A 56858-nucleotide genomic window follows, 5' to 3' on the forward strand; every position below is an offset into this window, starting at 1 on the left:
GTAAGACTCACCGTCGCAGTGTTGTTGGCCAGATTCGGATCGGGCGTATCCGACATGGTGGCCGCATTTGCGGTAATCACTGTGCCTGCGGGCGCCGTCACTCTCACCGTCAATCGGACTGTCCACGTTGTGTTGGGAGCCATGCCGTCACCCTCGTGACAGACAATCTGCCCCGTTCCTCCATATGGAGGATGGGTGCACGTGCCCAAGCCCGGCGTACCCGAGATGCGGACGTAGTCGAAGGTAGTGCCTACTGGCACCTGCAAGCTGCTTAGCACCTCGCCCTCGGCAACATCCGGACCAAGGTTCCACACTGGAAACGCAAAGGTGAGCAGATCGCCCTGATGGACCGTTGTCGTAGATGGGAAGATCCGTAGGAACAGATCGGCACTTCCTACCGAAAACGCGTAAACATTACCCGTTCCACTGCCAATTCCATTGGGATTTCCCGCACGCATGTAAAGGACACCGTTCACGATTGCAGGCGAGGAAATCACCGTGCCTATGGCATCCACGTTGTTTGCCCTAGCATAGCTCCACAAGAGTGCGCCAGTGCTGGCGTTCAGCGCATATATGTTTGCTATCCCGCTGTTACCCGCGATATAAAGCACGCCATTCGCTACCGCAGGCGAGCTGAACAGCAATGGCAATTCGATAGTGTTGCTCCAGAGTTTGGCCCCGGTACTGGCGTTCAGCGCATATACGATACCCTCAGTGGCGCCGATGCCGGAGCCGATGTAAACGACCCCATTTGCAACGGCGGGCGAGGCAAACACGTAGGCTGGATATTTCCAAACCAGGGCGCCAGTGCCAGCATTAAGCGCGTACAAGTTGCCGTCGTCAGAGCCGATATAGACAATGCGATTCGCCACGGCAGGTGATGATTCAATAGGGGCTCCTGTTGTATAGCGCCACACCAGGCCGCCTGTCGCGGCGTTCAGCGCATAAACGTTGCCATCGCCGGAACCGATATAGACAATTCCGTATGCGACTGCGGGCGAGTTAAACACAGGCGACTGCACGTGGTAACTCCAGAGAATGGTGCCCGTCTTAGCGTCCAGTCCGTACATATGGCCATCCGCGGAGCCCACACACACCACTCCATTCGCTACTGCGGGAGACGAAGACATACTGAATCCATCTGTAGTCTGGATGCTCCACAACAGGGCACCTGTCGCGGCGTTCAGCGCATAAAGGCTCTTGGAATAGCCGGCCACGCCGATGTAAACCACTCCATCTACTACTGCGGGCGAGGATTGGGCTGGCCCGTCTGTGGCATAGCTCCACAGTTTGGCGCCTGTGCTGGCATTCAGCGCATACACGTTACTGTCGTCTGAGCCGAAATACACCACACCATTTACGATTGCCGGGGAGGATTCCGCACCGGACCCATAGATGCCGATGGGATTCTTCCACTTCACTTGCAAGCCACCAACATTGCCAACCCCCAGTGCAGTTTCATACGGATTCCAGCGCTGCATGTTGTCCCGGTGAAACTCTATCCAGTCCCCAGGCGAGGATGTAGTCTGAGCATTGGCGGATGTGCTTGCCGTGGCCAACATCAGCCACAGCGGCAGCATCGCAAGCATCAAGCCCACAGTTCTGAAAGGGCCTGTCTGCTTTCTATTAACGAGAGAGAGCGGGGGTTTCATGGCGCGGCCCTCCAGGGATTTCTTAGATTGGCAAGGAGCGGGCACGGCGCGTGCGATGGAGGCGTTGGGTTCCAGCCTCCTGAGATGAGCGAGGTGGCGTCTGCGTTCCGGGTTTCGGTAACCCAACGCCGAGCACTCTACTCTTTAGAGATGTGGCAGGCAAGAGGATTTCCACGATGGAAGGTCTATTGCCTATCGGGGAAGACGTGAACGGTATTCGTAGCACCAGTTGTCCCGTCCGAACGGAGATTCGCAGCCCAAACTCTTGATTTTGCGCTTTTGTTTTTCTAGAACATGCGCCCCCGCGGCGGCAGGCAAGCAAATCGCAGTGCCAATCCATCGGCAGGAGATTAGCTGGAAGAGTGACATTCGAAGGCTTGGCGTGGCCGCTGCAAGGCAGATGAAGAGCTAGCGACTTCCAGGGGAAAGATTCAGGCGGCTGTTGTCAAATTGACTGTGGCCCCATCATTCGCTATCAGCACAACCTCCTTAATAGCGCATCTCCGGTTAGCGAAGCCAGGTCGCTAAAAAGCATTTCCAAAGTCCCCTCTCTATCAGCCTCTGGCAAAGTAAGTTGTCGTTCTATACGCGCTTCCATCTCGTGCAGTTGTCCCTCCGGTGCGATCCCTGAAAGATGCTGAAACAGTAACCTATGTGCGCCTTTCTTTCGCATGACCTCCAAACCATCCAGCATCTGACGATGCGATGTTCCTTCCCAAATCGCAAGAATCATCGCCTCGCGTAACCAGCGCTCCGCGCGATATTCCTGCAGTGTTCCCATCCCACCGTGCACTTCCATCGCCCATTTGGCCGTCTGCAGAGCAAACTCTGCTGTCCAGTACTTCGCTAGGTGGGCTATCAAACGGAACAGATCATAGCTCTCCGAGTACGGCGGCTGCTCCCGCCATACCTTGTCGAGCAGACGTACAGATTCCCAGGCTAGCTTGAGAGCCGCTTGTAAGCCCTGCATACGTTCTTCGAACTGGCGCCGGAGTAAGGGATGCTCGATAACCGGTCTACCAAAGGCTGTGCGATGCTCAGCAAAGGAATAGGCATCCGCAATGGCTCTTTGTGCGAGCGCGACGCTGCCGACGCTGTTCGCCACGCGCGAGAGGTTTAGCACTTCCAGGATCAAATAGATTCCATGTTCCGCTTGTCCAAGGAGCCACCCCTCACTGTTGCGGAGCTCTATCTCACCGGTTGGTACCGAGCGTGTGGCGATCTTATTTTTGAGGCGGCGTATCAGATAGTTCAGCCGCCCGTCCTCACCACGACGCGGCACAAGGTATAGGCTCAACCCGCGCACAGTCTTCGGTGCGTCCTCGCCCCGAGCCGCGACCACCGCCAATTCGGCGCCCGCATTACTCGCGAAGTACTTGTCACCGGTTAGCCGCCATTTACTCCCATCCTGTTGCGCTTCGGTTTCGACTGCCGCACCCAGATCTGATCCGCCCTTGATCTCGGTCATCCAGGTTGCTCCCTGCCACACACGATCATCGTGCCGCAGCATGTTGGGCAAAAACCTTGCCTTCAACTCCGTCCCTCCATATTTAGAGAGCGGGGAAAGTGTCGACAGAGAAACCGTATACGGACATGCCAAGCCAGGGTCGTAGAAAGCAGTGGCGTAGAGCAAAAGGTAAGAAGGTATCAGCGAATTCTGCTCGACGGCTCGCCAGAGCACGCCTGCCCGATATCCATGTTGAAGCATACGCCAGTACTCGGGCGGGTAAAGGATTTCATCTACTCGCGCGCCCAGCTGATCGAACATGCGTAACCAGGGTGTCCCGGCGCGGTCCACCGCGTCTGAGATCCCTTGTCCTTCGCATTCGAACCAGGCTTCGTATTCCCGGAGCCAGTCCAGATTGGCAGAGATTCCACCCTGCTGTATAAATTGCACAGGAGAGCGCAAGACATCGAAGTTCATAGCCAGAGTTCTCTCACCCGGACGCGAATTTTGCAAGACTCGCTGCAATATCCAAATCAAAGTCGCGGTCGCTACTTGACCGTCGCCGAGTGAGATGTGGTTCAGCCTCTTGACGGACGAGACGATTTCGAGTGACGGGCAAAGAGAAAGTATTTCTTCAATTATTGCCAACAGACCTTAGGGCTTATTGAACGGCTCCGACTCGATGGGGCTCGTACTGGCATCTCTAGTGATTGATCGATTGCTTAAAAGAAGCCGATTTTTCGCTTGCCAATTTGGGACTTCAAGATCAGATACCATTTTCGAGTGTGGACTGTTGAGATCTCAACCAATCCTCTCGGCTTTCTTTGTCGCCGAATGATCGAATATGCTTAGTCGCCGCGGGTTTATAGGAAATGTGGTGAAGTATTGCGGCAGTGTGGTGCTTGGCTGCTCAAATCGTGCCATCGTCAATGCAAGTGATTCATCGGATACACCAAGGCTAAGTGGGGCGGCGGTGTCTGTCTCGAGTGACTTCATTGGCTTGGGCTATGAAATGTCTTCTGTTGCCACTCCAGGACTATTGAGTGTTGACAACCATCGTTATGTCAATTTGATCAAGGGGCTGGGGCCTGCAGGTGTTTTGCGTGCTGGCGGCATCGTTGCCGACTACACCCGTTACGAAGCAAATGGAACCTCGAAAGCAGAACGACAGAATACAGTCATTACGCGCACAGACCTGCAGCGGTTCGGCGAATTTCTGAAAGAGACCGGCTGGAGCGCGATCTGGAGTGTCAACTTCGCGCAAGGCAGCATCGAAGATGCGATCGTTGAAGCGCGCGCTGTAGCCGATGTTTTAGCGAGCCGGTTGCTGGCCCTTGAGCTTGGCAATGAAGTCGAGAATTACGCGCACGGTGAAAAGCCTTTCCGCAGGTCCCCGTACAACTACGAAACCTATCAAGCGGAGTACCAAAAGTGGCACGCTGCAATTGAGAAGGCGGTGCCCGGGACACGTTTTGCCGCCCCAGACACCGCCAGTTCGACGGAGTGGGTGGAGCGCCTTGCAAAAGACGCAAAGGGTGATGTGCAGCTACTGACAACACACTATTATCGAGGCAATCAGAAGTTCGGCACCGCGGAACAACTTCTCCACCCTGACCCCAGATTGAAAACGGTTCTGGAGCGGCTTCGTGCCACTTCTCAAAAGAGCGGGATCCCCTGGCGGATGTGTGAAACAAATTCGTTCTATGGTGGAGGCCGTCCAGGTGTGAGTGATACTTTCGCCGCAGTTCTATGGACGCTGGATTACATGCTTCTGCTGGCCGAGCACGGCTGCTCCGGCGTCAACATTGAAACGGGCGTCAACCAGTTGGGCTTCATCAGTTCCTACTCTCCCATCAAGGAAGATCGCAAAGGAATGAATATTGCGGGCCCTTCTTATTACGGCATGCTGGCGTTTGCTGTAGCCTTTGCCGATTGCAATGAAATCTTTCCGGTTCACATCGACACTCCCGGCGTCAACATAACAACCTACGTTCTAGGTTCGGCTGGAAGGGTACGTTCGATTGTCATTGTGAACAAGGACAATTTGCAGGATGCGCATTTTTCAACAAAAGAACTAGGGGTGGAGAGTGCCTATGCTCTCCGGCTTACTGCACCATTTGCAGACAGCAAGATTGGAATCATGTTCGGCGATTCTGCGATAGATCCCGACGGACGGTGGAGAGCGGAGACTAGAGAGAAGATTTCCAACGGAGCCGTAATCGTACCTCGAATGAGCGCTGTCGTGCTGTGTTCCACCAATCCGCGCGCGGCCTGGTAGTTAACCCCGATGATTTCTGCTGTTTGGCTTGAGAAAACGGACCTTCCCTTCGAAGTTGCCCGTTTTGGGCAGTCGGGAAGTTTGGATAATCGACGATCGCCAATAAACACATCATCGCCGAATCACACTGACGAAGGAATCTGTTACATAGGCCTCGCTATTTACAGGACTAATCGATTCCAATACGTGTGGCAGGCCGAAATCCTATGCCAGAATTCCATCGGGATGCCTCCTGAAAACCTCTGGATCATAAACGGAGGCATAGATATCCGCTTCCTTGCGGATCCGCGCCCACGTTGCATCCGCTTCCATCATGCTTTCCATTACGCCGAGATATCGTCGTGACTCGATATTGCCATACTTGAAGAAGGCATCGGTAATAATCACTTTGCCGCACTTCGTGTCGATAGAGACAGCAAGTGAAGAGCGATGATGGACACCAGCCCAAAATATACTGATGCCCGGTTGTATTTCGTCTTCATCCGCGAGTAGGCGGACTTTTTCCCATCCCTCATTTTGCAGATACTGATTCACGTCAGGAGGAATGCGCAAATGACGGGGAACGTGCAGGTGGTAGAAAGGAGCTTGAAAATCTTCAATCCATCCGCGGCGCGAGATTCCTATTGTTGCGTTGCGGAAGAGCGGAATGTTCGCTGTGGCATAAGCCTGCAACGGAGTGACCAGTACGGTGGAGATGTCGTCTGGAGTTAGGCCCTGCGAGCGCAGAATATTTTGTGGCAACTGATCCTCAGTGCGGACAATCTGCGCCTCTGGATAACCGAAGAAGTCGAGCCAGGCTCTGTTGATGATTGCAAGGTCCTGCGGAGGGCCGGTATTAATGAGAATATTCTGGTTACCACCACGAATAAGATAGATCAGAACGTTCATTTCTTCCCGTTGGTTCCAGCTTTCCATCCAATACACTTCCGGCCCGGGAACCCAGAACGTTCCGGCGTTGAATGCTTGTACGGAGAATTTCATGCCGTTCTATCCATTTACTTCTTGCGAACCGCAGTGGTGTGTTGCTCAACGTGCGTGCGAAACTCGCGGACGCCATCGAGAAATACATCAATATCACTGCCAAGGCTGATCACACGGAATCCTTTATTGATCCAATGCACCGCTGATTCGGCTGAAGGAGGTAGAAATCCGGGCGCGACACCGTGCCGGCTGCAGGCAGCGAGCAGCGCATCCATAGCAGCGAGAAAACGAGGATGCTCGAATTGGGCCGGGATACCCATTGAAACGGTGAGATCGAAGTGACCCATCCAGGCCACGTCGATTCCAGGTACGGAGACGATCTCATGTAGATTCTCGAAGGCCTTTTCCGACTCGAGCAGGACGATGACAGAAATCTCCTCGTTCGTTTTGGCAAAGAAGTCCGAACTGCCGGCGCGATAGAGATCGTGGGCCACGCCAAGAGCCACTCCTCGCCTGCCCATCGGAGGGTATTTTAGCTGGCTGACGATGTCTACAGCCTGAGCCCTCGTTTCTACTCGAGGCACCATAACGCCTCGCGCGCCAATGTCCAGAACGCGGGACAAAGGAGCATAGGACAAATCTGGAACTCGTGCAATCGGAATGATGTCACTTCCACGGCATGACGCGATCATCTCCGCCAGCAGAGTAATGTCACAGCGTCCATGCTCCATGTCATAGATCACGAAATCCAGTTCGCATCCAGCGAGCATGGGTCCGATGCCGGGCGTGAAGAGTTCAAGAGCCATCTGGCCCAGAAGTACATCTCCCTGACGGAGACGCTGCCTGAAGGTATTCATGCAGTACGGCCTTCCGCTGCAAATGCAGCTTTATATTTCGCAAGCTTCATCCGGAAATTCGGCTGGTTCAGCACCTGAGCGTTTACCACGTTCTCAGGGACCTCGCCGCGATAGATTGCGAGAGCACCCTCGCAATCTATGCGTCCCATGTCGCGGAAGAGCTCCTCAGTCCAGGCAATGGAATGCGAACTGAGAATCACATTTTCCATTCGCAGTAGAGGAGAGTCCGCACTGAGAGGCTCTCTCTCAAAGACATCGAGCGCAGCAGCGGCAATTCGGCCATTTTTCAGCGCGTCAATTAATGCTGCTTCATCCACGATCGGTCCGCGAGCTGTGTTGATGAGCACAGCGTCCGGCTTCATCAGCGCGAATTGTTGCTTGCCTAACAAGCCGCGCGTCTGCGGGGTGAGCGGGCAATTGACAAGGACATAATCTGACATGTGCAGGAGTTCGTCGAGAGCTACCAGTTCCACGCCGAGCAGCGCCGCGCGCTCGGGACTAACGTAGGGATCAAATGCGAGGAATCGTCGGACATCGAAAGAGCCAAGGAGGCGCACAGCTTCTGATGCGATGTTGCCGAGGCCGATGGTGCCGACAACACGTTGGCGCGGTTCGCGCCCAAGCCTGCGCGTGCTTTCAGCCCAGCGGCCTTCCCGGATCACGCGATCCTTCATTACGAGATTGTGAGACAAGGCGAGCACAAAAAGGACAATGGATTCCGCGACGGGACGTACGACCCCACCGGGGGTGATGAAGACCGCGATGCCATGTTCAGTACAGGCGTTCAGATCGACATTGTCATAACCTACGCCACAACGTCCGATCGCGCAAAGTTGCGAGATTCCCTGCAGAGACTGCGCCGTGATCTTCGGCTTCAAGGAAATGAGCACGTCACAGCCCATTAATTGCTCGGACGAGTATTCGGATCGATATTCCTTGAGGAATCCGTAAGAGACTTCCGGAACGCTATCGAGAACAGATAAGCCAATATCCGGAAAAATAAGCCGACCTTTTTCGTCGCAGAAATCCGCGGAAAGCGTAACTCGAAATCCGGGTTTTGGATGAGGCATTGCTGTTACCAGGACGTCATGCTTTGTGCTCAAGAACGATGACCCAATCGCGGAAAATGGGGAATTCCGGGGCCTTCCATATTCCGCCGTTATCCGGGCTGATGTTTCCGACTTGCACTTCGGTTCCGTCGCTCGGATTGAAAAAGAATGCTTTATAGGTTGCGGCTTGAAGTTGATGAAATGTGATTGCTTTGAAACCCATGGGAGAAAAGACGATGATGGCTTCTCCGGGAATTGCGCCCGCGAAGGGCTGCCAGTAGTCTGTATTGCTCCAGCGCGGCTCAATGGAATCTGACTTGGGTTCAAGCTTCCACCATGAATAGCGAGTCAGCAGGCCTTTGGCGAGGCCGAGTTGACCCGATCCGGGAAGCTGTGCGGCAATATCCCACGCCGGACCTCCCCAGGAGTGGCCATGTGGTGACATGCCATAGGGTTGTTGTCGTGTATTTATCTGCCAGATACCGTTAGCGCCGTAGGTGTGTCCGCCATCCCCACTCAGGATGGCCGACCAGAACATGAACCGTTGCACCTCCTGGCGGCTCGCTTCCATGATGCCTTCATAGCAGACCTCTCCAACCAGAACGGGCATTTTGGGATTCGCGGCAAGGGAACGATTGATGGTTTCGATCGTGTTCGGGATGCTTTGGCGATCACTATGGCCGGTCTGCAACATGTCGAAGTCAAGCACAGCAGGATCATCCACGCAGAGGCGTGCGCTGTTTGGGGGATGAATGGTGATTGGATGATGGTGCGGATCGGTCGAACGGACGAAGCGCGCCAGTTCCGTCAGGCCATGCTTTTGTATCGCTGCATCCTGTTCCTTCGTTTTCGAAAGGTAGTAAGGCATGGTGCCTTCACCCGCAAGACACCAGACAACTGGATATGCGCCCCAGCGTGCGATGAGATACCGCCAATGCTGCTTGGCTTTCGGCATGCCCATGCGAGGAATGAAATATCCCCAAAACCCAACGATGCAGGCGGCAAGACCGCTATCCGCAAGATGCTGAATGCGAACATCGGCCATGTCAAAATACGCAGGGTTGATGCACGAGAAATCAGGTTCCCATGGAAATCCAGCCTCGTTTGCGCCGCGTGCATCGAAAGGCTCCATGTCAGGATAGAGGCCCGCCACGATTTGCACGATGGTAAAGCCCTTCTGCACACGATCAGCAGTCAGCGTCTCAAAACCGTCTGGCCAGCTAAGGCGCTTACACAGTCCCATCCACCATGTATCGCCCAGCCAAAAGAAGGGGGTGCCATCGGCGTGCTGAAAGTGACGACGGTCTTCCGCGACTCTGAGCGCGCCATGCTTGTAATGAGGATTTTGCCCGGTGTATACATCGACGTGCAAAGTCGATACGCGATCGTTAAGATCATGGTTTGCGGTGTCATTACAGGCAGATCGGATCTTGTAGACGCCCGGTCCAGGCGGCGCATAGCGCACACGCCATGTAGAACCGCCCGCCCAGAATCCGGGCACTCGTTCTTCCTGACCGGACTGTAGAGTGATGATGGCATCCACATCGACCTGATTAAACGGATCGGAGTATTGCTTTCCTGTGGTGTAAGACCATTCTGTAGGCATGCAGGAAGTGCCAACGCGATCCTGTCCAAAGACCGGGCCAACTCCAGCGTCAGCCGCCGCACTTATGGCGAGCGTTTTCACAAAAGATCGCCTCGACATTCTTCCGAACATTAAGAATGCCTCCTTGCACCGCCAAATCAAACCATCCGATAATCAGGGTCGGGTGGCTTCGATGTCAAGGCTCTCACACGTCCATGACTAGATCTAATTGCTGCTAATCTTGCTATTTGTTTCGACGTGTGGTGATAAATGGACCATGAAGACAATCAAACGAATCGGCGAATGAGGCTGCGCGGAAAGATTGCGATCGTTACTGGCGCAGCGAGCGGCATTGGCAGGGCAAGCGCGATAACCTTTGCTCGCGAAGGCGCCAGAGTAACCGCTGTCGATATAGATGAGCAGCACGGCATAAAAACTGTCGAAGAAATTCTGGCCGACGGTGGTGAGGCAATTTTTGAGCGGACGGATGTAGCCAACGAACCTGATGTTAAGAAAATGGTGCAGGGTGCGATTACCCGCTGGGGTAAGATCGATATCTTGTTCAACAATGCCGGGATAGTGCTCGCGAAGCCACTCGAAGACACGACTGAAGAAGAGTGGGACCGCCTGATATCAATCAATTTGAAGGCGGCATTTCTCGCAATCAAGCATGTTGTACCGCACATGCGCCGTAGTGGGGGCGGCGCCATTTTAAACACCGGGTCTATTGGGAGCATGGTGGGCCAGGTGGGTACGCCTGTCTACAGCGCCTCGAAGGGAGCGATCGCGCTCCTCACGAAATCTCTCGCCCTGGATTATGGCAGAGACGGCATCCGTGTAAATTGCCTATGTCCTGGTATTACGGACACGCCAATGCTTCGCGATCACTTGGGTCATGGCGCTCAAGGAGAAGCACGTATCCGGGATCGTTTATCGCGGGTCCCGCTCGGAGCCATTCTTAAACCTGAAGATGTGGCCCAGGCTGCACTTTACCTTGTTTCTGATGACGCCATCGGAATAACAGGGATTATGCATGTTGTTGATGGAGGTCTTCTCGCAGCAGCAGAATTCAACGCCCCCGTCTGATTCTATGTACAGTGAAACATTGAGAGAGCGTTTGCAATTTTACCAAGAGATCGGCCCGGTTCATGAACTCACAACAAGGCAATCGCAAAAACGTCGTAGACAGGTGAAGTCCAGAAAACAATTGTGTACGTAGTAGTCAGCCCCGCGATTTCTATCCGGCTCGCGTGCAACTTCTACCTAGAGTCCAACATATCCCGCTCGTTTATATCGAGCTTGGAGACATGAACACTCTTATTTATTGCACTTTTGAAAACGCTCGATGTGGTCAGAATAGGTGTGTATGTGATTTCAAGAGCTGTTGATCTTATGAGAGCTTTTGTTGGAGAATCTCTCTATAGATGGCAAAGAAGCATCAAAGCCAGAAGGTAGAACTTCCCACGCCAGGAGAGCTGCGCTTGTTGCGGGTTCTGTGGCGAATTCGCGAAGGAGCCATTGAGGACATTGTGCAGGCATCCGGCGAGGATCCCCCGCCTAATTACAAAACTGTTCAAGCCTGGCTCCGGATCATGGAGCGCAAAGGACAAGTGGATCACCGACAAGAGGGCCGGGCGTTTGTCTTCCGCCCACTGATCAACCGCGGCGACCTCCACAAGCTTTCCATTCGTAACTTGCTGACCAGGTACTTCACGGGCTCCCGGGCGGAACTGCTCGTGGCGCTCTTGAGCGATGAGCGCATCAGTCGCAAGGAATTGGGCAAGCTCGAGGGATTAATCCAAAATCGACGTAGGGAGCTGTCGTAGGCCAACATCGGAGTTCGATTCACACCCAAGGCCTGAAGCCAAATGAGTAGTGAGACTGCATCGGCGCTTTCGAGTCTGTGGTTCACGTATGTGGTTCAGTCTGCGGCTGGATACATGCTCTTGTGGCTCCTGTGCCGGTTCGTCCGGGATCCTAAATTCCGATTTTGGCTATGGGGAGTCTTTCTCGGAGGAATGGTGGCAGCATGGTTAGGTTTGCTTCCCCTCTCCCGTTTGTCAGCCTCAGGTGCCTCCGTTAGCGCGGCCTTTCCAGGTGTTGCAGAGACACATTGGTCGTGGGCGCTCAATTTTGATTTCACACCCTACTTTTCGACAATTCTGTCCGGCTTGTGTTGGACATATTTGGCTATCCTCGCTCTCTCCTTGCTCAGCTTTTGCGCCCGATTCTGGCAATTAAAAACTCTCTTACGGACTTCACAACCTCCCTCCGATTCACTTTTGTCCCTTTTCGAATCCGTCCGTACGGGTGTTCAAGCACCTCATTGTGAATTGCGGCTGGTCCCGCGCCTCGGCTCGCCTGCCGCTGCCGGGTGGAGACACCCCCAAATCCTATTGCCCAACGAGTACCTCTCTCGACTTGAGACGCCACAACTCATGGGCATTCTCAAGCATGAATTAATGCATGTTCGGCGACGGGATTATCTCTGGGACAGACTTGCCACTGTTGGCTGTTATCTTGTTTTCTTCCATCCTGCAGCGTGGCTTGTTCGACGTCACCTGCGTTGGGATCGCGAATTGATCTGCGATGAAGCCTCAGCAGATCGCTCGGATGCATGCCGCCTCGACTATGCGGCGTGCCTGACGACCTTGGCAAGTTGGCGGCTTTCCGGAGAAGGGTTCGCCGGTCCGATAGATTTTCTTTCCTCGCCCTCTTTACTCTCCACAAGGGTTCGCGCGATGGTATCGCCACCCAATCTGGATTATTCCGCGAACAAAAAGGCTGCGTTCGCATGCCTTGCCGCGGTCTCACTCTTCCTTGCGATAAGGCTGGTGCCGGAAGCGACCTTTACTCCTTCTCCCACCTTGTCTGCAATTGCACTGCCACCACAGACGGCAGATTCGATCCCGGAATCTCCACACCGGCCTCAACCGGTCTCGTATGCCGAGCCAAAGCGCGTGTTACAACGACATATGTCGACGGTTTCAAAAGCCAAGGTTCGGCACATACAGTCCCAGTTCGCTTCTTCCGTGCCGAAAATCCCAGGTGGTCTCTTGTCGGTCTCGGGTTCATCTCGACCGCAAACCCAGCCCGAGCCTAAACGACGCCCCGCTCTATGGCGTTTCATCCCGAAATTCGGTGGTTGGGCAATTCACTCCGTTAAAGCAGGCTTCTCCAAAGTCGGATCTCAGCTTGCCGGCAATAGGCCTCAGAAGGATCAATCCTGACAGTTCTCGTCCGCGACAACGAAGTTGGGTTCTGGCTACATATCTAAACCATCGATAGCCGCCTTGCTAGCGAGGGCCTCACTTGACAAAGAAGTCTTAAACGCGTTAAGACTTAAGCAATAAAGTCTTAACGCGTTTAAGACTTGATAGCCAGGCAGCGACTTGTACAGGCCACTCCTGAATTAATAACCCGGGTTACACAACTGTTGTGCATACATACGTGTTTCTCGGGTTAGAGGTAGCTGTGTGACGCCAGCATCGGAAACGGCAAATACTCGCCTGAGTCAGCGTGTCCAGGAATCGGGGTCACACCGAACAGCACATGCTGTCTTCGCCGCAGCGCCGATTCCAGGATCAGAAGTTGCAGCCAAAACCAGCAAACATCTGGCAGGCCTTCACGTGGAAAGCCTGCAAAGAGTCCCTGTGGAAAGTCAGAACCATGACGGTCCAACGGACACAGTGCACCTGCGGCTTCTCATTTCAGATAGGACGGCTCTGGAATGTGAACTCATGCTCCTTAACCTGAGCCGACATCGCGATTTGATTGGCAGCGCGGCACAGGCGACCAGTAGCGCTGAAGTGGAGCAGGTTGCCCGAGCACAACAGCCAGAGATTGCACTCATCAGTGCCGCTCTGAGCGATGGTCCGCTTGCAGGTTTTCGCGTCCTTCCAACCTTGCATAGTCTTCTGCCGGAATGCCGCGTCATTGTACTGTTGGACGATACCAATGAAGAGTTGGCGCTCGACGCATTCCGAGCTCATGCACGGGGCGTTTTTCATCGTTCAGACCCTATGGAGCAGCTCGTTAAGTGCGTCGACAAAGTACGCCAAGGGGAAGTGTGGGTTCAGCCGGGAGAATTGCGTGCTGTATTTGACGCTTTTGCAGAATGCTCAACCTTCTGCAGCGCAAGGTCTACGAATGTGCAACTGAATGACCGAGAACTGAAGGTTGCGCGCCTTGTCGTCGAGGGGCAAACAAATCGACAGATCGGAAGGCGCTTGAACCTGAGCGAGCACACAGTCAAGAACTACCTGTCCCGTATGTTTGAAAAGGTCGGGGTTCGCAGTCGTGTAGAACTTGCTGTTTTGATGATGAACGATCATTGACCTTCGCCTCATTCGTTGCTGTCCGTATCGTTCGACGTGCCCTATATAATTCTGCAGGGCAGTGACCTGATCGAAGGATTGCGCCGAATATAGGAGATGAGGCTATGGAGAGCGAAGGCTCGTTTTGGAATCGGCGCGATTTCTTAAAGGTAGGCGGGACATCCGCGGCTGCGCTGGGCATGGTAGGAGCAAAGGCTGCGACGGCACAGGAGCATGCAGGGCAGACGGCTATGCCAGCAGATACGCCCTACCCCAAGCTCTCCATCATCACCCCGTACTCGCCGGAGAAGCTCGCCTTTGCAGCGCAAGCCGGTTACGAAGGGGTGGTGCTGACGCCGAGTCCGAACTTCAACCCTGATCTAAGCGACAGCGCCATCGATCAGGTTCTGGCCGTGGCGCGCAACGCAGGCATTCGCATTATCAGTATTGAATTCTTCGGCCCCAACCACACGGACCCCGATGCAGGCAAGCGCGCAACTGCGAATGCCGAGTTCGTTCGCGCCCTGGAATTTTGCCATCGCCTGGGCTGCAAGTTTGTTGGAACCTTCAGCGGTGGGATGCCCGGCGCCAGCATGGAAGATCAGGCCAAAGCCTTCGCCGATGTCTTCAACGGAAAATACCTGCCCGTTTGCGAAAAACTCGACGTGTCAATGGGATGGGAAAATTACCCAAACGTTGGCAATTTCGCTAGCATTCCAGCTGCGATGCAGGCCGTCTTCAACCTCGTGCCGAGCAAGCGGCTGGGGCTGGAATTCGATCCTTCGCATTTCGTGCGGCAGTACATTGACCCGATCAGCGTGGCGTGGCAGTTCAAAGATCGCATCCTCGCCGTGCATGCCAAAGATACCGAGATCATCCAGCCGGTGCTGCAACAGGTGGGCATTCACGGGCATGGATGGTGGCGTTACCGTATCCCTGGACAGGGCATCGTGAACTGGCCGGAGTTCCTCACAGTGCTGCTGCAAATCCAGTTCAAGGGCGGCATCGCGGTGGAACACGAGGACGAATTCTGGGATGCACCACACAGCGGCAACCTTCCCGACTTCCCGCAGCAGCGCAAGGATGGATTCATCCTGGCACGGCGTTTTCTGGGACAGTATCTGCCGGGACGGCTGGCATAACCACTTCGGTAGGTGCCCTCCTGAAAGGGCGATAAGCTATGACAGAGTCTCAGCAGCTTGAATTTCCCGCTCGCCGCAGGTCCATCGCCAGAAGTCGATGAAACAGATGTTCCGCAGCCTCTCGCCGTACAGATAGCCGTCCCATTCCATACGCGCGCGAGCGCAGACCCCGCTGCACGCTTTCACAAATATCTACATCCTCGTCCTGGATGCGATCACTTACGGCCATGCTCCTGGTGTTCGCCGGCAGCGCGGCATTGCTCGTATCCTTGAAGAAAAAATCGAACTGCACAAGGCAGCGGTCCGTCGCCAGCGGTAGCACAAGGTTAGTGTCCATCAGGTCTTCGTAGATATTGATCATGAAGTTGGGATATAGCCAGTAATAGTAAGCGCGGTCGCCGGTGCGTGTCGCGGCAAACGATTCGTGTTCTTCTGAATTCACCATCGGGCTCGTTTGCAGGGAATAGTGCTCCCCGTTCTCAATCGTGTACTCCTTGTAATCGAGCACACTGCTCAGGCCTTTGTGCAGGTGAGGCACGTGGTAGCCGCCGTCGAGATAGTTGTCCACATAGACCTTCCAGTTACATGCGAGTGTGTAGGTCTTGCGCGCGAAAAATTGAAGATTGGGTAAGTCGAGCGGTACCACGCGCCCTGGCAAGTCACCGAGAAGAGCAATGAGGGGGGGTGCGCCACGGTCGAAAGTGACGAAGACGAAGTGCTCCCAGGTCTCTACGCGGATAGGAATAAGCCCATTGGCTCCGCGATCGAAGTTGCACACGCCCGTAAATTCCGGAGCGCCTTTCAGCGACCCGTCTAGTCCATAGGTCCATCCGTGATAAGGACAGCGCAGGTATTGTACGGTTCCGGACGGCACATTCGCGACAGCAGCCGCGTGATGGCGGCAGACATTAAAAAAGGCTCGCAGTTCGCCATCTGATCCGCGCACGACTACAAGCGGCTCGCCCGCAATTTCAACCGTAAAGAACTGGCCCTCCACTGCGACCTGGTCGATCCGGCCAACGGCGATCCAGTTCCTGCCGAAGACCTCTTCGCGCTCAACCTCCTCGATGCGCTGATCCAGATACCACCCAGCGGGAATTGTATACGCTTCCTCAAGCGGGGCTGCAGCATTATACAAATCCAGTAATTCTGTGACAGATTGGGTCATGAGTTGTTCCTTTCAACTGCACGATAGATGACGGCATCTTTCCGTTCATTGAGCGGAGATATCGGATTGCTGTCTGCTGCGACTTGAACGATAGATTGCAACACAGGCGGTCAGCAGCACAAGCGTCATCACGACTTTGAAAAGGGTACGGGCGGGATGCGTGTCGTCTCCGCAGGAAAGAGCGATAGAACTATGGTGCAAGCTGTAGATAAAAAGCCGATGCACGCGAGCACAATGATGGTGCGTTCGCCGCCCCGGTAGACTTGCATTTGTTGCAGCTTTACCGACTGCAACGAGATCCTTCTGGTCGACATCGATACTCAGGGCGGCTTATGTTCTGGGAGCGGGTGGAAGGCCACGCTCGTCCGTCATTGTGATCAAGGACAATCTGTAGGATGCACTTCTTTCGACCGAAGAACTAGCAATGGACGAGACTTTTGTTCTCCGGCTAAGTACTCAATACGTAGACAGTAAGACCGGAATTACGTTCGGCGATTCCGCGGTGGACGCGGATAGACAATAGAGGACTAGGATATAGAGAGACGATTGGCGATCGAGCTGTGATCGTATCGCGAATGAGTACTTTTGTGCTTCGTACCACAGATCGGTATCCACACGCCTAGATAGTCGACCTCGATTATTTCGGCAGTTGAATCCTGAGAAAGGCGCTTCGTCTCCCCTGCGAGCTTCTTCGAACTGCACTTCGCTCCTGTGCGTTGCAGTCGAGCCAGATGTGGCCTTCACAACGGTTTGAGGCGAGTACAGGAATGCATCGACAACAGGACTTCAGTTCAGTCATACTGCCGATTCAAAAAAAATGGACAGGGAGAGAGACCCAGCATATGTGCGATGACTTTATTCATCAAGGCGTGACGCATGATCCGACCGTCTCAAGGCGTGCTTTTATCGTCGGTTCAGCAGCTACGGTGGTACTGAGTTCGGCTATCGGAACGGCTGAGGCTAAGGTTGTGGAGAAGGATGTGAATGTGACAATGTCTTCGGGCGGCGTGTCGGATTCGGCACTCTTCTACCCTGAAGGTAAGGGATCGTGGCCAGCGGTATTGATATGGACAGACATCCTGGGGTTAAGACCCATCTTTCGCGAGATGGGACACAGGCTTGCCGCCGAGGGCTATGTGGTGCTGGTACCGAATCCGTTCTATCGCAATGCGAAGGCGCCGGTTGTGGATGGTTCGTTTGACTTCTCGAAGCCGGAGGACCGCGCAAAGGTGATGCCTCTGGCGGCAGCGCTGACGGCAGACGCCAACATCAGCGATGCGAAGTCGTACACCGATTTCTTGGATCAACAACCGCAGACCGATAAGAACAAGAAAATGGGCGTCCAAGGGTACTGCATGGGCGGTCCGCTGACGTTCCGCACGGCAGCGACCGTTCCGAACCGCATTGGCGCTGCGGCGACATTCCATGGCGGCGGACTCGTTACTGACAAGCCAGACAGTCCACATCTGCTGATTCCCAGGATGAAGGCTGAGGTACTGTGTTGCGTGGCGGCCAATGACGACAAGCGTGATCCATTGGCGAAAGACAAGCTGAAAGAGGCATTTGCGGAGGCTCATCTGAGGGCAACTGTGGAGGTTTTTGAAGGCTGCAACCACGGGTGGACTGTGCGCGGAAGCCAGGTTTACAACGAAGCGGGCGCGGAGAGAGCGTGGTCAGAGCTGACGGCGTTGTACAAGCGGAATCTTAAATAGGCAGAGTTTGAGCGCTAAATATGGGTGCCACCCTTTTCACTGAGCTCTGAGCAGTTGGAGATTAGGTAGAGCGCATCATCTGGAAGTGCCCAATCGTTTCGCGATCTCAACTATTCACTTTTAGATATCAAGAGAGCGCATTCAGAGCTGTCCCTCCTTTGCTTCGGTTCCTACGCTTCGCCGTCCAGCAGAAGACAGTAATCACCAGCAGAAACGCGGTGAAACTCGGAACCGAGTATTCCAGGTCCTCCACCTGGTAGGTGCTGATAGCGATGGCCGCGAGAGCGATCAGGGCCGCAATCTGCGGGTAAGGCGAGAACGGCAGGCGGATAGGGAGCTGTGCCAGACGATCTTTCCCAATTGAGCGACGAAAGGACAAATGAGCGAGCAAGATGATGCTCCAAACGAAAAACATGCCAGCTACAGCGACGCCGTAAAGCAGCAGGAATGCTCGGCCAGGAACGAAGATGGCCAGCAGGATGGCGGCGACCATGCCAGCGGCCGAAACCATCAGGGCAGCATAGGGTACGCCGTTCCTGCCCAGGTTGCTGAGAGCCTTCGAGAGATAGCCGTCATGAGACAGCGAAAAGAGTGTCCGGCTAGTGGTGTAGAGATTGGTGTTCGCGCTTGAAAGAGCGGCGGTGATGACAACTACATTCATGATCTTCGCAGCGTACGGAATGCCGACTTTCGCGAAAGCCAGCACAAAGGGACTGCCAGTGATGCCGCTGCCCATCCTGTCCCACGGAGTCATCGAGAGCATCACCGTGATAGAGAGCACGTAGAAGAGAATGAGCCGAAGGATGACGGTCCGCATGGCGTGAGGAATGGTCTTTTCGGGTTGCAAGGCCTCGCCAGCGGTGATGCCGATGATTTCCACTCCCATGTAACTTGTCAGCGCGAGACTCAACGCAAGCCCGACACCTTTCAGGCCACTGGGAAGAAATCCTCCGTGGGAGACGAGATTTGAGAATCCAATGGCGCGCGCAGGGCCGGCGCCGAAGATCAGTCCGAGGCCGACGAGAATGAAGCTCACGATAGCGATCACCTTGATGATGGCGAACCAGTATTCGAATTCACCAAAGTTGCCGACATGCAGCCTATTGACTGCGATCAAACCGACCGAGACTCCAACCACCCAAATCCATTGCGGAACCGTCGGAAACCAGAGGGAAAAGTAAATTGCAACGGCCGTGACCTCCGCGCCGATGGCCAGGATTTGAACGAATGCGTAGGTAACACGAACCGTGAAGCCGGACCACTCATTCAAGTATGTCTGCGCATAGACGCCAAAAGAGCCGGGGACGGGATGTGTGACGGCCATCTCCGCAACCGAGTAAGCGACGATAAGAGCGATGATGGCGCTAAATAGATAAGAGAGGATGACGCCTGGTCCGGCAAGCCGGATCGTGACTGAGCTGCCGAGAAAAAGCCCGACTCCGATCGCACCGCCAATCGTCATCATGGTGAGTTGGCGTTGCGTGAGCGCGCGGTTGAGTTTGGGAGACGTCTCCGGCCAGTTGGCGAGATGGAAAGCCATCGGCGCCCGCTCAGGAGTAGCTTTCTTAGTGTCCCCGAACGATATCACGGAGTACCTTCCCGAACTCGTGGATCTCCTGAATGGTGTTGTAGTGGACAAGGGATGCGCGGTTGACACCAATATCGAGGCTCGCCCTAAGGCGCTTCATCAATCGCGGAGCGTACATGTGGCCGTCACGAATGCCAATGCCGCGGTCAGACATGACCTTGGTGACATGCGCGGGTGGAACGTTGGGAAGTCTAAAACAAAACGTAGGAACGCGTTCGGCCAGGCGGGAGGTGTCATCAATGCCATAGATGATGGCGTCAGCAGCCTGCAGGACCTTAAGCATTTCGAAAGAAAGTGTGGCTTCGTACTCGCGGATTGAAGTCATCGTACGAACTAGAGAAGCTCGGAGCGATCCGGAGGCCGCGGGTTCCTCTTCCCCGCCATGGCTTGCGCCGAGAGTTTCCAGATAGGTGATAGCAGCAGCCATTCCAGCAACATTCTCGTAGATAAAGGTGCCGGCTTCGATCTTGCCGGGAGGAGAGTCAGGGATAAACTCCTCACGGAAGGTCTGGAGAACATTCAGAAGATCGAGTCTCCCCCACATGAAACCCATGTGAGGGCCGAATATCTTGTAGCCGGAGCAGACCAGGTAATCACAATCGAATGCCTGCACATCGATGAGTGCATGGGGAGCGTAGTGAACACAATCGAGGACGACTTCAGCACCGACAGCGTGCGACAGTTTGGCAACGGCCGCGACATCAACAATAGAACCGAGGGTGTGGGAGGTAACCGTGCAAGCAACAAGACGGGTCTTCGAGTTGATGAGCGGCGCTAGGTCCTCAACGTAAAGGTTGTTATCTTCACGCATCTTCCACCAGACAATCCTCGCTCCCTCCCGCTCGAGCTGCAGCCAGGTGGCGATGTTGGCTTCATGATCAAGGTCTGTAACGACGATCTCATTGCGGGTCTGGAGGGTACGACCGATCGCGAGGCTGAGCAGACGAAGAAACGATGTGGCATTCATACCAAAGGCGATTTCCTCGCTGCTGTGTGCGTTGATCAAAGCGGCAACGCTCTCACGGGATCGTGCGATCGTTGCGTCGACCTCAATACTTTTAGCGTAGCGTCCGCCACGCTGCACGTTGCGGTGCAGTAAATGATCATTGATTGCGTCGAAAACAGCTCGGGGGATCTGAGCACCAGCACCATTGTCGAAAAAGATGAAGCCTGGCTCCTCGGCGAGCGCAGGGAAGAGCGAACGGACTTGCTCGCAAGGAAAGTTGACGGCCTGGGGTGCGAGTAGCTGCTGTTTCACCACAAAACTCCTGACGCCTGGTAATCGGCAAAAATGGCGGCTGTCTACCGAAAACTTGCCTATCGCTTTGCGATACAAGCGCGTCGCCAGTATACAAAGTGCGAATAAACTCCTCCTCGAATCGAGTCAGGGCAGGGCAGGATTGAGGAGCTTCTGCGCGGTCTCGCCGCCGAATACCGGGAGCGATGGGTTCGTGAGCAGACCTATTTGCTTGAGCACTGACGCCTGGTCCCAGTAGATGCGCTCATGCGCCAGCTTGCCTTCGCGAAAACCGACAACCACGACAAGAGGAATGTCAACGTGGCGATGAGTCGGAGGAATTCCGGGGAGCATCCAGGGCATCTCTTCGGTGTGGGTGAAAGAAAATATCATCTCATCAACCAGTTGATCCTCGCCGAGGGTACGGGAGATGAGTTTGATGGAAGTGTCAGCCGGCATTAGCGAGATGAAGTCTTCCGCATAAAACCGGCGCAAGGCCGCATGACCGTAGCCGCCGGACATGACGGGGACATGGTTGACGTAGGCATCCTCGACCATTGTTGTAATGGTCGAAGAGACGTCGCGAGTCGAAAACTCATAACGAATGTGCTCGTCCCACTTGGCGATCATCTCTGCTTGATTCATGGCTCGAAGTTCCTCTGCAAAATGTTAATCGATCGCCCGCCTGACCGACCCACTCAGTTAACTACTAACAAATGACGTTGGTTCCCGTCGATATGGCTGGTCACCTATTCGGTCGGATCGGAGTCAGACGTCCCCTCGACTGTTAACTTCAGGCCGATGAGTGCTTCAGGAAAGAGAGCAATCTGGATCAGAAAATGTCGAAGACAACCTCAAGAATATGTGCTAAGTTGAGTTTCCTGAAGAACATAGTAAGTAGTTTTGGATCAGTAATGTTGCTCGGTCACAAGTAGAAACTAAGCATAAGATTCCATCGGGCCCAAAAGAACGTATCGGCGGCTGTGTTCGCCAGGCGGTCTTCGACTTTCCTCCAAGCCAGCGAACGAATCCCATTCATTGTTTGCAGCTCTTTTATAGAAATGTTTCCGAGAGTGTCTTCAAAGAGGAGGGTTTTGTGCCAATCACTACGTGGGAACTGTCTGGTAACACTGGAAACGGATCGAATGTTTTCCTGGGTACGACTGATGCTCAACCAATCGTTATGAAAACGAACAATGCCGAGCGCATGCGTATCGATGCGAGCGGCAATGTTGGCGTTGGAACAGCTACGCCTGGAGCGAAAATTGGTATTGCTTCAGCCGCCACCGAAACAGCGGTCGTAGCCTCAGCCCAACAGGGAATAGCAATTCATGCCACCGCGCAAAACAATACTGGATTGTTTGCCACCAGCACATCCGGAATGGGAGTTGATGCTCGCAGCAATTCGGGCATTGGAGTCCATGCCGAAAGCCAGACTAACACTGGCCTGTTCACTACAAGCTCCTCTGGGATGGGTGTCGATGCTCGAAGTAACTCAAGCATTGGTGTGCAGGCTATCAGTCAAACTAATACCGCTCTTTTTGCCATCAGCACTTCTGGCCTTGGAATTGACGCACGCAGCACTCAGAGCATCGCAATCCGGGCAACAGCAATGACGGACACAGGGGTATTTGCCACGAGTAACTCTGGACGAGGTGTGGATGGGCGAAGCACAACAGGCGTAGGCATCTTTGGTGAAGGCGGTCAATATGCCGGCTATTTCCATGGAGATCTCATGGTGACTGGCGATGTCCTGTTGTCCGGAGCCGATTGTGCAGAGCATTTCGATGTAGTTCCCGAAGAGCGGCTTCCTGGTGCGGGAACTGTCGTTGTGATCGACAAAGACGGGCAACTGAAAGAAAGCTGCGAAGCTTACGACAGAAAGGTTGCCGGTGTCGTATCCGGTGCGGGTGAGTACCGGCATGCGATCGTGCTGGATAAAAAGACATCAGATCAAGCCCGTGTTCCCGTGGCTCTGGTCGGAAAGGTGTATTGCAAGGTAGACGCCCGTCAAGAGGCAATCTGCGTCGGCGATTTGTTGACCTCCTCTTCTACCCCCGGACATGCAATGAAAGCCAGCGAGCCAAATCGTTCGTTTGGCGCGATTCTCGGAAAGGCATTGAAGCCAATATCAGGCAAATTGGGACTCATTCCTGTTCTGGTCACACTTCAATAACTGCTGTTGACGCACGAATCGACTTCTTGAGGAGGACTGAACGGTGGCTACCGATCAACAGCTTGCAACTCTTTATTCGCAACTTCGCGCGGCGTTTCTCTCCCGTCATTTTGCAATCGGACGATACTTCAGGAGAAACTTCTTCTCTCAGCAAAATCAGTTGAATACAAACCTCAAGACGAGCGATCTGCTGGCTCAGAGCGAAACCGATCAGCAACTTACTCGGTGGAACTGCATTCGCAATCCCCCGGAAAATGACAACCCTTTGTTGACGGGATCGATGTTCTTGGCCTGCCTGGCAGTTGAAGACGCTATTGGACACCCGCACGCGCCGAGAATTCTGCATTCGGCAGTTGCGACCTTCAAGTCCCTTTACAAATCCAGCGGCAATCATTTCGACGGTTATCCCATGCGATGGGATCCGACATGCTCGGATCGTTGGTTGTTAGCAGGTTCATCACCGCTGGCCTCTGACGAGTTTCTGATTGAAAATGGCAACTACCTCTATTGCAGTCCATCCACAGACCCAAGACATTGGCCGCTGCGCAACCGCGATACGTTGGTCAATCTGATGGGCGAACAAGAAACGCAGCGTTATATCAAGGCGAATGGAACCGACCTGGGTGATGAGCGATGGGGATATTTTGATCGCTATCGCCGATGGGAGTTGTCGATGGATGAATTAGTGGGCCTGGTAACCACTTACTTCATCATCAACAAACTTTGCACATCGGCCGGAACGCGCATGGAAGTAGTTCGGCAGGCTAACAATCTCGGCGACTACCTGGCCGAGCATAGTTGGTTGCTGGTACGTCCAGTCGGAGGTTTGAATGCAAGGGGCGCCACCGGTATTCTTCCGGCGCTTGAATTTCCATTAGGTCGCGCCCTGCAAAGTATTACTGGCAATAGCTACGCAGCCCGCACAGACTTTGCCGGTGCAATGAAACAAGCCGGATACTGGAATTGCCTATCTGATCCATTAACGCTCTGGACGGTAGCCGGCGCCGTTGCCGCCCCGGTGATTGCTCCGATGCTGACAGGCGTCATTGCTTCTCTCGGAATTTTTGCTTTCATTCCCGAATCCGTACCTCTGGCTGGAATCGCTTTGCCTGTCGCAGGGATTCCTGCATCAATTCTCTCGGTCGCTGTTCCGGTTGCTTCCGTGCCTATGGCCCGTACCTACGCGGTCTATCAATCTCGCGGCTGTTTCGACGTAAAGGATGACCCCGCTGCTCAAGAAGTAGCGATATCGTTGTTTCTTAAAGAGAACATCCCGCTGGCCACTCGTTTTCAAGGCTGGATATTTGCGTGTGGGTTCACAGGAGGAAAAACAGGCGCATGGTCGGCCGCCTTTCCACCCTACTTTGCGCTGACGGCGCTCGATGACCCTGACACAACAGTTCGCGATGCGTATCTTGGCTGGCTGGCAGAGCGCCACAAACATACTAATCTTGAACCTTCCGATCATCCGATTGCTGAAGGTTGTTTTGCGAGTGCAGTAGCCGTCTTGCTTGGTGCCGGCGCAACAGAAGAAGCACGTCTGAAGTCGCTGCTCGATCAGAAGTTCACATCGCTGGCCAATGCATTTGTAAATGACATTCCGGTGGTGGATGGCAATGGTGTGATCGATGAAATCTATCCCCAAGCTATCGATTACCAGGTTGGCTTGGCGCTGGCCTGGCTGCACGCAAAACGACGTTCAGATGCTGGGAATCCGGTAACAACAGCTGGTTTCCCGGCATTACCGAGCAATATTCTTTTCTGGCCTGTGCCCGCTGTTCCGGCAAATGTTGTCCAAAGCATGCAGGCGGGCCAACTCACTCTTCCAATTACAGCCATTCAGGACACGGCGACACCAACAGTCTTTTCTTATGGTGCTGAGCTATTCTCCACTGAGAATTCACCGCAAAAGCCTGATGTTCCGGCACCTGTATTTCCTTCGACACCCGCCCGGATGGTGATCGACAGAACTGTCACCGTCCACCAATCCGATGGCGACGTTAACACGGGCATCGTCCTCAACAACGGAGATGACTATGAGATTTTCGCAGCAGGATCAATTTGGGCGGGAGACGTATTGCATGGCAACAATGGCCCTGATGGCTGGAACGACGTACAGTGGGACAGCACATGGCCCCTCTTCGGATCACTCGATCCAATCAATGCTCACTCCAACTGCCTATTAGGGCGCCTCGGAGGGTACTTCTTCATCGGATCGTCGCGTCCCAGGGGTCGTTTTCTTTATAGTGGGCCTTGTCCGTTATGGTTACGCATCAATAGCAAGAATCCGGGAAGCGGAAACGGATCGTTTCAGGTGCGGGTTCAGGTCTGGAGTTCGCTTGACCAGAGCCTCCGCAAGCAGTTGGCAGCACATTCTTTGGCTGTCGCAAGTGTCGGCGCCCTTGCTCAAAAGCTGGGGCAGAATTGGCCCCCACCACCAACATTGTCACTGCGTCAGTTGGAATTACAGCTATCGAATAGTTGAGCCGTGTGTTGCATAAGAAATGCTTCCTAAGCTGTACCAAGTCGTTCGATAAATACCCGAATCCGCGAACACCGATCGTTCAACATTCAGTCCGAGCCTCGATGAGTGACTCGGCGATTATGCGATCGTGGAAAGAACTGTTTGGCAGGTACCGCGAGCAACGACTGAATCTCCACATGCGGCTAATCGATTTCGACTGCCGGATAGGCTTCAATGTACTCTTCCCCATTGCAGCCTAGGTAGGCTACTGTGCGCGCAGCGAAATCCACGTCATACCGCACGACTCCCGCGCGCCAACTGGCTGCCAGAAACTCTGGAAACGTGCTTTTTCCGGCCTGATCGATTCGCAGAGCTGCAATCAGGGCTTCTCGGTCAAAAGCGGGGACGTCCACCATGCCAGATATCAGGGGTGCATTCTGTATGACAACGGGCCCCAGGTCCGTCAAGAACAGGCTTTGGCAGGCTGGGAGAGACCAGATATTGCGATGGACTCCAGCCCGTCGCAGAGACTCGGCGAGATAAGGAAATCCTCCCACTTTCGGCCGGATAGCAGCTGCTTGTTCCATCGCCGTCGTCAGGTTCTCAATTGCCTTGCTCATGGGATTCTCCTTATGAACTGGTTGAAATTAGTTTCGGTGCGATCTGAAGCGGAGACGCAGGGAAAGCATCAGAGATGACTTCTATTGCTCAGGCTGAAATCCACGAACCATGGAGACCGGCTGGAACTCTTCTCGGCAGGCGGACTGTTGCCAGCGGTTTTCCGGAGAGATGGCGCGCATCGAGAATGACAAAGCTTCCTGCCGGATCGCCTAGCTGATGCACGAAACTAAAGATGAACCCGTCTTCCTCGGATTTGCCATGAAAGTCTCTCACGAAAAGTGGCTCACATACTGTCGAGCCCGCCGGAAACTGATGGACGACCTTTTTCCCAGAGGTCAGATTATAGCGGGCCATGGCTTCAAACGCGCCGATCTGCGGCTTTTCACCTGGGCGAGGATCGCGCAATCCCACATAACCGCAGCGCGCCTTGCGACCGATATACGCATCATTGATGCGGGAAAACTCACATGACCTGCCGCCCTCTCCTGCTGCATCTCCTTTGTCATGACCCACCGATTACGATAGCGGGCGCGCCCGTTTTCGATATAGATGGCATGAACCATTCCGGTTCCATCGAATGGATAGGCGTAGTGATCGTCGGGTTTGTACTGAGGATTCGGTCCATTTCGCATGAACACGCCCCGAAGGCTGCGAGGGATCTCGCCCTCTACTTTCAGGTCCGTGTCATCACGTTCGTCAAAGACGGGCTCAAAGGCGCCGCTGAGAGCAGGATTGTTGCTGGTCCAGGGTTGGATGTCCGGCCCATGACCTTGGAAGGCCCATTACCACGGCTGCATGTGGCCCGAAGGTCCAGATGCTACCGGCCACTGCCGCACTGCTAAACTTCAGGAATTCGCGTCGCGTCCCATACTGCCGTTCTGTCATCAGAAGACCTCAATCTAAAATTTGAAGAGCCCATGAAAGGAACTCCACTCCGGCTCACCGCAAGTCGCGGGTTGCGGTAACAATTAAGGACGATTGCAGCCGGAACATGAAGACTGCCATAGCTAAATCGTTTTATACTCATCTGCGCACAGGTCATACAAATTATCCTGACAGGCTGCTGCTGAAAAATGCTTCGCAAGGCTTCTTCCGTAATTTTTACCATCGTCCTGGTTATCATCGCGACCGCGTCTGCTCACGCGCAAAATAACGATCACCGCGTAGTGCTTGAACGCGGCCCATCCACCATCGTCTTTGAGCCGTATGCGCCGAACATTATTCGCGTAACCTTCAGCCTGCTCAAAGACCCGGCACTCGCTGCCCCCGGATACGGCTTTGTCGCCTCGCCAACCGCCGAGGGCTGGACACACGAAAAAGACGGTGTGGACGAGGTCTATAAATCGTCGCAGCTGGTCGTGACGCTGAAAGGGTATCGTTCTGGTGGGCGCCGTCCGCCGCAGTCGGTCATGGACCCAGGCAGGTACTTCAGCGGTTCCACGCCGGGAGCCGATATTACCTTCGCCACTCCCGAAGGCAAGCAGCTTGCCGAGCTGAATGGCTGGTCCATGTCTGTGCTCAACCACAAGGATGGCAATTCGCAGCTGAACTATGACCGCCGCCTAACCGATCCCGAGTTTTATCAGGTCGGAGCGAGCTTCGCTTCGCCCGACGATGAGCATTACTACGGCCTCGGGCAAAACCAGGAAGGCTTTCTCGACCATCGCGGCCATGTCGTCCACTGCTGGAACGACTACAACGCTCCCGGCGGGCAAAGCACATGTGTGCCTTTCATGGTTACAAATTACGGCTATGGCATTGTCTGGGACAATCCGTCAAAGACGACCATCGCGCCACACTTCAATGAGCGCACCACTTGGACGTCTGAAGTCGGTGACCGCGTTTCCTTTTTTATCATCGCCGGGAAGACTTACGACGAAATTTATGCCGGTTACCGCCTGCTGACAGGTACGACGCCGCTACTTCCCAAGGCCGCTTACGGATACATCCAGTGCAAGCAACGCTACCGCTCACAGGATGAAGTCATGGCCGTTGCGAAAGGCTATCGCGAGCGTCACCTGCCCGCCGACGTCATTGTCGTCGACTGGCTTTACTACACAAAGATGGGCCAGATGGATTTTGTGCCCGATCTCTGGCCCGATCCGAAAGCCATGAACGACCAGTTGCACAAAATGGGCTTCCAGACCATGATCAGCGTCTGGCCGCGATTTGAGCCAGGCTCGCGCTACTACGATTTCCTTTTGCAGAAGGGTTGGTTCGAGCACCTCGCTGATGGCACACCTACTAACGGTCTGCCCTATGACAAAGCCGGCTCTGACATCGACACGACGAATCCCGATGCAGCCCGCTGGTACTGGAACACCATCAAGGAAGACATTCTCAGCAAAGGCTTCGACTCCATCTGGGCCGACGAAACCGAGCCCGATTTGCCGCCGAATGGCAGCTACCTGCACATCGGCCCCGGTACGCAGTACTTCAATGTTTACCCGCTCTTCCACACCGGCACAATTTACGACGGTTTCCGCCGCGACACGCCGCACCGCGCGCTGGTCCTCTCGCGCGATGCCTGGCTCGGCGCGCAACGCAATGGCGCCATCTTCTGGTCGTCCGACATCACCGCCACCTGGGACGCCTTTAAGCGTCAGATTCCCACCGGCCTCAATTTCGCAGCCTCCGGCCTGACGTATTGGAGCAATGACACTGGCGGCTGGCAGCCGCTGCCTGCTGTTCATCAGCCAGCGCATCCGCCGCTGCTCGACCCATCCGATGTTCGTGACAATGTTGGCGATTACGACGATTACCCGGAGCTATACACGCGCTGGTTCGAGTACGCGACGTTTCTGCCTATTATGCGCACGCACGGCAGCCGCCGTTATAACGAGGTCTGGTCCTACGGCAAACAGGCGAAACCTATTCTCGAAAAATACCTCAAGCTGCGCTACGAATTGCTGCCCTACATCTACTCGCTCGGCTACCAGACATACAAAACCGGCGCGCCGTTCATGCGCGCTCTCTTCATGGATTTTCCCGGCGACCCCAACGTCTCTGACATTCGCGACGAATACATGCTCGGCCCTGCGTTTCTTGTCGCGCCATTAACGGAACAAGGCGCTACCAGCCGAAAAGTCTATCTGCCCGCCGGCGCAGCCTGGTACAACTACTGGACCAACGAGAGAGTAAAAGGCGGCGAGACAATCAACGTCAGCGCACCCATCGATACCATCCCGCTCTTCGTCCGCGCCGGCTCCATCATCCCAACGGGCTCCTATATCGAAAGTACGGAACAGCCGCAGCAAATCGCGAAAGTCCGCGTCTACCCCGGAGCCGACGCCGATTTCACTCTCTTTCAGGATGACGGCAATACCTATGCCTACGAAAAAGGCGATGCGAAAATCACCCACCTGCACTGGAACGACACCACTCACCATCTGACGCATGCAGGAGCACAAGCCTGGAATGAGCCAGATAGTCAGGTCATTGACGTCCAGCACTAGAAAAGAAAAGGCCCGGCATGATGCCGGGCCTTTTAACATCAAAGCGCTTACGCCTACTGCGCTTCGGTTACTACCTTCGTCTGAGCAACCGTCCAGGTCGGGTCGCCAACCTTGAAGCGGGCAAAGCGGCGGACGGTGATGTTCTCGCCCAGCTTGCCGACCTTCTGCGCAATCAGGTCCTTGATCGAAACCGTCTGCTCCTTGATGAACGGCTGTTCCAGCAGGCAGACTTCCTCGTAGAACTTGCTCATCTTGCCCTCGACGATCTTCTCGATCACCGGAGCTGGCTTGCCCGTCTGCGCGGCCTGCGCCCGGAAGATGTCCTTCTCCCGCTCCAGATCCTCAGTCGTCACATCTTCTGGGCGGATGTAGCGGGGATCAGTCGCTGCAATGTGCATGGCGATGTCCTTGAGCAACTGCTGGAAGTCTTCCGTACGGGCGACAAAGTCGCTCTCGCAATTCACTTCCACCAGCACGCCAATCTTGCCGCCAGCATGGATGTAGGTGCCTACAGCGCCCTCGTTGGTGGTGCGTGAAGCCTTCTTCTGTGCCGAGGCCATGCCGCGCTTGCGCAGAATGACGAAAGCCTCTTCCATGTCACCCTTCGACTCCTGCAGCGCCTTCAGGCAGTCGCCCATCGGAGCACCGGACTTCTCGCGCAGCTCCTTCACCAGCTTGGCATCAATCTTTTCACTCACAGTCGACATTCCTTCTCCAATTCTCTTTCTATCACGCTCGCGTTACGCGACAGTGACTCTAAACACAACGAAAGCGTGGCGCATTCAAACTTGCAGCCACGCTTCCGTGAAAAATTACCTACCTTCTTAGTAGCTGCTTTCGGCTGCCTCGGCATCATCCAGCGCGCTCACGGTTGCGGGCGACTTGCGAATGCCTCCACCCAGCGCTGTTTCAAGGTCCACTTCGTCTTCCGTTGATTCCAGAGCGCCAGCCTGAATGCCTTCGAGCGTTCCCGCTTCGGCATCGCCGGTCACGCCATCGGCGCTGACTCCGGCCACGTCAGCAAGCGTCTTATCGCCGGCCATTTGCACGCCTTCGACTGCTGAATCGGCAATCTTCGAGGCGAAGAGGCGGATTGCGCGCAGCGCGTCATCGTTGCCCGGAATCACATAGTCCACAACCGTCGGGTCGCAGTTCGTGTCAACCACAGCGACGACAGGAATACCCAGCTTGCGGGCTTCCTTCACGGCAATCGCTTCGTTGTTCGAGTCGATCACGAAAAGCGCATCCGGCAGGCGCTTCATATTCTTGATGCCTGCGAGGTTAGCCTGAAGGTGCTTGCGCTCGCGCTCGAGGCGAATCACTTCTTTCTTCGTCAGCAGCTCATAGCGGCCGTCGGTGGCCATCTCATCCAGTTCCTGAAGGCGCTTCACCGACTTCTGCACCGTCACCCAGTTGGTCAGCAGTCCACCCAGCCAGCGGTTGTTGATGTAGAACATCCCGGCGCGGGTCGCCTCTTCAGCGATCGCGTCCTGTGCCTGGCGCTTGGTGCCGACAAACAGAATCACTTTGCCCTGGCCGGTCAGGTCGGTCACAAACTTCGACGCGTCCTTGAACATCTTCAGGGTCTTCTGCAGGTCGATGATATAAATGCCGTTACGCTCGCCGAAGATGTACTCCTTCATGCGAGGGTCCCAGCGCTTCGTCTGGTGCCCGAAGTGGACTCCCGCTTCGAGCAGCTCCTTCATGGTGATGGTTGCCAAACAGCCTCCTTCGTGGACTGCATCCCGGCAATGGTTAAGGTCGCCGGAATTGATTCCCCTATTTGGGAAGATTTAACTACCTAAACTTGGGTGCACCATTCAAGCCCTCTTTTGGCTTGAATGGGACAGCCGAAAACTAGCGCTTACTGAACTGGAACCGCTTACGGGCGCCCTTCTGACCGTACTTCTTGCGCTCCTTGGCGCGGGCGTCACGGGTCAGCAGACCATCGCTCTTCAGCGTCTTGCGCAGTTCCGCATTGAACTCAAGCAGGGCGCGGGCAATGCCCATCTTTACCGCGTCGGCCTGCGCGTTTACGCCGCCGCCAGCGACACGCGTAATCACGTCAAAGGTTGCCGTTGTCTCCGTCAGGGCCAGCGGACGCTTCGCCGCCACGCGCTGCTGCTCGGTGACAAAGTAGGCGTCGAACGCCTTGTCGTTGACCTTGAACTCGCCGTTGCCGGGGCGCAGAAAGACGCGGGCAATCGCCGACTTGCGGCGCCCCGTCCCGTAATACTGAACCAAATCTGCCATTCGCTTTTCCTAATCTCTCAATCTTGTTGGCCCATTCAAAACTGGGTGCCCAATTCAAGCCCTCCTGGCTTGAGTGGGAGGGACTGAACTACGCCTTCACTTCCAGAGGCTGCGGCTTCTGCGCCTGGTGCGGATGCTGGTCGCCGCGGTAGACGTTCAGCTTCGAGCCCATCTTGCGGCCCATCTTGGTCTTGGGCAGCATGCCCTTGATCGCCTCTTCCACAATCTTTTCCGGCTTGCGCTCTAGCAGCCTCACAAAAGACTCCTCGCGCAGACCACCCGGGAAACCCGTATAGCGGCGATAGACCTTCTGCTGACTCTTCAGTCCGGTCAGCCGGACCTTCTCGGCATTGATCACGATCACGTGATCGCCCATATCGATGTATGGGGTGTACTTCGGGTTCCGCTTGCCGCTCAGGACACTGGCCGCCTCGGTCGCCAGACGCCCCAGCGTCTTGCCGCTGGCGTCTACCACGAACCATTTGCGCTCAATCTCATGCGCGCTGGGAATATACGTCGACATCTTCTATCTCCACCAAAAAACTCGCGTTCAACCGCAATCTGCCCACGCAAATCATAGCGTGGCTTGAAAATCTTACCCACGACGAGCACTTCATGTACGCGTGAGGTTCGGAGCCCAACGCACGCGATATTCACGTGATAGGGGTCATTTGGCGCAGGCTCAACCGATTGGGGTTTTCCGGGTTCGGCGCCCAGTCAAGACACAAAGACAGGCAGACGCGGAACTGCGCAAGGATTTTAGAATACGGGATTTTTTGGCCGGAGTCAATGAAATGTGGGGCGTTTCTCCATTCCTGACATAGGCCACTCTATGCGGGCGCGCACTGGTAGAGATTACACCACGGGTTCCGTTGACTGCGATCGACGGTCGAGCCGTCCTTTTTGCCCGATCCAGCCTTATTTTGGTGGACTGTAACCGCGGAGCGATCCCATGCATCCAGCGGGTTAGTACTCACTTTCTTCACCATTGCGAGTTCAGATTGGTCTTCAAGGTTGAAAACGAAAGTTCTCTTCTTGACCAAACCTATTGTGCCAAACGGTCCCTCAACCGAGCCCTTACCATCCAGCACGGCGAGACGCGCTCCGGTCGCATCAAGTTCCACACGGATATGACTAGAAGGCTGCAGATGCAAAACCTGCAGACCGAACTTTAGTTGGAAGTCCGTCCCCTTGGGCTTAACGAGATAGGCCGGGATCAGGCTGGCATAAACGGTTCCCTTTAACACATTGATGCTCGTGGCCGTCGCTCCCAAAGCGAACAGTTCTGAACGAGGAATCTCAATTGAGGAGTATTGGCCGAGACGTACCGTGCTGCCGTCTTCAAACTCAACTTCTGCCCTGCCCCTACCGGTTTGAATGACAGTTCCTTCAGTTATCGGCATGTGAGCAACCGCTGGATGAAATTCTTTCTCATTGCTGTTAGCAAGCTGAACTTCAGCCTCTACACCGCTCAACCACGCAATAGCTATCTTTGCACCACCATGAGAGAGATCCGAATCATGCGTAGCCGTGGAATCATCGCCGGTAGCTGTAGTCGGGCGAGTTGCAACTTGCTGAGCAGGCAACAGCCACGAGTTCCATGCCAGCGCGGACATGAAAATTAAGCCGAGCTTTGCGACCGTCTTCACTTCAGGGGTTCTCACCTCGTCAAGTTCATTAGCCGATCCGGACTGAGGCGTTCCTATAGCGATTATAGGGAATACTTTCACTGCCGAGTGCCCCGGGTCTCGCTTTTGAGACCTGGGGCACTCTTGTGCTGCTGCTAACTCACCCATGGATTCACCACCGCCACCCCGGTCGGCTCAAAATCCTCCACATTCCGCGTAACCACAGTCATCCCATGCACACGAGCTGTTGCTGCAATCAGAGCATCTCTGTCAGAACGTGGATCGGGGACGTGGAGAGCCGCGCAGCGTTGCGCGACAGCGGTATCGATAACCAGAATCCTGCCATTGAACGCAGGTAAAACATGTTCTTCCAGCCACGCGCGAAGCAACGCGCCTTGATGGGAATCTCGGCGCTCAATCAGCAGAATTCCAATCTCCAACTCCAGCACCGAGACGACTGAAAGAAACAGGCGTCCGGCGGGGACGCTCTTTGCCCACGACAACACATTCCGGTCAGCCTTGCCCGTCTTCGCTCTGCGCAGTTCGGAAACAACATTCGTGTCCAGCAGGTACATTACGGCAAATCCACCCATTTATGAATGTTCCCGCTCAACCGTGGCGGCTCAAATTCAACTTCTGAAGCATTCGGCATCGCCAGCAGATCCACAATGCTCTCCCGTTTGCCGGTGATTTTCTCGTACTCCTCAATGGAGAGAAGCACATGGGAAGGGCGTCCACGGTCAGTGATGAAAACAGGCCCGCGCCTGGCCGCTTTCTTGGCCCTGCCCGCGTCGTGGTTGAATTCCCGGCTCGAAAGTGTAGTAATCGCCATGCTTTTATCCATGTAGTAACGTACCTACATTATACCCCTATCTTTTACCTGCCTGCCTCGTTTTGATCCAGATCGCTGAACCGTACCAAGGCGTAGCGGCACGTAGTGAAAGCGAATCAGGTAAATATTCTCGCCCTTGCCATGCTTCGCGACCTTGAGCAGATCCAGAACGCCCATGAATCCCGACTCACGCGAAAGCTCGGGCGTAATATCCGGAAACCCGATCGATTCAATCGAGTCCACCTCGATCTCGCCTTCCTCCATGCGGTATCGTCCGCCCACTCGCACACGGGGACTCATCCAGATTCGGACGCTACAAGTAATCTCTCCGCGACGAATGCCCTCGCGAAGCCGTTTGGCGAACAACATGGCCGCAGCCTACCCTTGCCGCTCATGTCTGCGCAAGACACAGCACCTGCCCTGATATTTCTGAGCGCACTCCCATAAGCAACTCCAGAGGAGGGCATAATTTGAAGCCAGGCTCCGTATAATGCTCTTAAGACCCGAAGAACTTCCATCCTTTCACGCTCTTACCCGGAGATCCAGCCTAGATGAGCCTGCGACGAATCCTCCACCTGGTGCTCACCAGCTTTATTGGTCAGGGCGTCAGTGTCATTACTCAGCTGCTCATTCCGCCGTTTTTCCTGCATTTTTATGGTAATGGGGTGGAAGTCTATGGCGAGTGGATTGCCCTTTCGGCCTCCATCAGCTACCTGGGGACCCTGAACTACGGCATCCAGACGTATGCGAACAACGAAACGACGATTCTCTACAACCGGGGAGAGGTCGAGGCGTCCAAGGCAGTGCAGTCCAGCGCGTTGCGCCTGATGCTTTCACTGATTGCTCTTTTCATGACGGTAGGTTCAGCAGTCTTCTTGATGCCAGTGGCCGAGTGGCTTAATCTGAAGCACGTCAGCTCGCGCGACGCATCTCTCACCATCTATCTGCTGATCGTTCAAATGGCCGTCTACATGCTATTTGCCTTGTTGGCCAGTAGTTACATGGTAGTCGGTAAGTTGCCGCGCGGCGCCCACATAGGCAATCTGCAGCGGCTCTGCATGGTCCTTGCCCTGAGTATTGCGATCTGGATGAGGGCCTCATTCCCGGTTCTGGCGTTGGTTCAGTTGGTCACGCTGACGCTGTTTCTGCTCTTGCTCACAATCGATCTTTATCGAACCGCGCCGATCCTGGTGCCTTCGCTTCGTTATGGCAGTTGGAAACAGGTGCTCGCAATCGTCAAGCCCAGCGGACATTTCATGCTGATCGCCTTTGCCAGCTTCCTCACCTGGCAGGGTCCCGTCCTGCTGATTCAGAAGGTCCTGGGGTCAGGCACTGTAGGCGTTTTCGCGCTGGTGCGGGTGGTTTTCCAGATGTCGCGCCAGATCCTCTCTGTCGCCAGCATGGCCGTCGGCCAGGACATTACCCTGCTTGTGGGGCAACGAAACTGGATCCAGTTGCGACGTCTATACGAGCTTTCCGAGCGCGTCGTGCTCTTCCTGATCCCAGTCGTCAGCATCGGCAGCCTCATGATGTGCCCCTTCCTCTTCACCGTCTGGTTGCACAAGAGGACCTTGTATGAGCCAACTCTCTGCCTGCTCATGGCGATTACTTCCGCCGTCCTCGGCATCAAAGAGCACAAAACCCAATTCCAGTCATCCAGCAACGAGCATGAAGAGCTGTCGATCATCGCTGTCACCGGTTATTCCGTCATGCTGCTGGCATCCATCTTCACCATGAAGGCCTTCGGGCTGGTGGGCTTCATGTGTACCTGGCTCGCATGGGAGATTATCCAGACGGGCCTTATTCTGCGTTTGAACAGGCGGCTTTTCCCCGCTGGCCTGCACGTTTCCATGATGCCCATCGCGCGTCTGGCACTTTTTCTGTTTGTCGCCTTCGGACTTGTTGTTTGGCCTTCCTATCGAGAAGTCCACTGGCCGCTCAGCACTGTTGTAGGGATCTCCGTCTTGGTAACCGCCGTCATGGGCACCGTGGCATATTTTTCCTTTGATTTGAGCGAAGTCCGATCCGTTGTCGAATCAAAAGTGCGGCGCAAGCTAGTTCCGAACCCCTAGCGGTGAAATTGTGAATACCTGCCGAACGAGGGCCAGGCTTAGACCCCCGTCTCCAGCACCACGCGGAATCGCGCCTTGCCGCTCATCATGCGCTCGTAAGCTTCCGGCGCGCGGTCCAGCGGATACTTCTCAATCAGCGGAAGCACTCCTGTCATCTCGCTGAACTTGAGCGTGTCTTCTGAATCGATTGCCGTCCCGCTCGGCCAGCCATGGATCGACTGCCGCTGCAAGATCAGCGGAATCGTCGATACCTGGATCGGCTTGTCTGAGACGCCGAGAAGCACAAACTCTCCTGCGTAGCCCAGACCGCCAATCGCCGCCGACATCGCATCCGCATCGGTCACCGTGGACAAAACCACTCTGGCGCCGCCCAGCTTCTGAAGCGACTCGGCGACATTCTCTGCAGTGCTGTTGATGTAATGGCGCGCGCCCAGCTCATGTGCGAATTTCGCTTTGTCCGCCCCGCGAGCGACGGCAACCGTATTGAAGCCCATCTTCGCCGCAAACTGCACGCCCAGATGTCCAAGCCCGCCCAGGCCCAGAACAGCAACCGTGTCTGGCGGCCTCGCTCCGGTATTGCGCAACGCATTGAAAGTCGTGATTCCCGCACAGAGCAACGGCGCCGCGTCTGCGCTCTTCAGCGAATCCGGCACCGCCGCCGGCGCATCCGCCGGAACGAGAATGTAGTCGGCATAGCCGCCGTCATAAGTCACGCCGGGAATCAGCGCGTTCTGGCAGGCAACCAGGTCGCCGCGCCGGCAAGGTTCGCACCGTCCGCAATGGCCGCCATACCAGCCCACGCCAACGCGCTGCCCGGCCTTCCACTGCGGAACACCCGTCCCAACCGCATCCACAACGCCGATAACCTCATGCCCCGGCACTCGCGGATACGTAATGAAAGGGAAAAGTCCCTGAACCGTAACCGAGTCGCTGTGACAAACTCCGCACGCCTGCACGCGGATCCGCACCTCGTTTGCTTTCGGCTCGGAAACATCTCGCGTCACAATCTCTAATGCCGCACCACGCTTGGCAACCTGCACATATCTTCCCTGCATAGGAATTCTCCTCAGCGTTGCATTATGTCAGACCTGTATGAGCAAAAGATGACGATGCCCCAGGATAAAGTGCAAAAGCTTGCACAGGCTGAAAACTCCCAGCCCCGGCGCTATACTCGCCCCATGAGCCAGCATTTCTTCGACCTGATCCGCCAGGGAAAGACCGCCGAAATCGCCGAGGCCGTCAAAGCACAGCCGTCCGTCGCCAAATCGCGCGACGCGCAGGGAATCTCAGCGCTCATGCTGGCCATCTACACGCAGCAGCCCGTGATCCGCGACTTCCTGCTGGCGCACCTCACCGATCTCGACATCTTCGAGGCCGCCGCCGTCGGCAACTGCGATCGCCTGCACCATCTCATCGCCGAAGACGCTATGTCCGCACGCACCGTCTCGACCGATGGCTGGACGCCTCTGCATCTGGCCGCCGCCTTCTCCGGCCCGGAACCGGTCACGCTTCTGCTCGAACACGGCGCGCACATACACCAGTTCTCCCACAACCCGCTGCGCAACCAGCCGCTGCACGCCTGCGTCTCACTGAACAACTCTCTGGAAGTTGTCCGCGTCCTGCTCGAAGGCGGCGCAGACGTAAACGCGAGCCAGCATGGCGGATACACGCCCCTGCTCCAGGCCGCCGCCGCCGGCAAAAAAGACGTTGTATTGCTTCTGCTCGAACACGGCGCTCGCCCGGATTGCCTCTGCGACCGCGGCAAGTCAGCCGCCGACTACGCCGGCGAGCGCGGCCACGCGGAAGTAGTCGAGATTCTGGCGTCGTATGCACCAAAGCCCGCATGAGTGCAGTTCTGATTCGAAATACAGGTCAAGACCATCTAAGTGACGATGGCCCATTCAAGCTTCTTTTGGCTTGAGTGGGGTTGGACAATAACGGAGGTTCCTATGGAAAAGGCAACGTTTGGGGCTGGTTGTTTCTGGGGAGTGGAAGTGGAGTTCAGCCGGATCCCGGGTGTTCTCGAAACTGCGGTCGGCTATGAAGGCGGCAAGTTCGACAATCCCACCTACAAAGATGTCTGTACCGACGCAACCGGCCATGCCGAAGTCGTCGAGTTGACCTTCGATCCGGCCAAAGTCAGCTATGAACAACTGCTCGAAGCGTTCTTCTCGCTGCACGACCCGACTCAGCTCAACCGCCAGGGCCCGGACTGGGGCACGCAATATCGTTCAGTTGTCTTCTACCACTCGCCCGAGCAGGAAGCAGCGGCGAAACGTGTCATCGAAAAACTCGCCGCCGAAAAGAAGTTCTCGAAGCCCATCGTCACGCAGGTAGTCCCGGCACAATCTTTCTGGCGCGCTGAGGAATACCACCAAAAATATCTCGAGAAGCGCGGCCTGGCCAGCTGCCACATCTAAATCTGGCATGTTCCCTGCAGAAAACCCTCGGCTGGGCCGAGGGTTTTCTGCAGATGCAATCGAGCCCTAGGGGATATTCATTTTTAGCGTGACTACAACCTTTTTGGCTTTCGCGGGATCCTCTGCGAAAACCCTGCGTTCTCTGTGTCCTGTGTGGTGAAAAACAGCGTGGTCATCTACGTTTTGAGTAAAAGCACCGGCCTTTAGAGTTGCTGAAAAGGCGCTGTCTCGTAAGGGCACGGCTTCAACTCAAATTTATGCTCAAGCTTTGGCCTTCTTAATCTCTTCCGTCAGCGCAGGCACCACATCGAACAGGTTCCCAACCACGCCTACGTCCGCGATCTCAAAGATTGGAGCTTCGGGGTCTTTGTTTACGGCGACAATGGTGCGCGAGCCTTTCATGCCGACAATGTGCTGAATTGCCCCGCTGATGCCCAGCGCGAAATATAGCTTTGGAGCCACTGTCTGGCCGGAGCTGCCGATTTGCCGTTCGAGAGGGAGCCAGCCGTTATCGCAGATAGGACGGGAAGCTGCGACCTCTCCGCCAAGCGCTTTGGCCAGCTCTTCGGCAAGGGCAAGATTTTTCTGCTCCTTGATACCGCGTCCGACCGCGACGATAACTTCCGACTGCGAAAGATCGACTGCCTGCTTTGCCTCCTGAAAGACCTCATGTGGAGTGACGCGCGGCGCGCCATCTGCAACCGCCGCAGTTACATTTTCAACCGGCGCTGATCCTGCTTCCGCCTGATCGCCACGGAACGCGCCAATCTGGAAGGTGGCTAGCCAGGGCGCGTCTCCGGCAAAGGAAACATCGGCGGCGAACTTTCCCTGAAACATCTGGCGCGTGAACAGCAGCTTGCCGTTCTCATGCTTATAACCGACGGCGTCGGAAATCAGCGAACGGTCAAGTGCCAGCGCCAGACGCGGCGCAAAGTCGCGCACCTGGTAGGTATGCGGAAAGAGCACCAACTTTGGTTGATTGTTGGCGATGAACTGTTTCAGCGCAAAGACATAAGCGTCCGATGTGTATGCGGCGAGTGCTGGAGCTTCCAGCGCATAAACGCGAGCGATGGCCTTGCCTGCCAGTTCCTGCGCGAGCGCGCCAATGCCGCTGCCCGCAAGCGCAACTTCCACCGGCCAGCCTGTTTCTTTCGAGATGGCCTGCGCGCCGGCAATGGTTTCAAAGGAGACGCGGTTGAGTTTGCCTTCCCGCTGTTCCGCAACGACAAGAATATTGTCCGCCATACACACCTCAGGGGAGCAGAAGCTCCCCTTTTGTTCAAACTAAGTGAATTGTCATCCTGAGCGTAGCGCCGCAGGCGCGAAGTCGAAGGATCTGTTTTTCAAATTACAGACTGGCAAACTCCGGGCGTCCGCGCTTCAGGACAGTTCCCCAGATTCCGAAGACCACCGCCAGCACTGCCGCAAGAATGTTGTAGTACAACATGGGATGCACCCAGCCGGGCGAGTAGGTCGCGTCCTGCCCGGACCACAGTAGAAGCAGCACGGCAAAGAAAACAAACTGCCCGGAAATGATATGCAGCGTCAGCCCCCACTGGCGGCGCTTGTCGAGTGCGGCTACCTGATCGGGTGTCAGGGTGCGTTCCTCGGCAGGGATGTTCATATTTGCCATGTGCTCAAGTCTCCTGAAATTTCTGTGACAACCATTAAATCACGCGCGCGGTGTTTTTGAGATATTCCGTTACCTTGCGCGCCACTTCCGCCGGGGGCCCCTCGATCATTTCGGTCTTTTTCCGCTTTACCGGAACGTAGAGGCGCTCAATCTGCTGCAGGTTCTTGCTCAGTTTCGGTTCAACTTCCGCCCAGGCGACTTTGCGCAGCGGCTTGTTCTTGGCCTGCTTGATGCCGATCAGGCTGGCATAGCGCAGCTTGTTGATGCCGCTCTGGATGGTCAGCACAGCGGGCGTCGGCATCTCAATGAACTGGTAGTGCCCGGCTTCTAATTCTCTTTTCAGATGAAGCCCGGAATCGGTCTTCTCAATCCCGATGATGATGGTGGCGTGGGGCAGTCCCAAAATCTCGGCCAGCAGAACGCCTGTCTGCGCCGCGCCGAAATCGTCGGATTGCAGGCCGGTCACGATGAGGTCGAAGTTTTCCTCGGACACGGCTGCGGCGATTGCCCGCGCTGTGTTGCTCGAGTCAAGCTGAACAAACTTGTCGTCTTCAAGATGGATGGCCCGGTCCGCGCCCTTGGCCAGTGCCTCGCGTAAGACCTGCTGCGCCCGCACAGGGCCGGCGGTGATCACGACAACCTCGCCGCCATGCTTTTCCTTCTGGCGAAGCGCCTCTTCGAGGGCATAGGCGTCGGGCTCATTGACCTCGTAGGAAACATCTTCGCGAATCCATGTGCCAGACTCGTTCAGCTTCAGCGGCGCGTCCTTCTGAGGGACCTGCTTGATGCAAACCAGAATCTTCATAGGTGAACGCGTCAGTATATCGGATTTTGAAAACTGCTTGCAGTGCGCCGTTACGATTCTGCAGTCTGTGTGTCGTCGGACGCGGATGCCCTAAGCGCGCACAAAAGCACATGTGATGAAGTGGTTAGAGGGTGCAGCCAGCTTTTTCCGGGGCGATCATCAGAAGTTGGCAAAGTCCAGACCTTGTCTGCCCAGGCCGCCACCTGTCGATAGGAGTCAAACACGCTATAGGAATAATAAAGACCGTCGCCCTCGCTGATGCGGAACATTTTCCCTCGTGTTTGCAGATACCTGGCGGCATTCCAGAGGTGGGCTTTGTAAAGCGCCAGCTTCAAGAGCCGCACGGAGTAAGACCTCCCCTGACCAAAGCGATTGGAATCGGAGATGAACACGGCTTTTCGCGCAACGCGCAGCATCTCGGCTACAACCTTGTCGGGTCGGGCCACATGGTGGAGAACGCCGCATTCGAACACCGCATCAAATGATTTATTTTCGAACGGCAGAGATGTACCGCTGCCTTCGATGACAAGACCACTGGGCACTCCCTGCTGTTCGCCTTGTTCAATCAGTTTTCTCACCGGCTCAATACCGTGTACATCGGTTTTCCCTCTGGCCAACAGATAGCGCACGCCTCTGCCGGTACCGGCACCTACATCGAGAAATGAATGAAGTTTGAGGGTTTCACTGATAGCATCGATGAATTCGAGCGCAATGTAGTGTTCGGCGTCTTCATCCGACGTGTGCGTCTCGTCGTAGGAACTGGCCGTTCTCTCGTAATAGGCCGCCTGGACTTGCTCGGGGGTCAGGGGCATTTTTGTTGCCTCCAGAGGCAATGCATTAGTGCAGGGTGCAAAACAAACGAACTTGTGAGGCAGGTTATGGCGGCGGGTTGGTAAAGTCAACGTGGACGGGCGAATATTCATAATGATTCGCGCGTAGAAGCAGGGCTTTGCGGCTCCTTAGAAGATACGAATGCTATCCTCCTGTCATCATGCAGACGAGAATTTCGATATGCATTGCGGCAGCGCTGCTCGCAGCGCCGGCGGTGCAGGCCCAGCAGTTGTCCGAGCCCGAGAAAGCTATGGTCAGCTACATTCAGACCAACGAGAAGTCCTCAAACGAACTGCTGCAAAAGCTGGTTGAGATCAATAGCGGTACGCGCAACCTTGAGGGCGTACGCGCCATTGGCAAAATTATGATGGCGCAGCTCAACGACCTCGGCTTCCAAACCAAGTGGATTCCAATGGACGATGTCAAGCGTGCTGGTGTGCTGGTCGCAGAACATCCTTGTCCTGAAGCGGGCAAATGCGGCAAGCGCATGCTGCTTATTGGCCACATGGATACGGTCTTCGAGAAAGACAGCTCTTTTCAGCACTACACCGTAAGCGGGAATACAGCTATGGGTCCAGGTGTCAATGACATGAAGGGCGGCCTCGTGATCATGCTCTTCGCGCTCAAAGCGATGCAGGCTGCCGGAGTGCTCAAGCAGACTGATATCACCATCGTCCTCAGTGGAGATGAAGAGGCGCACGGCGAACCCGCCAGCATTTCGCGCCGTGACATGATCGCCGCAGCCAAGCATAGTGACGTGGCTCTCGAATTTGAAGGCACAGCACGGGTCAATGGCGTCTTCTACGGTAGCATCAGCCGCCGCAGCGCCATCACCTGGCATTTGAAAGCCACCGGCGAGACCGGTCACTCGTCCGGAATCTTTTCCGAAAGCAAAGGCTATGGCGCGATCTATGAAGTGACACGCATCCTTAACGCCTTTCGCACGCAACTCCCGGAGAAATACCTGACTTACAACGTGGGGCTTGTTCTTGGGGGCGCGACGGTGGATGTAGGCGGCGAAGGCATCTCGGGCAGCGCCACCGGCAAGGACAACATCATTCCGCCAACTGCCTATGCCAGCGGCGATATCCGTACTATTTCCAACGAGCAGACTGAGCGCGTCGAGGGGAAGATGAGGGCCATTGTTGCAGAACACCTGCCGAAAACAAACGCGAACATCGAATTCGGCGAAGCCTATCCAGCGATGGCCCCTACTGAAGACAGCCGCGCGCTGCTTCGCATGTTGAACGGAGCAAACAAGAGCCTCGACTTTCCTGAGATGCCGGAACTCGACCCAATGAAGCGCGGCGCAGGCGACATCGCATTTGTTGCCGATTATCTGCCTGGGCTCGCAGGGATCGGAGCGACCGGAGAAGGCGCGCACGCTCCCGGCGAGACGGTCGATCTCTCAGCGCAGCCGATTAACACGGAGCGCGGCGCTCTGCTGATGTATCGACTGAGCAGAATCGATGCGAAAGCCGACCTGAAATCGCTCTATCCGGCGGCAAAGTAGAATCTTCGATATGTCAGACAATTCGCAATTTCCCGATGCCGTACTCGCGCGCGCCAGAAAAATCAAGCTCTTCCTCATGGATGTGGACGGCACTCTTACTGATGGTGGCGTGTGCCTTATCTCTCTGCCGGAAGGCGGCCCGATTTCCGAGATGAAGGTCTTTAATGCGAAAGACGGAGCGGGTCTGACGCTTGCGCACATCATGGGGATCAAAACCGGCTTTATCACCGGTCGCAAATCTCCTGCAGTCCAGCAGCGCGCAAATGAGGTTCATGTGGACTATGTCTATCTCGGGCAAGCGAAGAAAATGGCGGCTTTTGAAGAGTGCATGAAAAAAGCCGAGGTCACTGAAGAAGAGACCGCCTACATGGGCGACGATTTGCCCGATCTGCCACTCGCCAAGCGCGCAGGACTGGCCATCGCTGTTGCTGACGCTGCTATGGAGTTCAAAGCAGCTTGCCATTTCGTGACCCGTGCTTGTGGCGGTGAAGGCAGCGCGCGTGAGGTGATTGAACTGATTCTGAAAGCGCAGGGCCGCTGGGAAGAAGCGATTCCCAAAGCGCTGGCTTAGCACACTCAAGAATGGCGCATGGAGTAAACCCCATTTGGGTAATCCGTGACAATGCCGATCACCTCGGCAGGCAAAAGGGCCGTAACAATCCACTGCGGGGCTCCCTGACCATGAGGGTATTGAATGTCAGGTTCCATTTGAGAGCTATGATCCACAAGAGGCCGTACTTTCACCAGCCTCTCAAGGCCGGTCGTGGACCAGGTTGCTGCTGCTTCCGCCTTGAGCCTTTTCTATGTTCAGATCAGTGGGCGTCTTAAAGCGGTGGGTCGCTACATTCGTATGCCCTGCAAGCTGAAACTGCTGCAGAGTTGGCAATCTGGTTAAAGAGACCACAGTGATTCCCTTGGAAAACCGCCCGGGATGGAATCCAAGAATTTTTTCGATCTCTCTCAAGCTCCTGCCTGCAATAAATTTGTTCTTCGTGAAGCAGCCTGAGACTTGAATAACCTCCCCGATCTTCATCCAATGCCTCCCTGATGCGGTCAGATGATGTCACGATCGAGATGGGTTCGGCAAGGTGAAAGAGCACTACTGCACAGACTGAGTTTGTTTTTCCGGGACAAGTCTGATTGGTCCAATAATCCCCGACGGCAGAGGCTTCAGATTTTCCATGTCCTGCGGAGTGAACTTCTCTCCGTATCGCAGGTTGAGCAGCCGGTAATCTGGCAGAGATCGTCCCGCAAGGGTATTGATCGCGGTATTAGCGACCTCAATCTCCAGATGGTTCTTGCCAGCGTGGAGAAATGCGGTCACATCGAGATGGTAAGGCGGACGCCAGACCAAGCCGGCTTTCTGCCCATTGACGGAAACCAGCGCCACCTCGCGCACGGGACTTTCCAGCAGCGCGTGCATTCCCGGCTTCTCCCGATCGCCGGGAGGCAGCGGCTTGCCCTCCCCGAAATCCAGGAAATAATGCCTGCCGCTGCCGAGCACATTTGCAGGAAGCTCAAAGTCCCGCGAGTAGATGGCATGGCCTGAGAAATACCGTGTCGCCTGTGTATCGGTCCACGATTCGAGCGACGGCATGGATAAGTTGCGATGAAGAGCCGGGAATGTAACCTGCCAGTCGTGGCTCAGGTCTATTTCTGCGCTGGAAATCTGTTGCCCGCGCCAGCGTTCCGGCAATGAGACTGAGCCATCGTGAAAGACCAGCACTCGCGATTCGTACGGCGCAAGATGTAAGTCCTCATCCGCCCTATAACTTTTGCCAGAGAAAGCATCCCACTCCTCAGCGCTCGACCACTGCGTCGCAAAATGCGCCTTCACAGAAACCGTATGATTGCTGGTGTTGGCGATGAAATAGACATCGGCAAAAGGCAGCTTACGGCGGATAAATCCAATTTCAGGAGTGGGCATGTCGAGTTGCATATCCGGCGCGGCTGCCTTCTTCAACAGGCTTCCTGTTTCACCATCGCTGGCGGCGAAAACCCATCCCGTCTCATGGGAAAGTTTCTGCGAGAGCGCCTCGATCTGTGGCGTATCAGCTTTGGCCTCGCGCAATCCGGGAGCATGTTCTGGGAGGCGTCCTACCGCAACCACCTTCCCGCCGTTCTGCACATACGCGGCAATCTGCTGCAAAGTCGTAAGTGGTATGCGATCCACGTGTGGCAGCACCAGCACCGGATAGTGAATGCCTAGCTTGTTGATCGCCTCTGCATCGATGTAGTCAAGGTTGTAGCCCGCATCCATGATGCTCGCTGTCAGCTCCGACGTGATGTAGTTGTGCATTTCCTCCGTCACGCCAACGTGGCCGGGAGTGAAGCTAGCCTGCGCGTCATCTGTGGGAATATAGACGGCCACTTGGTTCGCCGGTCGGCCCTGCCGCAGCAGGAAGCTCAAGCGTTGCAGATAAGCGGTAATCTCCGGCATTACCGGCCACCACGGATTGTGCTGGTTGAAGACTGCCGCCGCGTAGAACGCATATCCCGGCTCGCCCGCATAGGCGGGCGAATAAGGCCACCCATGTCCGACAAACTGGTTCACGCCTTCAAGGAAGAAGCCGTCGGCCTCAGCTTTCATGTCCAGCGGTACCGCGCGAAACGCTGGAGAGTGCAACCATGTCCACGATTCTGCCGATGTAACATCGCGGCCATAAAGATGGCTCGCAGAGGTTGCCCAGCGCGTATAGGAAAAGCTGCGCCACTGCGGTCCCTCGCCCTCAGGCAGGTCAACCAGATCATTGCTCGAAAGCGTGACCGCCGGTTCGCCATAGGTCTGCGAGCGAAACAGCGTGTGGTGCTGGTGCGCCCATGCGGTCAGCGGCTCGAGGTAATGTTGGTCGATCAACTCGGCCAGGGTTTCGCCCCAATCGTGTCGGACGCTCTTAGCCAAATCATCTTTACCCGCAAAAAGTTCCGGCAGATATGGAGTCAGGTCATAGCCGCGCCGTTTCTGGAATTCGCTCAGGAAGTCCGGCGTCCAATCCGAGCCGTATACTTCGAGGCTGTCGCTGAAGACGGAGTACGGTGGCTGGTCCCCGAAGACCCGCATCAATGGCTCGCCGGCATATTGCAGATGGTTGTCGATGGCTGCGCGGTCAAAGTGGTCGAGAACAAATCCTTCGGCGCCAACCGCGGCGCGCTTTACCTGCTGTCCGGTGCGGCTGCTGATGAAGAACAAGACCGTACGCTGATCATTCATCGCAGCCAGAGACACAGAGTGAGCATCAGCTTCAGCAGGCAGAGTAATCTGCTTCGCTGCCGCAGAGTCATAATCCGCTGCTGTGCCTGCAACAACAAAAGCCGCAATCATCTTCTCACCGTTTTCAAGAGCAGGTAGTGGTACGCGGTCGGCACCTGCAGGCAGAGAAGCCATAGCCAGCCGCAGTTTTCCCGCAGCCTGGGTGATGGGAACATGCGGCCCGCCATAAGGCCATCCGCTGCCGAGGGTAATGCTTACGCGCAGACCAAGCTGGCGTGCGGTCTGATTGGCAAAACTCACCTCATGGAGAAAATCATCGGAGAGATACGGCGTGTTGCGGATGCCCATTGCCGGTTCGTCCAGCGCCAGCGCATACACGGGCTGAATTTCAACCCCGCCGACGCCGCCTTCTTTCATTGTGCGCAGCTCGCGCGCCAGTTCATCATCCTCGACCGCAGGGCCGAACCACCACCAGCGCATCCAGATGCGCGCATCGTCGGGAGGGATGAGAAAATTCTGTCGCAGCGAGTCGACCGAATTGACCTGAACCTGCGCTGGGGCCTGCGCCCGGCTGCACACTGGCCATAACAAAGCAGCCAGCAGAAGAGAGCTGGAGATCCGCGTGATCATTACGCCGACTGAAGAAACGCGACTGACTGAACGCCCGCTACTTCAAACCGCTTACGGCAGCGGATGTTTTTGCACGCCACCATATCGTCCTTCCGCACCATGTAGGATTGCGCCTTGGCAAAACGCGCGCGGTCTCGCTCGTCGGCATGGCGCGGCAGCGAATTGCGCTTGCGCCGCACCAGCCATGAGAGCTGGTACTCGTCTGCCTTGCCGCAGTGCGGACAGGTGAGCGTATGGCTGCGCTGTTCATTCTGCTCGTTGAAAAAGTCGCGTTCTTCCATAGCAATTTGCCCCTTCACTGACGACGAAAGTATTTCATACTGGTCGAGCAACCGGAAATCATTGAGCCGGTTATTGCCGGAAGAGCAAACATGATCAAGAAGAAGGCAAAGAAGTTTTCCACCGTTAAAGCTGTCAAAACGAATGCGCGCGCGCGCGTCGGCCAGCCCAAAGCCGGGCGTATTATTGCTGACAAGCCGCGCGAAGAGCGCCGCAAGGCGAAGCACAAGACGACGCTCGGCGAAATTCTCAACAGCGAGGAATGAATATGGCAAAGGCAATCGGCTTTGGCGGAGCATTCGTCCGCGCTCGCGATCCGAAAGCTCTCTATGCCTGGTATGAACAGCATCTCGGACTCAAGTCCCAGGGCTGCTTTATCTTCCCTGCAAAAGAGCAGCAGGCAGACACTGTCGTCTCTTTTTTCGGGAAGGACGACGGCTATTTTCCGACGCAACAACCAGCCATGCTTAATTTTCAGGTCGACGATCTTGACGCCATTCTCGATGCGCTGATTGCAGCCGGAGTGGAGGTTGATCAGAAACGAGAGACCTATGAATATGGCCGCTTTGGATGGTTCATGGACCCGGAGGGAAACCGGGTGGAATTGTGGCAACCTAGCACAGCATAAGTCAGATGGTTTCTTAAGGCAATCTTCAGCGTGTGCCTGATACAGTCAAAAAAGCACATATGTTTTTGAGGCTCATCCTTCCCCTTTTGTGTCTTGGTTGCGCATCTTCTGTGTGGGCGCAAACATCGCCTGACGACTGCACGGCGCACACGCCCAAGCCATGTATCACCCATGTTCTGCAGGATGAGGTTGGAATCGTGACCAGTCCGCTGCGCGTCAAAGCAAAGGATTTTTTCTGGATCGCTCCCTTTGGTGTCGCCACCGGTTTTGCCATCGATTATGACGCCCATATGATGCGCGACCTCGGGTCGAATCCCAGCCGCGAAGACAAATTTAAGAAGTTTTCGGACTACACCACCTATGGAGCGTCTGCCGCTCCCGTTATCGGTTACCTGGTTGCCGCAGGCACCCACAACGACTACTTACAGGAATCGTCCGTTCTGGCGGGCGAAGCGACCATCGATGCGATCATCCTCAACGAGGCCCTGAAGTATGCCATTGACCGCGAGCGCCCCAATCAGGGCGACGGTACGGGACGCTTCTGGCCGCACGGTCCTTCGACGTGGCCCGATGGTCAATCGATGCCGTCCAATCACAGCATCATTATGTGGTCGTTCGCGCGCGTTATCGCCGGCCAATATAATACCCCGGCTACAAAGATCGCTGTCTATTCGCTGGCTGGGGCTGTGTCGGTATCGCGTGTTCTCGCGCGCGATCATTTTCCCTCGGACGTGATTGTGGGCAGCACCTTTGGTTACTTTATTGGAGACTATGTCTTCCGCCATCGGTCGCGGCAGGCTAGTCTGTTTTCGCTCTCAGCCGTGAACACGGCCAACGGAAGGGGAGTGCAGTTGGACATCAATCTGGGACGGCGCTAGATCAATGCGTAGCCTGCGCTTTGCGAGGCCGTTTCTTCGAGGCAGGAACGACGCTGGAGAGTCTCCCAGCTCTTTCGGAACGCAGGGCCCGCCGCAGCGCCTCCACCTCGTTCGGCGCAAGTTCGCGTACTTCGCCGGGCGCAACATCCAGCACGAGCGCACCATAACCAACACGGCGAATCTTCTCCACATGATGCCCGATCTCTTCAAACATCTTGCGAATCTCGCGGTTGCGGCCTTCAATCAAGGTCACTTCGTACCAGGGATTTTCGGCGTCACGCACCAGCCTGATTTCTGCGGGGGCTGTCATCACGCGTCCCTCGCGCGACCCCGGTTTGCCGCGTTCAATCATGATGCCTGACCGTAATTGATCAAGCCCGGCTGCGCTGGGCCTGCCGCTGATTTTCACCAGATAGACCTTCTCGACCTTCGCCGATGCCCGCGTCAGAGCGTTCGCCAGCTCGCCGTCGTTGGTCATCAGCAGCAGTCCCTCACTCTGATAGTCGAGACGGCCTACAGGAAAGACTCGTACGCCTGCGCGCTCGACAAACTTCATGACTGTGGGACGGCCCTCGGGATCGCTGGCTGTCGTGACGTAACCCTTAGGCTTGTTCAGCATCAGATAGCGGAGCTGCTGCGCCCCATGCAGCAGCTTGCCATCAACGCGGATGTGGTCGCGTTCGGGATCGGCCTTCGTGCCCAGTTCAGTGACGGTCTGACCATTCACCTGCACGCGGCCATTCAGAATCAGTTCCTCTGCCATACGGCGAGAAACAATGCCGGCCTGGGCAATGATCTTTTGCAGCCTGACCGTATTACTGGCGGGCCCATTCATGACTCGCGTTCCACCGGCTCTGCCTCAGCAGGCTCGTTGATGATCTCGGCGTCTTCGCCTTCAATCTCCACATCTACGGCAACGCCGGGAATGTCTTCAGCTTCGTCCTCAGGTTCCTCCGCCATTTCAACAGCAGCATGTGCGCGGGCTTCTTCATCTTCTATGCTCTCATCCGCCATGTCCTCGATGATGCCTTCTTCGTTCGGCGCGGCGATGCCTTCGGCGAAAGGTAGCTCTTCGGGTTCCGCCAGCTCGCCCGCCGCCATCTTCTCGAACTCTTCAATCGATGGCAGCTCGTTCAAGTCTTTCAACCCGAAGCGCATCAGGAATTCCTTAGTGGTCTTGTAGAGGATCGGCCTGCCGATCACCTGTTTGCGTCCGGCAGTAGTGATGAGCTTGCGGCTGATGAGCGAGCCAATCACGCCGGCTGAATCCACGCCGCGAATCTCGCTGACTTCTGGGGCGGTAACGGGCTGCTTGTAGGCAATGACCGCCAGAGTTTCCAATGCCTGCAACGACAGCTTCATCGGCGGTTTCAGGCTCTTCACAAATCCACGCACCGCATCGTGATACTCGGGCTTCGTGGTCACGCGATAGCCGCCTGCGATTTCGCGGACCTCCATGCCGCGGTCGCCTTCCGCATAGTCAGCTATTAGTTCGCCGATAATCCGGCGAAGTTCCTCGCGCACCTCGCGGTCACGCTGCCGCGTTGCCCGCTTCTCGTCTTCATGAGGCGCCAAAGGCGGTTCTCCGGCATCGTGCGCCGCCATCACCGCCGCTTCTTCCACGGTCAAGGGCACAACTTCTTCTTCGGGAATCAATACCCCGTCAGGCTCTATGCTGAGCGCAACGACGACTTCATTCGCCGGCTCCAATGTTTGCGCGGCCTCGCGCGAGCGCTTCTCTTCCAGTGCCTCATCGGCGAACAGACCAGCCAGCGCGGCCAGCGTCACCGGTTCCTCCGCGGCATAGATGACCGCTTCAATTTTTGCTTTTAGACTCATGCTTTACGGGACAGGATACGCCCGAAAATGAAACGGCGCTCCGGTTCTCTTTGATACTACCGAAGCGCCGCGAATCGCGTCAGGGGATGGTCTGTTGATTAGTGGACGAACTGCCGCAACGTCCAGAAAATTCCGCCCGCCAAAAGCGCCGCCGCCGGCAGGGTAAACACCCACGCCAGCGCAATATTCCGGATGGTTGAAAGCTGCAGCCCGCTGCCATTTGCCATCATGGTTCCCGCGATGCCGGAGGACAACACATGGGTTGTCGAAACCGGCATCTTGAACTGATCAGCTGCGATAATCGTGCAGGCAGCCACGATTTCCGCCGATGCACCCTGCGCGTAGGTCAAATGCTCCTTGCCGATCTTCTCCCCGACCGTGACCACGATGCGCTTCCACCCGACCATTGTGCCTAGGCCTAGCGCCAGCGCAACGGCAACCTTCACCCATGAGGGAATGAACTTGGTCGAATTGTCCAGATGTTTCTTATAATTCGCCAGCACAGCATTTTCGGCTGCCGTGAAGGCCATCGAATTACTCTTCGCCATCAGCCGCAGCGCTTCGCTTTCCACATACATATCGTTGCGCACGTTCTGCTGTTGCCCGTTTGGCACAGTAGCGAGTGATTTGTATTGTTGTACTTCGTCTGAAATCTCGATGGCCAGCTGGCGTGCCGCCAGCGCTGTCGTCGGCGTGTACTGCTTGGTGCGAATGTAGTCTGTCAGGTCGTTACGCGCGTCATCCATCACCGCGTTCGGCGAGACATAGCCGCCCAGCACATGCGCCGCCTGCTCCGATACAGCGACGAAGTCCGGCACTTGCCCGAAACCGATTGCATGGTTCAGAGCATATGCCGTCGGGACGGTGCCAATCAGGATCAACATGATCAGCCCCATGCCCTTCTGCCCGTCATTCGATCCATGCCCGAAGCTCACGCCGGTGCAGGTGAGAATCAGCAATCCGCGAATCCAGAAAGGCGGCGGCTCGTTGCCCTTTGGCGACTCATACAGCGCCTTGTCCTTGATGAGGAACTTCAGAATCAGCAGTAGCAGCGCCGCGCAGACAAAGCCTACCAAGGGCGAGATCAGCAGCACCCGGAAGACGTTTGACACCTGCGTCCAGTCCACCCCGCTGGTGCCGTTGCGTCCACCCATCATCTGATTCGCGATGCCCACTCCGATGATCGACCCGATCAGCGTATGCGAGCTTGAGGCCGGCAGGCCCAGCGACCACGTCGCCAGGTTCCACAGGATTGCCGAAATCAGCAGCGCGAAGACCATGGCGAAGCCCGCGCCCTTGCCGACCTGCAAAATCAACTCCACCGGCAGCAGCGCAAGGATCGAGAATGCCACGCCACCCGACGAGGTCAACACGCCGATCAGGTTCCACGCCCCCGACCACACCACGGCCACATGCGGTTCCAGAGAATGCGTATAGATCACGGTGGCCACTGCATTCGCCGTATCATGAAAGCCGTTGACAAACTCGAAGCCCAGCGCAATCAGCAGCGCAATGCCCAGCAGCAGATATGGCCATGCGCTTTCGAGGTGAGTACCAGCAAGGTCGTTGGCCAGATGCGCGCCAGCATAGCCCAGCCCCGCCAGCAGCACGCCGCCGAAAATCAGCGAGCCAATCAGCCCGGGAGGTCTCTTGATTTTCTGATCGAGAAGACTTTCAGCAGGCGAAACGGTTCCGGGGGAAAGGGCAACAGAGGCGGCTTCATCCATGGACGATCGGCTCCAGAATTGTGCGTGCAAGCACACTATCAGGGCCGCCCGGGATCATGTGTAAAAATGACCCCGAAATCTTTGTTAATTTTCGATGAATACGCTGCATTTTCTGTGCAGTGGAGCGCTAGGTCCAGTCGTCCCGCGCTTGGCTCATGCGCTCCGTCATGACCTGCTCAAAATCGGCATGTTTTTTGACGAAAATGTCGCCGAAATTGCGCTCCTGACGCAGCAAAATGGCCTGTAATCGCACCAGTTCGAGCAGTGCCAGAAACATGGCAATTAGAGTCTTTTCGGATTTTGCATGCCCCAGCAGCTTCCGCAGGGCTACCGGCTTGTCTTCGGTAATCAGCCGCCGCCGCACATAATCAATCATCTGGCCCACGGTCACAGCGTCCTCTTCCACATCGAGCACAGGCCGCTGCTTCAGCCGGTCAAGAATTTCGCGGAAGACGCGCACCAGATCGACCGTGTCGGCAGCAATTTCCTGCTCAGTGCCCTCATCGTGGCGAAACTCTTTCAGCGAGGGATTCGACCACGTTGATTCCTCGATGACCTGTTTCTGCGCCAGCATCTGAGCAGCGTTTTTAAAGCGCTCGTGCTCCAGCAGGCGCTCTACCAGCTCGCGTCGCGGGTCTTCCGTTTCGCCTTCGGATGTTTCTACGGGCGAGCGCGGCAGCAGCATCTTGCTCTTGATGTGAATCAGCAGCGACGCCATGTAGATAAAGTCGCCCGCTGTGTCCACATCTGTGGCCTTCAATTGCTCGACATAGGCCAGGAACTGCGCCGTAATTATTGCAATCGGGATGTCATAGATGTCGATGTCCTGCTTGCGAATCAGGTCGAGTAGCAGGTCTAGGGGTCCGTCATATACCTTGCCGACGGTGACGGAGAAGGGGAAGGCGCTGTCTTTTTTCCTTGCGGATCGAGAGTCTGTCTGAGTTGAGTCCTGCGAAGATTCCACTCTTTGCTTTGCAAAGGATGGGGCACCCAGGTTTTGGGAATCCTGCTCAGGTTTCATTTCTTCTGTCATTGTGCCGCTCTACCCAATCCCCACCGCCGCACGTACTTCCACCATTGTCTGCTCGGCGCGGGTGGTCGCCCGGTTTTTCCCGTCTTCCAGAATCTCGTCTACCTTCTTTGGATTCTGCTCGTATCCGGCGCGCTGCTCCTGAATCGGCTGCAGCACCTGCACTACGGAATCTGCCACCCAGCCTTTGCACTCAATACAGCCGATAGAAGCAGTCCTGCATCCGTCGTAGACCTTAGCCATCGTCTCCGGCGAAGAAAAGACCTTGTGCAGATCACCGACGGGGCAAATGTCCGGATTCCCCGGATCAGTGCGCCGCACGCGCGCCGGATCTGTGACCATGGGTTTGAGCTTCTGCCTTACGACAGGCTCCGGATCGGTGAGCAAAATCGTGTTCCCATAGCTTTTGGACATCTTCCGGCCGTCGGTTCCGGGAAGCTTAGGCGATGGCGTCAGGAGAACTTGCGGCTCCGGAAGTATTTCTGAGCCCTGAGCGCTGTGCCCTGAACCCTGTGACCTGGGATAGAACTGATTAAACCTTCTCGCCACCTCCCGCGTAAGCTCCACATGCGCCACCTGGTCCTGTCCGACAGGCACAAAATCCGGCTGATAGATCAAAATGTCTGCCGCCTGCAGCAGCGGGTAGCCGAGAAACCCATATGTCGAAAGGTCTTTCCCCGTGATGTTCTCCTGCTGCTCTTTGTAGGTCGGCACGCGTTCCAGCCAGCCTAGGGGCGTAATCATGGAGAAGAGCAAGTGCAATTCTGCATGTTGCTTCACATCACTCTGGACAAAGAGCACGCTCTTCTCCGGGGTCAGCCCCGCTCCGAGAAAATCGAGAATCACCTCGCGGGTATTACCCTTGATCTGCGAGGTGTCGGCGTAATCGGTCGTCAGCGCGTGCCAGTCGGCGATAAAGAAGTAGCACTCGTAATCATGCTGCAGCCGCACCCAGTTGTGCAGCGCGCCCATGTAATTGCCAAGATGAAGTTTGCCAGTCGGACGCATGCCGCTCAGCACGCGCTTCAAGGGAGCAGAAGAGGAAGTCGACACCGTATCCTTCACGTAAGAAATTGCTTGCTCTATTCTACGGAACTTTCGTCGAACCTGATTTCATCCGGGATAAAGAGGCTGAAGTCGTAATCGAAGGCCCCTCACCGAATTCGGTTCGGAAGGGCAACGATAGAATGGTCGCCAATGATGCGCTCGCCTGATAGTGGAACGGATCGAAATGCCTTCGCCATAGCAGTATTGCGGATTGCGGTCGGCGTTTTATTCGTCATTTTCGGCCAATATAAAGTTTTCGGCACGCAGTTTACATTGCACGGTGGATTTGAGTGGTGGATCAATCGATTTCTGCAGAATGGCGAGGCTTATCCGTTCATAGTTCCGGTGCTCAAGGATCTTGTAATGCCGCATGCGACTGCAATCGCTTTCCTTGTCGCATACGGCGAATTAGCGATCGGACTGGCGCTCATATTGGGGATATTGGTACGGACTGCAAGCACCTTCGGGCTCATCTATATGCTTATGCTGCTATTCTCGTCGAATTACCCCGGCGCAAGCGCTCCGTTCTGGGAATACTTCGGAGCTTCGCTCGATCATTCTGTGCTCGCCCTTTGTTTTCTTGCCTTCATTGTCGGCCAATGCGACGAATGTTTATCGCTAAGGCAATTCCTGGCCAGACACCGACAAAGTCGGGCCTCAATGTGATTTACTCCCCAACCACCCCAACCGTCTTCAACCAAACATCCACCAACTGAGGCCATCCGGTTACCGGAAGCTTTGTCCGCCGAAGCCCGTAGCCGTGCACGCCCTCGGTGTACAGATGCATCTCCACCGGAACACCGGCAGCCTTCAGCGCCTCGTAATACCGAAGGGAGCTTTCCACATGGGCCACGCGGTCATCTTCGGTCTGAAGTAAGAATGTGGGGGGCGTGTCCTTGATGACGGGTAAATTCGGATTCAGCTCAAAGTTCTTATCGGCGATGGCGAGGTAGCCGGGATAAATAATCACAGCAAACTCCGGACGGCAACTCTGCTCATCAGCCGCATCGACAGGCTTATATACGCGCCGGTCGAAATGCGTGCTGATCGCAGCCGCCAGATGGCCGCCCGCCGAGAAGCCGAGCACGCCAACTTTATGCGGATCGATATGCCACTCCGCGGCATGCTGCCGCACCAGACCCAGTGTTCTCTGCGCATCCTCGAGCGCCATCGGCGACTTTGGGTACGGCCCGGAATTGGGCACGCGATATTTCAGCAGAATGCAGGTCACACCTGTAGAAGTGAGCCAGTCGCAAACTTCCGTGCCTTCAAGATCGATGGCAAGAATCGTGTACCCGCCGCCGGGGAACACCACCACTGCCGCGCCCGTGTTCTTTCCCTTCGGCGGATACACCGTCATCGTCGGGCGCGCTACGTTGCCGAGCCGAATCAGCGGCTTGCCTGCGATCAGCTGGCTGCTTGCCGTGGTGGTATCGACTTCCGGCCCGGGCACAGGCTGCGCGTCAGGAATAGGTCCGGGCCAGATTGGGATTTCCTTTAGCCCTGCCGCAGGCTGCCAGGCGGGCTTCTGCGCGCTCATCGTTCCACAAGCGCACAAAACACAGAGAGCGAAAAGCAGAGGCTTCATCACAATCCCCGCAGATTATCAGAAGCCACTTTGATCTGCGCCAGGGAAGGTCAGAGCGACAGCAACACACGGTTAAATACGGCCCATGCGGGGCTGACCATGATGCTGATGAGCGGGCCGCCGAAGAACAGGAAGAGGATCAGGCTGATCATTCCCAGCGAATCGTACACGCGCAGGGCGCCATAGGGCAGCATGTGGCGGATGATGTGCGAGCCGTCCAGCGGGGGCAGCGGAATGAGATTGAACGCCGCCAGGATCAAATTGAGCCAGATGCCCAGGTAGAAGAGAATGATCATCGGCGAAATGATGGGGCTGGACGCCATCAGCTGCGGGTCGATTCCGCCCA

General features: G+C 55.6%; 55 protein-coding genes (1 of these 55 running past the window's edge). 19 read left to right on the top strand and 36 right to left on the bottom strand.

Going from position 1 to position 56858, the window contains the following annotated elements; translation table 11 throughout:
- The coding region (locus VEV40_RS00005; protein ID WP_324829312.1) for a PQQ-binding-like beta-propeller repeat protein at positions 1–1652 on the bottom strand (1652 nt) is incomplete at its 3' end.
- Between the two features lie 475 nt (positions 1653–2127).
- Positions 2128–3747, bottom strand: coding sequence for an acyl-CoA dehydrogenase family protein (locus tag VEV40_RS00010; protein ID WP_324829313.1), 1620 nt, complete (start codon positions 3745–3747; stop codon positions 2128–2130).
- A gap of 196 nt (positions 3748–3943) precedes the next feature.
- Here VEV40_RS00010 and VEV40_RS00015 point away from each other — a divergent pair, with 196 nt between their 5' ends.
- Entirely contained in the window at positions 3944–5377 is a 1434-nt protein-coding gene (locus VEV40_RS00015; RefSeq protein ID WP_324829314.1) for a hypothetical protein, read from the top strand.
- A gap of 204 nt (positions 5378–5581) precedes the next feature.
- Here the strand turns inward: VEV40_RS00015 and VEV40_RS00020 are convergent, their stop codons facing one another.
- The 4 genes from VEV40_RS00020 to VEV40_RS00035 are packed head-to-tail and all read right to left on the bottom strand — an operon-like array spanning position 5582 to position 9891.
- Entirely contained in the window at positions 5582–6358 is a 777-nt protein-coding gene (locus tag VEV40_RS00020; RefSeq protein ID WP_324829315.1) for a hypothetical protein, read from the bottom strand.
- Between the two features lie 14 nt (positions 6359–6372).
- Entirely contained in the window at positions 6373–7155 is a 783-nt protein-coding gene (locus tag VEV40_RS00025; RefSeq protein ID WP_324829316.1) for an HpcH/HpaI aldolase family protein, read from the bottom strand.
- The gene (locus VEV40_RS00030; protein WP_324829317.1) at positions 7152–8225 is read right to left on the bottom strand and encodes an NAD(P)-dependent oxidoreductase; all 1074 of its coding nucleotides are present in this window, start codon (positions 8223–8225) and stop codon (positions 7152–7154) included. The genes VEV40_RS00025 and VEV40_RS00030 overlap by 4 nt, the downstream gene beginning before the upstream one ends.
- Before the next feature lie 16 nt (positions 8226–8241).
- The gene (locus VEV40_RS00035) at positions 8242–9891 is read right to left on the bottom strand and encodes a DUF4038 domain-containing protein (RefSeq protein WP_324829318.1); all 1650 of its coding nucleotides are present in this window, start codon (positions 9889–9891) and stop codon (positions 8242–8244) included.
- Between the two features lie 168 nt (positions 9892–10059).
- Here VEV40_RS00035 and VEV40_RS00040 point away from each other — a divergent pair, with 168 nt between their 5' ends.
- From VEV40_RS00040 to VEV40_RS00060, 5 genes are all read left to right on the top strand, one after another.
- Entirely contained in the window at positions 10060–10875 is an 816-nt protein-coding gene (locus VEV40_RS00040) for an SDR family oxidoreductase (RefSeq protein ID WP_324829319.1), read from the top strand.
- A 338-nt stretch (positions 10876–11213) separates the two neighbouring features.
- On the top strand, positions 11214–11615 hold the full coding sequence (locus VEV40_RS00045; RefSeq protein ID WP_324829320.1) for a BlaI/MecI/CopY family transcriptional regulator: 402 nt from the start codon (positions 11214–11216) through the stop codon (positions 11613–11615).
- Positions 11616–11657: 42 nt separating this feature from the next.
- The gene (locus VEV40_RS00050) at positions 11658–13019 is read left to right on the top strand and encodes a M56 family metallopeptidase (RefSeq protein ID WP_324829321.1); all 1362 of its coding nucleotides are present in this window, start codon (positions 11658–11660) and stop codon (positions 13017–13019) included.
- Positions 13020–13529: 510 nt separating this feature from the next.
- Positions 13530–14126: a response regulator transcription factor gene (locus tag VEV40_RS00055; RefSeq protein ID WP_324829322.1), complete on the top strand. Its 597-nt coding sequence runs from the start codon at positions 13530–13532 to the stop codon at positions 14124–14126.
- A 104-nt stretch (positions 14127–14230) separates the two neighbouring features.
- Positions 14231–15247 carry a sugar phosphate isomerase/epimerase gene (locus VEV40_RS00060; protein WP_324829323.1) on the top strand — a complete coding sequence of 339 codons (1017 nt, stop codon included), beginning with the start codon at positions 14231–14233 and terminating at the stop codon, positions 15245–15247.
- A 49-nt stretch (positions 15248–15296) separates the two neighbouring features.
- On the opposite strand, the gene VEV40_RS00065 is transcribed toward VEV40_RS00060, so the two are convergent.
- A complete protein-coding gene (locus VEV40_RS00065) occupies positions 15297–16415 on the bottom strand; it encodes an aromatic ring-hydroxylating dioxygenase subunit alpha (RefSeq protein WP_324829324.1) in 1119 nt (372 codons plus the stop codon).
- Positions 16416–17257: 842 nt separating this feature from the next.
- Between VEV40_RS00065 and VEV40_RS00070 the strand changes: the two genes are divergently transcribed.
- Positions 17258–18127 carry a dienelactone hydrolase family protein gene (locus VEV40_RS00070; protein WP_324829325.1) on the top strand — a complete coding sequence of 290 codons (870 nt, stop codon included), beginning with the start codon at positions 17258–17260 and terminating at the stop codon, positions 18125–18127.
- Between the two features lie 127 nt (positions 18128–18254).
- Here VEV40_RS00070 and VEV40_RS00075 read toward each other — a convergent pair whose 3' ends face one another.
- From VEV40_RS00075 to VEV40_RS00085, 3 genes are all read right to left on the bottom strand, one after another.
- A complete protein-coding gene (locus tag VEV40_RS00075) occupies positions 18255–19667 on the bottom strand; it encodes an amino acid permease (RefSeq protein WP_324829326.1) in 1413 nt (470 codons plus the stop codon).
- A gap of 25 nt (positions 19668–19692) precedes the next feature.
- Positions 19693–20973 carry a cysteine desulfurase-like protein gene (locus VEV40_RS00080; RefSeq protein WP_324829327.1) on the bottom strand — a complete coding sequence of 427 codons (1281 nt, stop codon included), beginning with the start codon at positions 20971–20973 and terminating at the stop codon, positions 19693–19695.
- Positions 20974–21099: 126 nt separating this feature from the next.
- On the bottom strand, positions 21100–21597 hold the full coding sequence (locus VEV40_RS00085) for an ester cyclase (RefSeq protein WP_324829328.1): 498 nt from the start codon (positions 21595–21597) through the stop codon (positions 21100–21102).
- Between the two features lie 451 nt (positions 21598–22048).
- Between VEV40_RS00085 and VEV40_RS00090 the strand changes: the two genes are divergently transcribed.
- Entirely contained in the window at positions 22049–23128 is a 1080-nt protein-coding gene (locus VEV40_RS00090) for a hypothetical protein (protein ID WP_324829329.1), read from the top strand.
- Between the two features lie 43 nt (positions 23129–23171).
- Positions 23172–25613, top strand: a complete 2442-nt coding sequence (locus tag VEV40_RS00095; protein ID WP_324829330.1) for a hypothetical protein — start codon at positions 23172–23174, stop codon at positions 25611–25613.
- A gap of 182 nt (positions 25614–25795) precedes the next feature.
- Here the strand turns inward: VEV40_RS00095 and VEV40_RS00100 are convergent, their stop codons facing one another.
- The 4 genes from VEV40_RS00100 to VEV40_RS20610 form a co-directional block, all read right to left on the bottom strand.
- Positions 25796–26212: a hypothetical protein gene (locus VEV40_RS00100; protein WP_324829331.1), complete on the bottom strand. Its 417-nt coding sequence runs from the start codon at positions 26210–26212 to the stop codon at positions 25796–25798.
- Between the two features lie 88 nt (positions 26213–26300).
- Positions 26301–26567, bottom strand: coding sequence for a carotenoid oxygenase family protein (locus VEV40_RS20600; protein WP_414637761.1), 267 nt, complete (start codon positions 26565–26567; stop codon positions 26301–26303).
- Positions 26549–26968 (bottom strand): carotenoid oxygenase family protein, encoded by a 420-nt coding sequence (locus VEV40_RS20605; RefSeq protein WP_414637762.1) that lies wholly within the window; start codon positions 26966–26968, stop codon positions 26549–26551. Before VEV40_RS20605 ends, VEV40_RS20600 begins: the two co-directional genes overlap by 19 nt.
- Positions 26922–27098 carry a twin-arginine translocation signal domain-containing protein gene (locus VEV40_RS20610; RefSeq protein ID WP_414637758.1) on the bottom strand — a complete coding sequence of 59 codons (177 nt, stop codon included), beginning with the start codon at positions 27096–27098 and terminating at the stop codon, positions 26922–26924. The genes VEV40_RS20605 and VEV40_RS20610 overlap by 47 nt, the downstream gene beginning before the upstream one ends.
- Before the next feature lie 188 nt (positions 27099–27286).
- Between VEV40_RS20610 and VEV40_RS00110 the strand changes: the two genes are divergently transcribed.
- Positions 27287–29668, top strand: coding sequence for a TIM-barrel domain-containing protein (locus tag VEV40_RS00110; RefSeq protein WP_324829333.1), 2382 nt, complete (start codon positions 27287–27289; stop codon positions 29666–29668).
- Between the two features lie 53 nt (positions 29669–29721).
- Here VEV40_RS00110 and tsf read toward each other — a convergent pair whose 3' ends face one another.
- The 8 genes from tsf to VEV40_RS00150 form a co-directional block, all read right to left on the bottom strand.
- Entirely contained in the window at positions 29722–30375 is a 654-nt protein-coding gene (gene tsf, locus VEV40_RS00115; protein ID WP_324829334.1) for a translation elongation factor Ts, read from the bottom strand.
- Between the two features lie 117 nt (positions 30376–30492).
- The gene (gene rpsB / locus VEV40_RS00120) at positions 30493–31389 is read right to left on the bottom strand and encodes a 30S ribosomal protein S2 (protein WP_324829335.1); all 897 of its coding nucleotides are present in this window, start codon (positions 31387–31389) and stop codon (positions 30493–30495) included.
- A 136-nt stretch (positions 31390–31525) separates the two neighbouring features.
- Entirely contained in the window at positions 31526–31921 is a 396-nt protein-coding gene (rpsI, locus tag VEV40_RS00125) for a 30S ribosomal protein S9 (protein ID WP_324829336.1), read from the bottom strand.
- Between the two features lie 88 nt (positions 31922–32009).
- On the bottom strand, positions 32010–32444 hold the full coding sequence (rplM, locus tag VEV40_RS00130; protein WP_324829337.1) for a 50S ribosomal protein L13: 435 nt from the start codon (positions 32442–32444) through the stop codon (positions 32010–32012).
- Positions 32445–32751: 307 nt separating this feature from the next.
- Positions 32752–33570, bottom strand: a complete 819-nt coding sequence (locus VEV40_RS00135; RefSeq protein ID WP_324829338.1) for a FecR domain-containing protein — start codon at positions 33568–33570, stop codon at positions 32752–32754.
- Positions 33571–33704: 134 nt separating this feature from the next.
- Positions 33705–34142, bottom strand: coding sequence for a type II toxin-antitoxin system VapC family toxin (locus VEV40_RS00140; RefSeq protein ID WP_324829339.1), 438 nt, complete (start codon positions 34140–34142; stop codon positions 33705–33707).
- Positions 34124–34381 carry a type II toxin-antitoxin system Phd/YefM family antitoxin gene (locus VEV40_RS00145; protein WP_324829340.1) on the bottom strand — a complete coding sequence of 86 codons (258 nt, stop codon included), beginning with the start codon at positions 34379–34381 and terminating at the stop codon, positions 34124–34126. The genes VEV40_RS00140 and VEV40_RS00145 overlap by 19 nt, the downstream gene beginning before the upstream one ends.
- Positions 34382–34405: 24 nt before the next feature.
- Positions 34406–34645 (bottom strand): hypothetical protein, encoded by a 240-nt coding sequence (locus VEV40_RS00150; protein ID WP_324829341.1) that lies wholly within the window; start codon positions 34643–34645, stop codon positions 34406–34408.
- A 287-nt stretch (positions 34646–34932) separates the two neighbouring features.
- Here VEV40_RS00150 and VEV40_RS00155 point away from each other — a divergent pair, with 287 nt between their 5' ends.
- Positions 34933–36453, top strand: coding sequence for a hypothetical protein (locus tag VEV40_RS00155; RefSeq protein ID WP_324829342.1), 1521 nt, complete (start codon positions 34933–34935; stop codon positions 36451–36453).
- Between the two features lie 38 nt (positions 36454–36491).
- Here the strand turns inward: VEV40_RS00155 and VEV40_RS00160 are convergent, their stop codons facing one another.
- On the bottom strand, positions 36492–37508 hold the full coding sequence (locus VEV40_RS00160; RefSeq protein ID WP_324829343.1) for an alcohol dehydrogenase: 1017 nt from the start codon (positions 37506–37508) through the stop codon (positions 36492–36494).
- A gap of 48 nt (positions 37509–37556) precedes the next feature.
- Here VEV40_RS00160 and VEV40_RS00165 point away from each other — a divergent pair, with 48 nt between their 5' ends.
- Positions 37557–38300: an ankyrin repeat domain-containing protein gene (locus tag VEV40_RS00165; RefSeq protein WP_324829344.1), complete on the top strand. Its 744-nt coding sequence runs from the start codon at positions 37557–37559 to the stop codon at positions 38298–38300.
- 102 nt (positions 38301–38402) lie between these two features.
- A complete protein-coding gene (msrA, locus tag VEV40_RS00170; RefSeq protein WP_324829345.1) occupies positions 38403–38873 on the top strand; it encodes a peptide-methionine (S)-S-oxide reductase MsrA in 471 nt (156 codons plus the stop codon).
- A gap of 261 nt (positions 38874–39134) precedes the next feature.
- Here the strand turns inward: msrA and VEV40_RS00175 are convergent, their stop codons facing one another.
- The 4 genes from VEV40_RS00175 to VEV40_RS00190 form a co-directional block, all read right to left on the bottom strand.
- On the bottom strand, positions 39135–40118 hold the full coding sequence (locus VEV40_RS00175) for an electron transfer flavoprotein subunit alpha/FixB family protein (protein WP_324829346.1): 984 nt from the start codon (positions 40116–40118) through the stop codon (positions 39135–39137).
- Positions 40119–40221: 103 nt separating this feature from the next.
- Complete coding sequence (locus VEV40_RS00180; protein WP_324829347.1) at positions 40222–40506, bottom strand: hypothetical protein; 285 nt, start codon at positions 40504–40506, stop codon at positions 40222–40224.
- A gap of 34 nt (positions 40507–40540) precedes the next feature.
- Positions 40541–41311, bottom strand: coding sequence for an electron transfer flavoprotein subunit beta/FixA family protein (locus tag VEV40_RS00185; RefSeq protein WP_324829348.1), 771 nt, complete (start codon positions 41309–41311; stop codon positions 40541–40543).
- Between the two features lie 50 nt (positions 41312–41361).
- Positions 41362–42234 carry a class I SAM-dependent methyltransferase gene (locus VEV40_RS00190; protein WP_324829349.1) on the bottom strand — a complete coding sequence of 291 codons (873 nt, stop codon included), beginning with the start codon at positions 42232–42234 and terminating at the stop codon, positions 41362–41364.
- A 68-nt stretch (positions 42235–42302) separates the two neighbouring features.
- Here VEV40_RS00190 and VEV40_RS00195 point away from each other — a divergent pair, with 68 nt between their 5' ends.
- Positions 42303–43655 carry a M20/M25/M40 family metallo-hydrolase gene (locus tag VEV40_RS00195; protein ID WP_324829350.1) on the top strand — a complete coding sequence of 451 codons (1353 nt, stop codon included), beginning with the start codon at positions 42303–42305 and terminating at the stop codon, positions 43653–43655.
- 10 nt (positions 43656–43665) lie between these two features.
- Positions 43666–44226, top strand: a complete 561-nt coding sequence (locus VEV40_RS00200; RefSeq protein WP_324829351.1) for a KdsC family phosphatase — start codon at positions 43666–43668, stop codon at positions 44224–44226.
- 528 nt (positions 44227–44754) lie between these two features.
- On the opposite strand, the gene VEV40_RS00205 is transcribed toward VEV40_RS00200, so the two are convergent.
- Positions 44755–47496 (bottom strand): glycosyl hydrolase, encoded by a 2742-nt coding sequence (locus VEV40_RS00205; protein ID WP_324829352.1) that lies wholly within the window; start codon positions 47494–47496, stop codon positions 44755–44757.
- Positions 47496–47777, bottom strand: a complete 282-nt coding sequence (locus VEV40_RS00210) for a hypothetical protein (RefSeq protein WP_324829353.1) — start codon at positions 47775–47777, stop codon at positions 47496–47498. Before VEV40_RS00210 ends, VEV40_RS00205 begins: the two co-directional genes overlap by 1 nt.
- Positions 47778–47867: 90 nt before the next feature.
- On the opposite strand from VEV40_RS00210, the gene VEV40_RS00215 reads away from it, so the two are divergent.
- The 3 genes from VEV40_RS00215 (at position 47868) to VEV40_RS00225 (ending at position 49281) form a co-directional block, all read left to right on the top strand.
- Entirely contained in the window at positions 47868–48041 is a 174-nt protein-coding gene (locus VEV40_RS00215) for a hypothetical protein (RefSeq protein ID WP_324829354.1), read from the top strand.
- A gap of 2 nt (positions 48042–48043) precedes the next feature.
- Positions 48044–48403 (top strand): VOC family protein, encoded by a 360-nt coding sequence (locus VEV40_RS00220; RefSeq protein ID WP_324829355.1) that lies wholly within the window; start codon positions 48044–48046, stop codon positions 48401–48403.
- A 110-nt stretch (positions 48404–48513) separates the two neighbouring features.
- Positions 48514–49281, top strand: coding sequence for a phosphatase PAP2 family protein (locus VEV40_RS00225; RefSeq protein WP_324829356.1), 768 nt, complete (start codon positions 48514–48516; stop codon positions 49279–49281).
- A 1-nt stretch (position 49282) separates the two neighbouring features.
- Here the strand turns inward: VEV40_RS00225 and VEV40_RS00230 are convergent, their stop codons facing one another.
- The 5 genes from VEV40_RS00230 to trpS all read right to left on the bottom strand — a co-directional run bounded on the left by VEV40_RS00230 (position 49283) and on the right by trpS (position 54930).
- A complete protein-coding gene (locus tag VEV40_RS00230) occupies positions 49283–50116 on the bottom strand; it encodes a pseudouridine synthase (RefSeq protein ID WP_324829357.1) in 834 nt (277 codons plus the stop codon).
- Complete coding sequence (gene scpB / locus VEV40_RS00235; RefSeq protein WP_324829358.1) at positions 50113–51120, bottom strand: SMC-Scp complex subunit ScpB; 1008 nt, start codon at positions 51118–51120, stop codon at positions 50113–50115. Before scpB ends, VEV40_RS00230 begins: the two co-directional genes overlap by 4 nt.
- 98 nt (positions 51121–51218) lie before the next feature.
- Positions 51219–52847, bottom strand: coding sequence for an inorganic phosphate transporter (locus tag VEV40_RS00240; RefSeq protein WP_324829359.1), 1629 nt, complete (start codon positions 52845–52847; stop codon positions 51219–51221).
- Between the two features lie 127 nt (positions 52848–52974).
- Positions 52975–53811: a segregation and condensation protein A gene (locus VEV40_RS00245; RefSeq protein ID WP_324829360.1), complete on the bottom strand. Its 837-nt coding sequence runs from the start codon at positions 53809–53811 to the stop codon at positions 52975–52977.
- Between the two features lie 78 nt (positions 53812–53889).
- Positions 53890–54930, bottom strand: coding sequence for a tryptophan--tRNA ligase (gene trpS / locus VEV40_RS00250; protein WP_324829361.1), 1041 nt, complete (start codon positions 54928–54930; stop codon positions 53890–53892).
- A gap of 144 nt (positions 54931–55074) precedes the next feature.
- On the opposite strand from trpS, the gene VEV40_RS00255 reads away from it, so the two are divergent.
- Entirely contained in the window at positions 55075–55590 is a 516-nt protein-coding gene (locus VEV40_RS00255; protein WP_324829362.1) for a DoxX family protein, read from the top strand.
- Position 55591: 1 nt separating this feature from the next.
- On the opposite strand, the gene VEV40_RS00260 is transcribed toward VEV40_RS00255, so the two are convergent.
- A complete protein-coding gene (locus tag VEV40_RS00260; protein ID WP_324829363.1) occupies positions 55592–56464 on the bottom strand; it encodes an alpha/beta hydrolase in 873 nt (290 codons plus the stop codon).
- A gap of 98 nt (positions 56465–56562) precedes the next feature.
- A protein-coding gene (locus tag VEV40_RS00265; RefSeq protein WP_324829364.1) for a site-2 protease family protein crosses the window boundary here: on the bottom strand, positions 56563–56858 show its final stretch. 412 nt of this gene lie beyond the right edge of the window; 296 of the gene's 708 nt are visible here — the last part of the coding sequence; its start codon lies off the right edge, out of view — the gene reads right to left on this strand; its stop codon occupies positions 56563–56565.

It is taken from the genome of Alloacidobacterium sp. (genome assembly GCF_035631355.1).
Lineage (GTDB): Bacteria > Acidobacteriota > Terriglobia > Terriglobales > Acidobacteriaceae > Alloacidobacterium.

What these genes read in the sequence shown, in the direction of transcription:
- VEV40_RS00015 (WP_324829314.1), top strand. Translation starts at nt 3,944, where the DNA reads ATGCTTAGTCGCCGCGGGTTTATAGGAAATGTGGTGAAGTATTGCGGC.
- VEV40_RS00020 (WP_324829315.1), bottom strand. Translation starts at nt 6,358, where the DNA reads ATGAAATTCTCCGTACAAGCATTCAACGCCGGAACGTTCTGGGTTCCC.
- VEV40_RS00025 (WP_324829316.1), bottom strand. Translation starts at nt 7,155, where the DNA reads ATGAATACCTTCAGGCAGCGTCTCCGTCAGGGAGATGTACTTCTGGGC.
- VEV40_RS00030 (WP_324829317.1), bottom strand. Translation starts at nt 8,225, where the DNA reads ATGCCTCATCCAAAACCCGGATTTCGAGTTACGCTTTCCGCGGATTTC.
- VEV40_RS00040 (WP_324829319.1), top strand. Translation starts at nt 10,060, where the DNA reads ATGGACCATGAAGACAATCAAACGAATCGGCGAATGAGGCTGCGCGGA.
- VEV40_RS00045 (WP_324829320.1), top strand. Translation starts at nt 11,214, where the DNA reads ATGGCAAAGAAGCATCAAAGCCAGAAGGTAGAACTTCCCACGCCAGGA.
- VEV40_RS00050 (WP_324829321.1), top strand. Translation starts at nt 11,658, where the DNA reads ATGAGTAGTGAGACTGCATCGGCGCTTTCGAGTCTGTGGTTCACGTAT.
- VEV40_RS00055 (WP_324829322.1), top strand. Translation starts at nt 13,530, where the DNA reads ATGCTCCTTAACCTGAGCCGACATCGCGATTTGATTGGCAGCGCGGCA.
- VEV40_RS00060 (WP_324829323.1), top strand. Translation starts at nt 14,231, where the DNA reads ATGGAGAGCGAAGGCTCGTTTTGGAATCGGCGCGATTTCTTAAAGGTA.
- VEV40_RS00065 (WP_324829324.1), bottom strand. Translation starts at nt 16,415, where the DNA reads ATGACCCAATCTGTCACAGAATTACTGGATTTGTATAATGCTGCAGCC.
- VEV40_RS00070 (WP_324829325.1), top strand. Translation starts at nt 17,258, where the DNA reads ATGTGCGATGACTTTATTCATCAAGGCGTGACGCATGATCCGACCGTC.
- VEV40_RS00075 (WP_324829326.1), bottom strand. Translation starts at nt 19,667, where the DNA reads ATGGCTTTCCATCTCGCCAACTGGCCGGAGACGTCTCCCAAACTCAAC.
- VEV40_RS00085 (WP_324829328.1), bottom strand. Translation starts at nt 21,597, where the DNA reads ATGAATCAAGCAGAGATGATCGCCAAGTGGGACGAGCACATTCGTTAT.
- VEV40_RS00100 (WP_324829331.1), bottom strand. Translation starts at nt 26,212, where the DNA reads ATGAGCAAGGCAATTGAGAACCTGACGACGGCGATGGAACAAGCAGCT.
- VEV40_RS20600 (WP_414637761.1), bottom strand. Translation starts at nt 26,567, where the DNA reads ATGGCCCGCTATAATCTGACCTCTGGGAAAAAGGTCGTCCATCAGTTT.
- VEV40_RS20610 (WP_414637758.1), bottom strand. Translation starts at nt 27,098, where the DNA reads ATGACAGAACGGCAGTATGGGACGCGACGCGAATTCCTGAAGTTTAGC.
- VEV40_RS00110 (WP_324829333.1), top strand. Translation starts at nt 27,287, where the DNA reads ATGCTTCGCAAGGCTTCTTCCGTAATTTTTACCATCGTCCTGGTTATC.
- tsf (WP_324829334.1), bottom strand. Translation starts at nt 30,375, where the DNA reads ATGTCGACTGTGAGTGAAAAGATTGATGCCAAGCTGGTGAAGGAGCTG.
- rpsI (WP_324829336.1), bottom strand. Translation starts at nt 31,921, where the DNA reads ATGGCAGATTTGGTTCAGTATTACGGGACGGGGCGCCGCAAGTCGGCG.
- rplM (WP_324829337.1), bottom strand. Translation starts at nt 32,444, where the DNA reads ATGTCGACGTATATTCCCAGCGCGCATGAGATTGAGCGCAAATGGTTC.
- VEV40_RS00140 (WP_324829339.1), bottom strand. Translation starts at nt 34,142, where the DNA reads ATGGGTGGATTTGCCGTAATGTACCTGCTGGACACGAATGTTGTTTCC.
- VEV40_RS00145 (WP_324829340.1), bottom strand. Translation starts at nt 34,381, where the DNA reads ATGGCGATTACTACACTTTCGAGCCGGGAATTCAACCACGACGCGGGC.
- VEV40_RS00150 (WP_324829341.1), bottom strand. Translation starts at nt 34,645, where the DNA reads ATGGAGGAAGGCGAGATCGAGGTGGACTCGATTGAATCGATCGGGTTT.
- VEV40_RS00155 (WP_324829342.1), top strand. Translation starts at nt 34,933, where the DNA reads ATGAGCCTGCGACGAATCCTCCACCTGGTGCTCACCAGCTTTATTGGT.
- VEV40_RS00160 (WP_324829343.1), bottom strand. Translation starts at nt 37,508, where the DNA reads ATGCAGGGAAGATATGTGCAGGTTGCCAAGCGTGGTGCGGCATTAGAG.
- VEV40_RS00165 (WP_324829344.1), top strand. Translation starts at nt 37,557, where the DNA reads ATGACGATGCCCCAGGATAAAGTGCAAAAGCTTGCACAGGCTGAAAAC.
- msrA (WP_324829345.1), top strand. Translation starts at nt 38,403, where the DNA reads ATGGAAAAGGCAACGTTTGGGGCTGGTTGTTTCTGGGGAGTGGAAGTG.
- VEV40_RS00175 (WP_324829346.1), bottom strand. Translation starts at nt 40,118, where the DNA reads ATGGCGGACAATATTCTTGTCGTTGCGGAACAGCGGGAAGGCAAACTC.
- VEV40_RS00180 (WP_324829347.1), bottom strand. Translation starts at nt 40,506, where the DNA reads ATGGCAAATATGAACATCCCTGCCGAGGAACGCACCCTGACACCCGAT.
- VEV40_RS00185 (WP_324829348.1), bottom strand. Translation starts at nt 41,311, where the DNA reads ATGAAGATTCTGGTTTGCATCAAGCAGGTCCCTCAGAAGGACGCGCCG.
- VEV40_RS00190 (WP_324829349.1), bottom strand. Translation starts at nt 42,234, where the DNA reads ATGAATATTCGCCCGTCCACGTTGACTTTACCAACCCGCCGCCATAAC.
- VEV40_RS00195 (WP_324829350.1), top strand. Translation starts at nt 42,303, where the DNA reads ATGCAGACGAGAATTTCGATATGCATTGCGGCAGCGCTGCTCGCAGCG.
- VEV40_RS00200 (WP_324829351.1), top strand. Translation starts at nt 43,666, where the DNA reads ATGTCAGACAATTCGCAATTTCCCGATGCCGTACTCGCGCGCGCCAGA.
- VEV40_RS00205 (WP_324829352.1), bottom strand. Translation starts at nt 47,496, where the DNA reads ATGATCACGCGGATCTCCAGCTCTCTTCTGCTGGCTGCTTTGTTATGG.
- VEV40_RS00210 (WP_324829353.1), bottom strand. Translation starts at nt 47,777, where the DNA reads ATGGAAGAACGCGACTTTTTCAACGAGCAGAATGAACAGCGCAGCCAT.
- VEV40_RS00215 (WP_324829354.1), top strand. Translation starts at nt 47,868, where the DNA reads ATGATCAAGAAGAAGGCAAAGAAGTTTTCCACCGTTAAAGCTGTCAAA.
- VEV40_RS00220 (WP_324829355.1), top strand. Translation starts at nt 48,044, where the DNA reads ATGGCAAAGGCAATCGGCTTTGGCGGAGCATTCGTCCGCGCTCGCGAT.
- VEV40_RS00230 (WP_324829357.1), bottom strand. Translation starts at nt 50,116, where the DNA reads ATGAATGGGCCCGCCAGTAATACGGTCAGGCTGCAAAAGATCATTGCC.
- scpB (WP_324829358.1), bottom strand. Translation starts at nt 51,120, where the DNA reads ATGAGTCTAAAAGCAAAAATTGAAGCGGTCATCTATGCCGCGGAGGAA.
- VEV40_RS00240 (WP_324829359.1), bottom strand. Translation starts at nt 52,847, where the DNA reads ATGGATGAAGCCGCCTCTGTTGCCCTTTCCCCCGGAACCGTTTCGCCT.
- VEV40_RS00255 (WP_324829362.1), top strand. Translation starts at nt 55,075, where the DNA reads ATGATGCGCTCGCCTGATAGTGGAACGGATCGAAATGCCTTCGCCATA.
- VEV40_RS00260 (WP_324829363.1), bottom strand. Translation starts at nt 56,464, where the DNA reads ATGAGCGCGCAGAAGCCCGCCTGGCAGCCTGCGGCAGGGCTAAAGGAA.